Origin of the sequence: Lewinella sp. (assembly GCF_050633125.1) — a bacterium.
Classification (GTDB): domain Bacteria; phylum Bacteroidota; class Bacteroidia; order Chitinophagales; family Saprospiraceae; genus Lewinella.
Genome location: NZ_JBOEFX010000046.1, coordinates 1 through 57,671, shown reverse-complemented (window position 1 = coordinate 57,671; position 57,671 = coordinate 1). Strand labels below are relative to the sequence as shown.

40 protein-coding genes (1 of these 40 running past the window's edge) are annotated in these 57,671 nt (G+C 45.5%); 25 read left to right on the top strand and 15 right to left on the bottom strand.

Annotated features, from left to right (window positions below; all coding sequences use genetic code 11):
- The 3 genes from ACRBG0_RS10910 to ACRBG0_RS10900 all read left to right on the top strand — a co-directional run.
- Positions 1-667, top strand: partial view of an NAD(P)/FAD-dependent oxidoreductase gene (locus ACRBG0_RS10910; RefSeq protein ID WP_431486924.1) — the final stretch only. The gene continues 890 nt to the left of window position 1, outside the view; 667 of the gene's 1,557 nt are visible here — the last part of the coding sequence; the start codon falls outside the window, past its left edge; the stop codon is at positions 665-667.
- Positions 668-799: 132 nt separating this feature from the next.
- Positions 800-1,219 (top strand): DoxX family protein, encoded by a 420-nt coding sequence (locus ACRBG0_RS10905; protein WP_020534420.1) that lies wholly within the window; start codon positions 800-802, stop codon positions 1,217-1,219.
- Between the two features lie 50 nt (positions 1,220-1,269).
- A complete protein-coding gene (locus ACRBG0_RS10900) occupies positions 1,270-2,049 on the top strand; it encodes a serine O-acetyltransferase (RefSeq protein ID WP_431486923.1) in 780 nt (259 codons plus the stop codon).
- 69 nt (positions 2,050-2,118) lie between these two features.
- On the opposite strand, the gene ACRBG0_RS10895 is transcribed toward ACRBG0_RS10900, so the two are convergent.
- On the bottom strand, positions 2,119-4,506 hold the full coding sequence (locus ACRBG0_RS10895; RefSeq protein WP_431486922.1) for an outer membrane beta-barrel protein: 2,388 nt from the start codon (positions 4,504-4,506) through the stop codon (positions 2,119-2,121).
- Between the two features lie 392 nt (positions 4,507-4,898).
- Between ACRBG0_RS10895 and cysM the strand changes: the two genes are divergently transcribed.
- The gene (gene cysM, locus ACRBG0_RS10890; RefSeq protein ID WP_431486921.1) at positions 4,899-5,780 is read left to right on the top strand and encodes a cysteine synthase CysM; all 882 of its coding nucleotides are present in this window, start codon (positions 4,899-4,901) and stop codon (positions 5,778-5,780) included.
- A gap of 296 nt (positions 5,781-6,076) precedes the next feature.
- Here the strand turns inward: cysM and ACRBG0_RS10885 are convergent, their stop codons facing one another.
- Together ACRBG0_RS10885 and fabG are read right to left on the bottom strand one after the other, a co-directional pair.
- Positions 6,077-7,480 carry a hypothetical protein gene (locus tag ACRBG0_RS10885; protein ID WP_431486920.1) on the bottom strand — a complete coding sequence of 468 codons (1,404 nt, stop codon included), beginning with the start codon at positions 7,478-7,480 and terminating at the stop codon, positions 6,077-6,079.
- Between the two features lie 9 nt (positions 7,481-7,489).
- Positions 7,490-8,230, bottom strand: a complete 741-nt coding sequence (fabG, locus tag ACRBG0_RS10880) for a 3-oxoacyl-ACP reductase FabG (protein ID WP_431486919.1) — start codon at positions 8,228-8,230, stop codon at positions 7,490-7,492.
- A 284-nt stretch (positions 8,231-8,514) separates the two neighbouring features.
- Here fabG and ACRBG0_RS10875 point away from each other — a divergent pair, with 284 nt between their 5' ends.
- The 6 genes from ACRBG0_RS10875 to ACRBG0_RS10850 all read left to right on the top strand — a co-directional run bounded on the left by ACRBG0_RS10875 (position 8,515) and on the right by ACRBG0_RS10850 (position 17,324).
- Positions 8,515-9,462 (top strand): alpha/beta fold hydrolase, encoded by a 948-nt coding sequence (locus ACRBG0_RS10875; RefSeq protein WP_431486918.1) that lies wholly within the window; start codon positions 8,515-8,517, stop codon positions 9,460-9,462.
- Positions 9,463-9,723: 261 nt separating this feature from the next.
- On the top strand, positions 9,724-12,264 hold the full coding sequence (locus ACRBG0_RS10870) for a TonB-dependent receptor (RefSeq protein ID WP_431486917.1): 2,541 nt from the start codon (positions 9,724-9,726) through the stop codon (positions 12,262-12,264).
- 199 nt (positions 12,265-12,463) lie between these two features.
- A complete protein-coding gene (locus ACRBG0_RS10865) occupies positions 12,464-13,960 on the top strand; it encodes a sodium:solute symporter family transporter (RefSeq protein WP_431486916.1) in 1,497 nt (498 codons plus the stop codon).
- A gap of 89 nt (positions 13,961-14,049) precedes the next feature.
- Positions 14,050-15,039: a 3-oxoacyl-ACP synthase III family protein gene (locus ACRBG0_RS10860; RefSeq protein WP_431486915.1), complete on the top strand. Its 990-nt coding sequence runs from the start codon at positions 14,050-14,052 to the stop codon at positions 15,037-15,039.
- A 25-nt stretch (positions 15,040-15,064) separates the two neighbouring features.
- Positions 15,065-16,576, top strand: coding sequence for a class I adenylate-forming enzyme family protein (locus tag ACRBG0_RS10855; protein WP_431486914.1), 1,512 nt, complete (start codon positions 15,065-15,067; stop codon positions 16,574-16,576).
- A gap of 211 nt (positions 16,577-16,787) precedes the next feature.
- Positions 16,788-17,324, top strand: a complete 537-nt coding sequence (locus ACRBG0_RS10850; RefSeq protein WP_431486913.1) for a M23 family metallopeptidase — start codon at positions 16,788-16,790, stop codon at positions 17,322-17,324.
- Positions 17,325-17,482: 158 nt separating this feature from the next.
- On the opposite strand, the gene meaB is transcribed toward ACRBG0_RS10850, so the two are convergent.
- The 4 genes from meaB to ACRBG0_RS10830 form a co-directional block, all read right to left on the bottom strand.
- Positions 17,483-18,535 carry a methylmalonyl Co-A mutase-associated GTPase MeaB gene (gene meaB / locus ACRBG0_RS10845; protein WP_431486912.1) on the bottom strand — a complete coding sequence of 351 codons (1,053 nt, stop codon included), beginning with the start codon at positions 18,533-18,535 and terminating at the stop codon, positions 17,483-17,485.
- Between the two features lie 165 nt (positions 18,536-18,700).
- Positions 18,701-19,477, bottom strand: a complete 777-nt coding sequence (locus ACRBG0_RS10840; protein ID WP_431486911.1) for an enoyl-CoA hydratase-related protein — start codon at positions 19,475-19,477, stop codon at positions 18,701-18,703.
- A 15-nt stretch (positions 19,478-19,492) separates the two neighbouring features.
- Entirely contained in the window at positions 19,493-21,640 is a 2,148-nt protein-coding gene (locus ACRBG0_RS10835; protein WP_431486910.1) for a 3-hydroxyacyl-CoA dehydrogenase NAD-binding domain-containing protein, read from the bottom strand.
- Positions 21,637-22,842 carry an acetyl-CoA C-acetyltransferase gene (locus tag ACRBG0_RS10830; RefSeq protein ID WP_431486909.1) on the bottom strand — a complete coding sequence of 402 codons (1,206 nt, stop codon included), beginning with the start codon at positions 22,840-22,842 and terminating at the stop codon, positions 21,637-21,639. Before ACRBG0_RS10830 ends, ACRBG0_RS10835 begins: the two co-directional genes overlap by 4 nt.
- A 168-nt stretch (positions 22,843-23,010) precedes the next feature.
- Between ACRBG0_RS10830 and ACRBG0_RS10825 the strand changes: the two genes are divergently transcribed.
- Genes ACRBG0_RS10825 through ACRBG0_RS10815 form a run of 3 tightly spaced genes read left to right on the top strand, consistent with a single transcriptional unit; the run spans position 23,011 to position 25,268 of the window.
- Positions 23,011-23,313 carry a hypothetical protein gene (locus ACRBG0_RS10825; RefSeq protein ID WP_431486908.1) on the top strand — a complete coding sequence of 101 codons (303 nt, stop codon included), beginning with the start codon at positions 23,011-23,013 and terminating at the stop codon, positions 23,311-23,313.
- A 36-nt stretch (positions 23,314-23,349) separates the two neighbouring features.
- The gene (locus tag ACRBG0_RS10820) at positions 23,350-23,715 is read left to right on the top strand and encodes a phage holin family protein (protein WP_020534402.1); all 366 of its coding nucleotides are present in this window, start codon (positions 23,350-23,352) and stop codon (positions 23,713-23,715) included.
- A gap of 8 nt (positions 23,716-23,723) precedes the next feature.
- Entirely contained in the window at positions 23,724-25,268 is a 1,545-nt protein-coding gene (locus tag ACRBG0_RS10815) for a DUF6089 family protein (protein WP_431486907.1), read from the top strand.
- Positions 25,269-25,426: 158 nt separating this feature from the next.
- On the opposite strand, the gene ACRBG0_RS10810 is transcribed toward ACRBG0_RS10815, so the two are convergent.
- Positions 25,427-26,602 (bottom strand): trans-sulfuration enzyme family protein, encoded by a 1,176-nt coding sequence (locus ACRBG0_RS10810; RefSeq protein ID WP_431486906.1) that lies wholly within the window; start codon positions 26,600-26,602, stop codon positions 25,427-25,429.
- A gap of 365 nt (positions 26,603-26,967) precedes the next feature.
- On the opposite strand from ACRBG0_RS10810, the gene ACRBG0_RS10805 reads away from it, so the two are divergent.
- From ACRBG0_RS10805 to ACRBG0_RS10790, 4 genes are all read left to right on the top strand, one after another.
- Complete coding sequence (locus ACRBG0_RS10805; protein WP_431486905.1) at positions 26,968-27,882, top strand: hypothetical protein; 915 nt, start codon at positions 26,968-26,970, stop codon at positions 27,880-27,882.
- Between the two features lie 23 nt (positions 27,883-27,905).
- Positions 27,906-28,499 carry a YdeI/OmpD-associated family protein gene (locus ACRBG0_RS10800; RefSeq protein WP_431486904.1) on the top strand — a complete coding sequence of 198 codons (594 nt, stop codon included), beginning with the start codon at positions 27,906-27,908 and terminating at the stop codon, positions 28,497-28,499.
- A 109-nt stretch (positions 28,500-28,608) separates the two neighbouring features.
- Positions 28,609-29,463 carry a tetratricopeptide repeat protein gene (locus tag ACRBG0_RS10795; RefSeq protein ID WP_431486903.1) on the top strand — a complete coding sequence of 285 codons (855 nt, stop codon included), beginning with the start codon at positions 28,609-28,611 and terminating at the stop codon, positions 29,461-29,463.
- 14 nt (positions 29,464-29,477) lie between these two features.
- Positions 29,478-30,167 carry a porin family protein gene (locus tag ACRBG0_RS10790; RefSeq protein WP_431486902.1) on the top strand — a complete coding sequence of 230 codons (690 nt, stop codon included), beginning with the start codon at positions 29,478-29,480 and terminating at the stop codon, positions 30,165-30,167.
- Between the two features lie 28 nt (positions 30,168-30,195).
- On the opposite strand, the gene ACRBG0_RS10785 is transcribed toward ACRBG0_RS10790, so the two are convergent.
- The 5 genes from ACRBG0_RS10785 to tyrS all read right to left on the bottom strand — a co-directional run bounded on the left by ACRBG0_RS10785 (position 30,196) and on the right by tyrS (position 40,965).
- A complete protein-coding gene (locus tag ACRBG0_RS10785; RefSeq protein WP_431486901.1) occupies positions 30,196-33,807 on the bottom strand; it encodes a Dyp-type peroxidase in 3,612 nt (1,203 codons plus the stop codon).
- Between the two features lie 164 nt (positions 33,808-33,971).
- Complete coding sequence (locus ACRBG0_RS10780) at positions 33,972-36,692, bottom strand: gliding motility-associated C-terminal domain-containing protein (protein WP_431486900.1); 2,721 nt, start codon at positions 36,690-36,692, stop codon at positions 33,972-33,974.
- A gap of 84 nt (positions 36,693-36,776) precedes the next feature.
- The gene (locus ACRBG0_RS10775) at positions 36,777-37,562 is read right to left on the bottom strand and encodes a PhzF family phenazine biosynthesis protein (RefSeq protein WP_431486899.1); all 786 of its coding nucleotides are present in this window, start codon (positions 37,560-37,562) and stop codon (positions 36,777-36,779) included.
- Between the two features lie 5 nt (positions 37,563-37,567).
- Positions 37,568-39,616 (bottom strand): hypothetical protein, encoded by a 2,049-nt coding sequence (locus ACRBG0_RS10770; RefSeq protein WP_431486898.1) that lies wholly within the window; start codon positions 39,614-39,616, stop codon positions 37,568-37,570.
- Positions 39,617-39,690: 74 nt separating this feature from the next.
- On the bottom strand, positions 39,691-40,965 hold the full coding sequence (gene tyrS / locus ACRBG0_RS10765) for a tyrosine--tRNA ligase (RefSeq protein ID WP_431486897.1): 1,275 nt from the start codon (positions 40,963-40,965) through the stop codon (positions 39,691-39,693).
- A gap of 98 nt (positions 40,966-41,063) precedes the next feature.
- On the opposite strand from tyrS, the gene ACRBG0_RS10760 reads away from it, so the two are divergent.
- Positions 41,064-42,362: an ABC transporter permease gene (locus tag ACRBG0_RS10760; RefSeq protein ID WP_431486896.1), complete on the top strand. Its 1,299-nt coding sequence runs from the start codon at positions 41,064-41,066 to the stop codon at positions 42,360-42,362.
- A 132-nt stretch (positions 42,363-42,494) separates the two neighbouring features.
- On the opposite strand, the gene ACRBG0_RS10755 is transcribed toward ACRBG0_RS10760, so the two are convergent.
- Positions 42,495-43,094, bottom strand: coding sequence for an L-threonylcarbamoyladenylate synthase (locus ACRBG0_RS10755; RefSeq protein WP_431486895.1), 600 nt, complete (start codon positions 43,092-43,094; stop codon positions 42,495-42,497).
- Between the two features lie 414 nt (positions 43,095-43,508).
- Here ACRBG0_RS10755 and ACRBG0_RS10750 point away from each other — a divergent pair, with 414 nt between their 5' ends.
- From ACRBG0_RS10750 to ACRBG0_RS10735, 4 genes are all read left to right on the top strand, one after another.
- A complete protein-coding gene (locus ACRBG0_RS10750) occupies positions 43,509-45,776 on the top strand; it encodes a PKD domain-containing protein (RefSeq protein WP_431486894.1) in 2,268 nt (755 codons plus the stop codon).
- 4 nt (positions 45,777-45,780) lie between these two features.
- On the top strand, positions 45,781-48,042 hold the full coding sequence (locus ACRBG0_RS10745) for a PKD domain-containing protein (protein WP_431486893.1): 2,262 nt from the start codon (positions 45,781-45,783) through the stop codon (positions 48,040-48,042).
- Positions 48,043-48,239: 197 nt separating this feature from the next.
- Entirely contained in the window at positions 48,240-48,590 is a 351-nt protein-coding gene (gene rplS / locus ACRBG0_RS10740) for a 50S ribosomal protein L19 (protein ID WP_020534387.1), read from the top strand.
- A 302-nt stretch (positions 48,591-48,892) separates the two neighbouring features.
- Positions 48,893-51,928 (top strand): hypothetical protein, encoded by a 3,036-nt coding sequence (locus ACRBG0_RS10735; RefSeq protein ID WP_431486892.1) that lies wholly within the window; start codon positions 48,893-48,895, stop codon positions 51,926-51,928.
- Positions 51,929-51,947: 19 nt separating this feature from the next.
- Here ACRBG0_RS10735 and ACRBG0_RS10730 read toward each other — a convergent pair whose 3' ends face one another.
- Positions 51,948-54,986, bottom strand: a complete 3,039-nt coding sequence (locus ACRBG0_RS10730) for a CotH kinase family protein (RefSeq protein WP_431486891.1) — start codon at positions 54,984-54,986, stop codon at positions 51,948-51,950.
- A gap of 322 nt (positions 54,987-55,308) precedes the next feature.
- Between ACRBG0_RS10730 and ACRBG0_RS10725 the strand changes: the two genes are divergently transcribed.
- The 3 genes from ACRBG0_RS10725 to ACRBG0_RS10715 all read left to right on the top strand — a co-directional run.
- Positions 55,309-56,343, top strand: a complete 1,035-nt coding sequence (locus tag ACRBG0_RS10725; RefSeq protein WP_431486890.1) for a sensor histidine kinase — start codon at positions 55,309-55,311, stop codon at positions 56,341-56,343.
- 17 nt (positions 56,344-56,360) lie between these two features.
- Positions 56,361-57,044: a response regulator transcription factor gene (locus ACRBG0_RS10720; protein WP_431486889.1), complete on the top strand. Its 684-nt coding sequence runs from the start codon at positions 56,361-56,363 to the stop codon at positions 57,042-57,044.
- Between the two features lie 44 nt (positions 57,045-57,088).
- Positions 57,089-57,671 (top strand): hypothetical protein (locus tag ACRBG0_RS10715; RefSeq protein ID WP_431486888.1); only part of this gene is annotated, 583 nt, incomplete at its 3' end.

The following is a 57,671-nucleotide window of genomic DNA, read 5'->3' as shown; positions in this document are numbered from 1 at the left end:
ACCTGCTTCTAGTTATCGTTTGGCTTGCCAGGTTAAAAATCGAGGCGTATTTAGTTTCTGTATGTGCCCTGGTGGCTTAGTTGTTCCGGCAGCAACTGCACCGGGGGAGTTGGTCGTTAATGGCATGAGTATGAGTCGACGTGATTCTCCTTATGCTAATTCAGGGACTGTTGTGTCGGTAGAAGTAGAGGATTTGGCACCATTTGCTAAACAGGGAGTATTTGCTGGTTTAGCTTTTCAAGAAGCAGTAGAGAAAAAGTTTTTCCAATACGGAACAGGTGGACAACAAGCTCCGGCCCTTCGTTTGCCAGATTTTGTACATCGAAAGGTTTCTGCTAATTTACCTGGTAGCTCGTATATTCCTGGCCTTTATGCTGCACCAGTACACGATTTGTTGCCGAAAAGCATCTACGGAAGACTACAAGAAGGAGTGCAAATATTTGGCCGAAAAATGAAAGGCTATTATACTGAAGAGGCTACTGTTATTGGGACTGAAAGCCGTACAAGCTCACCCATTAAGATTCCTCGCTCCCGTGAAACTTATATGCACGAGCAAACGTCGGGCCTTTTCCCCTGTGGAGAAGGTGCTGGTTATGCAGGAGGTATTATTTCTGCGGCTATGGATGGCCAAAATGTAGCACAGGCGGTTGCTCGATTCTATCAATAAAAATAATAAATTGAGATAAAGAAGAATGGAATTAATGAAAGGCATATCGTTAGTTGTATGTCCTGTATGGGGTGTCAACAGAATGCTGTTTTTATTTTATTCCTCTTACTTTAGACTTCTTATACTATAAATATGAAACACATTTTTGATTTATTAGGCCGCCTGTTTTTGTCTTTCATTTTCTTCTATGAGGCTTATGATTCCATTAAGTTTTTCAAAGAGACCAAGGTGTTGATGTCGGATTATGGACTTACGTGGCGTCAGGATTTATTACTGTACGGAGCTATTTTTTGTTTGATTCTAGGAGGAACACTTATTTTGACGGGTTATCGCGCAAAGTTGGGGACTTTCCTGCTGTTGTTGTATTGGGTGCCAGTAACCTTTATTGTTCATGATTTTTGGAATATGCCAGATCCAGAACACCGTATAGAAGGGATTCATTTTATGAAAAATATGGCCATCATTGGAGGCTTGTTGATGGTGTTTGCTAATGGGGTCGGGAAGTACGGAATCAAGCGTTTGTTTGCGACCTCGAGGGTGAGAAACGTATAATAAGTAAGACACTTTGAGTTAGCGTACTTAAAGCTTTAATTTATCATTTTATGGATCAGCAATTTCTTCATCAACTTTTTCAACTGCATGCCTCAACATCCCGCGTACCTTCCTCTGAAGCGGTTTGTACTTGGTTGGATAACCTATTAGGCCTGCTTTTTCCAGAATTAGCTAAACAACGTTTTCCTTCGCAGCGAACTTTTGAGCACGAATTCTCTATTGTTCGGCATCGTTTGTTTGCGATCTTGGAGGTGTTAGAAGAAGATTTGACTGCTTCTCCGACAGAGATCGAGGAGTCTTTTATGGAGGTGTTGCCACATGTACACCGCTTGTTGGAAGCTGATGCACAAGCAATTTTTGCAGGAGATCCGGCTGCAAATAGCTTGCGAGAAGTGATTCGTACTTATCCCGGTTTTTACGCTATAGCTGTTTACCGACTGGCCCATGAATTTTGCCAACTGGGTGTTCCTCTTATCCCACGTATTCTTTCGGAACATGCACATACACTTACAGGGGTAGATATTCATCCATCCGCAAAAATTGGTGAGCGTTTTTGTATTGACCACGGCACTGGTATTGTCATCGGTGAAACGGTAGACATAGGAAGAGATGTGAAAATCTATCAAGGAGTAACACTGGGGGCATTAAGTGTAAAAAAAGATCTTGCGATGACCAAACGCCACCCCACGATTGGTGACAATGTAGTCATCTATGCTGGAGCCACTATTTTAGGAGGAGATACGGTGATTGGAGAAGGTGCTGTTATCGGCGGAAATACCTGGATTGTGAAAAGTGTGGACCCAGGCAGTAGAGTCTATTATCGTGGGTAATAAAACAGGGTAGAGCCATTACTATGTAACGGCTCTACCCTCTATAATTATATTACAGCGATCTAAATTTTAGTTTCCGTTTACACGATTACGTTCTGTGTCGGAAGAAGACTCGCGTCTTTCGCGACTTTTAAGACTTTGGTTACCAAAGTTGTACGTTACTCGGGCGTTAAAGACGGGGGCTTCCCAGCTGCTGGTGAGGTCAAAATCAAGATTGGCATAGTCCACTCGTCCTTCGAAAAATTTCTGAACAATACCATCAACACTCAGTTGAACACGTAATTTGTTGTCGAAAAATTTCTTCTGTATACCAGCGTCTAAACCGTAGAAGGTCTCGTGTCTAATAATACCATCTAGGCCTGCACCTTGCATCCATCCAGTTACTTCCAATTTCCAATCTTGAGGGAGGCTTACATTTACTTGCAGAAATGCATTTGTTGTCCACTGATTTTGGAGGTAATCGGCATTGAGGTATTCTGCTTGATAATCATGGTAGAATACCATTATTCCACCATAACCAGAAATAGGCTTGGCAATAAAATCAAGTGGGAAAAACAAACTACCACCGTAGCGGATGTACTTGTCAAGGTTGATATCCGTTTGAAAAGCTTCTCCCGTTTCATCGTTTTGTTCAATGACTTCGGTGAGTACATCCTTGGTGTAATCATAAGACAAGTTAAAGAAAGGTTGTTTTTCGTAGGTCAATGAGAACTGCCCAGTGTGAGTGAGTTCAGGTACCAGGAAGGGGTTGCCCTTAGAGAAAGTCAATGGATCGAGATAGCTTACAAAAGGATTAAGGTCAAAATAGCCAGGCCGTTCAATCCGGTAGCTATAGGAGATGCTTGTTCCTAGCGGCCCTATGAAAGGAGTGGTCAGGCTCAAGCTGGGGAAAACCTTTGCGATATTAAGGTTGATCGTACTGTCCAATGTTGCACTGTAGCCAGAGGCTTGAGAATCTTCGTAACGCAGCCCGAAATTGGCATCATACTCTCCTTTGGTATAAGACAGGTTAACGTAGGCGGCGTATATATCTTCTTCATAATTAAACTTGTTTGACAATAATGGATCATTCACCCATTCGTTATTCTGCCTTACAGTAGCCAGTAATTCGTTGTCGAGACGTGTTGCACTCAACTTTGCGCCGGCCTCAAACCGCATTTGATCGTTTAGGGGGAGTTTGTAGTCGAGTTGGGTAGCGTAGATACGGGTGTTGGCTGGCGTCTGATTCTGACGGTCATCGAAATTTTCGCCAGTCGTCATCAGCATATCAGTAACTTCACGGCGGTAATCAGCCATGTTGATATCAAAATTGAGTTCCTGGCCGGTTGTGTCAATCTGCCAACGGTAGAAAGCATCGGTAGTATAAGAGCGCCAAAAGCGATCCTGCATATTGCGAGTGGTGAATTTGTCCAATTCATTCCCTTCGTTGCTTAGTATAGTAGTGGTGTTTTCACTGGTACGATCATTGTCACTGCGATAGGAATTAAGGGAGATTCCTACGCGATGATTTGCATTGATGTCATAATCTGCCCCCATATTTAAATACAAAGAGTGCGGATTCCCTGGTTCGTAGTTGTTTTGTACATAGGTGCGATCTTCCAGAACACGGGTGAGGTCCAGTCGCTCAATCCAGGTACGATTATTGTAACCTGTAGCGAAGGTGAGGTTCCATGGACCAGTACGGTGATTAAGGTTGGTGCCAATGCGGTATTTGGCGAGTTCTCCATAACCAAAACCAGCCGTTACACTTCCGTTTGTTCCGTACAGCGCATTTTTCTTTAGGATGATGTTGATGATTCCCCCCGTACCTTCTGCATCATAGGCCGCACCAGGCTGGGTGACGACTTCAATTTTAGAGATATTGTCAGCGGGCATTTCGTTGAGCACGGATTGGATATCCATGTATTTAGTTGGCCGACCATCGATGAGGATGGTTACACCGTTGCGTCCTGCCATAGAGACGCGGTCATTAACGACAACTAAACCAGGAACTTTTTTAAGTAAGTCGGTAACGCTGCCTCCTTGGCCAGTAATGCTTTGGTCAACATTTACGACTAACTTACCTGCTCTTTGTTCCAGTAAGGGTTTTCGTGCTACGACTTCCACTGCATCAAGAACGGTAGCCATCACTTCCAACGTAATGACTGGCAAAATCTTTTTTTCTTTATTTGCTAAAGAAAAAGGAGCGGTGAAATGATCGTCATAACCAATGCCGGTAACCTTGATCAGGTATTCTCCTTCGTCGAGAGAGCGAAATTCATAGCTACCATCCTCTTCGGATAGCTCCATTTTGACGAGGGAGGAATCAGTGGCTTGTAACAGTAGGACGTTGGCGAAATCAGCAGCCTTTCCTTCCTGGTTTAGGAGTTGGCCAGTAATGTTACCGGATTGAGCCATAAGGGCACAACTAAACATGCCAGCGACCATGAGGCCGAAAAGTCGGGTGTAATAAGTCATAACAGTCGGTTTTCAATTTTTCCTTACTCGACTGTGGTTGATCGAGTAAGATTTTTATATGTCAGGTGAACTATTTAAGGGGGCCGGGCGTCAATGAGTATAGATTCTCAGTCAATTCATAACAAAGATGCTAGTGGTGTCGGTATACCACTATTTTTTTCGCTAAAAGGAAGGAAAAAGTGGATGAATCGGCTGACAATCGTCCTGAATATTTGCTTCGGTATCAATATCCCTACTCGTATAGGTAGGTAACTGTAGGCAAAGACAAATTGGGATTAGGATAGTTGCAATTTTGTTTTGATTGTGTATGATCAATCTCTGAGAGTTATTAACCGTACATTGTTTAATTACCCCGGAGGGGGTGAGTACGTTCAAAAAAAATATGGTTTTCTATGGCAAACATTATAGATTTAATTGGGAAAACCCCGCTGGTAGAAATTACGTCGATCATCCAGAAGCCAGGTGTACGTATATTTGGAAAACTGGAGGGGCAAAACCCTGGCGGGAGTGTGAAAGATCGTGCAGCTTATGGGATGATCAGGGGAGCTCTTGATCGTGGGGAGTTACGTGAAGGGATGAGGTTGGTTGAAGCAACGAGCGGGAATACAGGGATTGCATTGGCTATGATCGCTCGGGTATTTGGTATTCCTATTACCTTGGTTATGCCTGAAAACTCTACGATCGAACGAGTACAAACCATGGAAGCTTACGGTGCTGAAGTAATTCTAACTCCGGCGAAGAAGACGATAGAATACAGCCGTGAATATGCCGAAGAGCTAGCTCAGGGGAGTGACTATCTAATGCTTAATCAATTCGCTAATAGTGACAATTGGGGTGCACATTACCGTTCTACAGGTCCTGAAATTTGGCGCGATACAGCAGGGCAGGTTACCCACTTTGTTAGTAGTATGGGAACGACGGGCACTATTATGGGGACCTCTCGGTATCTGAAAGAACAGGATGAGAACATTCAGATAGTAGGTGTGCAGCCTACCGATGGCTCGAGAATCCCTGGTATTCGCCGCTGGTCGCCGGAATTTTTACCTGCAATTTATGAGTCGGAACGTGTTGATCAAATTATTGACGTAAGTCAAGAGGAAGCTCAATTGACCATGCGTCGCCTCGCGCAGGAAGAGGCTATCTTTAGCGGGATGAGCAGTGGAGGAGCAGTAGCTGCCGCTGCGAAACTAGCCGGGACTTTAGAAGAGGGCCTGATAGTGTGTATTATTTGTGACCGAGGTGATCGATACCTGTCAAGTGGTGTTTTCTCATAAAGGATATTTGGGGAAGTAGTTGGTATAGGGCCCTCAAGTGGGAGGGTCCCACCCATTTGTCCGATCCGCCAAACCGCCCCGAAGCCAAATGACTATATAGGGCGTGCGCTATCATCTGCTTCTTCTGGAGAAGCAGCCAGCAACCGCAAAAAAACCTTCGATTTTCCCTGTTGACCGCAGGAGTGTTGACCTCTGATTTGTACAGATAGTTGTCATTTTACCTGTAGCTTCTGTAAAGGTAGTTAAAATTGTGATATTTTTAATTAAAATGTTTGTTTTGTTTTAAAATAAAACATTTACTTAATCAAGTACTTCAACGCTGGTGCTCTCTCTACCATCTGCTTAATCAACTTCTTTAGATTAGAACTTTTTTGCTCGTCATTGCTGTATTTGTTGTTTAGGTGCTGAATGATATCTGCAAATTCCTCTTTTTTAAGATGGCCTTCTTTTAGTTGAGCTAAGCCAATAAATAAAGGGATCGTCGCTTGGTAATTAGCGTTGTTCTCGTATTTTTTATCTCTTTGTAGGAGCCGGTATTTGTGTTCTGTTTTCAATACTTTGTCATATTTTTCCTGATGGAGTAGGGATTCCAGGTAAACGGAAAAAAACAAATGCCAGCGATAGCGAAGGACTTCTTTTGCGTAGGCCCGAAGGAAAATATTGCCATAGCTTTCTGCATTTTGGAATAGGCCGTTTTTGTTGAGGGCTTCCATATAAAAAGCAACAAAGCCAATGCGATTATGGAAATTGGTAGTTTTTTTAACCGCAGGTGCAGCTTTTTTCATTAGCTCCAACGCTTCTTCATTGCGTTTTAATCGAAGTAATACAGCGCATAGATTGTTGACATACAATGGATAGTCGTGGTTTTGCGCGCGAATACTCAGGTAGCCAAAGTAGACAGCTTGATCGTACTCCCGGTAGTGGGAGTGGAGCATGAGTTGAGTATTGTAATAATTGAGCAGCAGCCGTCGCGAGTAATAGGTGCCTGCCAGAAATTGCTTTTCCAGATAGGCGAATTTTTCCCGGAGGAGGTCATATTTACGGTAGTTGTAACAAAGAAAGGTCAAACGGAGTAGGGCAAGGTACCGCAAGTGCCAGTCAAGTTGTTCATTGTGAAAAACAGTAGCAAGCCATTGTTCCCATTGTCTGGATTCCGCCTGTTGGCCATCGTATTGGCCTACAATGTCTAGCGTTGCTTTGTGGAGTTGTTCGTGAATTTCTTTCGATTCCGTGTAGGTGTCTTTGTGCCTTTGTAGGTATTCATCAACGAGCTGATGGTCGTGGTAGCGTAGCCTGATGAGTAAAAATTGTCGATAGTGTTCGGCCAGTTCGTAAAAGGTGTTGAAGTAAACGGGTTGTTGGTTTGTACGAATCAGTTTGAGCAAGCGTTTCTCCTGCTCGATAAGGATATTGTCTGTAAGGATCTGCTGTTCAGTTGTCAGCATCCACTTTAATTGTTCATCAACATCGGTACTGCGTAACCGGTCTTCAATCCAATTCTGTAGGTGGTTGTATTTTCTTTTGTCAATACTGAGGTCATATTCGGTAAATTGATCAATGTGATGAGCATTGTGGTCAATGCGTTGCAAAATCAGCAGGCGTTCTTTGTCCTCAAAACGCTGTACGGAAAGTAAGTACTGCGTTTCATGTGGCAGTAAAGTATTGGTGAAAGCCGTAAATTTGCTGAGTTTGCTACGCATGGAATGAATTTATATTCTTACACCGCCATCTACACTATAGGTTGCTCCGGTAATGAAAGATGCTTCCTCCGAGGCCAGAAAGGCATAAAGATTAGCAACTTCAGCGGGGGTGCCTAAACGGTTGAGTGGTGTTTTGGCTCGGAAGCCGTCAAGGATGCTTTCTGGGATGGTGTTGACCATTTCGGTCGCGATAAAACCAGGAGCTACTGCATTAACCGTTACACCTCGTCGGCCAAATTCTCTCGCCCAGACTTTGGTTAGGCCAATGACGGCGGCCTTGGTGGCTACGTAGTTACTCTGCCCGAAATTACCTTGAATACCTACTACAGAAGAGGCGTTGACAATACGGCCGTAAGTTGCTTCTTTCATGTAAGGATATACAGCTTGTGTACAGTTGAAAACGCCAGTGAGGTTGACGTCCAGTACTTGTTGCCACTGTTCTAGGGTCGTTTTTTGTAAGGTAGCATCTCTAGTGATTCCTGCATTGTTGATCAGAATATCAATTTGACCGAAAGCTTCATATACGGCTTTAGCTGTGGCACTTACTGCTGCGGCATCTACCGTGTTTACCTGAAAGAAATGCACGGTATGTCCTTCGGTTTGTAGTTCCTGTGCGAATGCTTCTCCCTTTTCAGCGTTGATGTCCCAAATAGCTATTTTTGCACCTTCTTGGACAAATTTGAGGGTGGTGGCTTTACCAATTCCCTGGGCACCGCCAGTAATAATGGCTACTCTATCTTTTAGTCGCATGAATTATTCTGTTTTATGTTTCTCTAATTTTTTCTCTGACGACATAAAATGTCAGAGAATTCTCAAATTTAGGTGCTGAAAAGGAAGGCCTTCTATACTGTAAAGTAATTTTTTGCATTGACTTTTGTGGTTTTTAGAGGTGAAATGTTTTATAAAAGTCTATTTATTAAGTATTTATATGTCTTTTAAACTAATATTGACTTTTGAGTTTTGATTTTGTGTATGCCTTATTCGCCTAATTTTATATGGGTAAAAATTTATTTCTCGTAATAAAACAATCGTTTATGCTCATTCGATGGACTGTTTTTTTTATTCTAATTGGCCTGTCCTCTTTCCTTTTTGGGCAGGACTTATCAAGTAAAGACCCTGTTATGGAAAGTTGGAAGTATGTATATCCCGTAAAAGAAGCTACCCTTTTTGATAGCCTTCAAATTGCCTATGTAGAGGAAGGTCAGGGGCCAGTCTTGTTATTTATACATGGGCTAGGTAGCAATCTGCAAGCATGGTATAAGAACCTTGATAGCCTGCAACTGACTCATCGTTGTATTGCTTTAGATCTTCCGGGGTATGGCAAGTCTGACGATGGAAAGCACCCTTATAGCATGGATTTTTTTGCAGAGACGATAGCGGCCTTTATTACCCAGCTGGAATTAAAAGAGGTGACCTTGGTAGGGCATAGTATGGGAGGGCAAATAGCCATACATACGGTGCTGAAAAATACAGAAGAGATTACTCGACTGGTTTTGGTGGCTCCTGCTGGCTTCGAAACTTTTACTCCCGAGCAGCAGCAGTGGTTTGCAACTTTCGTAACTCCGACAGTGGTCAAAGCGACCCCCGATGCTCAGATTATTCGAAATTTTGAGATGAACTTTTTCGATATGCCGGAGGATGCTCGCTTTATGATTGCGGACCGGATGGTCTTGAAAGCCTCGCCAGCTTATGATGCATACTGTGAAATGATTCCACAATGTGTGAATGCTATGTTGACAGAGTCTGTTTTTGATCGATTATCGGAAATACAGTTGCCAGCGCTCGTTGTTTTTGGTGAAAATGATGGCTTAATTCCCAATAAGTTTTTACATCCAGGGCTTAGTGTTCGAGAGGTCGCTGAGGCTGGAGTCGGTGAAATTCCACAAGCGCAACTTGCAATTTTACCTTCGGCGGGGCACTTCGTTCAATGGGAGCAAGCTGCTGAATTGAATAATCTTATTTCTGCTTTTACGGTCAAATGAGTAAAGTTAGTTGATAAAGTCAATGCTTATTTTTGTGTAATTAAATATCTGTAAATGAGTGTGTTAAAAAGGGGCAGGTGAGGTTTTATTGGTTTCGGTCAATGGTTTTTGAAAATCCACAGAGGATTTAAAAGCAATAAGGCTTCTCTAAATTCACCACCAGAATAAAAGTTCTTCTTTTGCTATTCCTGTAGAACAGGGTTTTATCACAAGGGGATTTTTAGTGGAATAATTTCGTAAGTCTTTAAATACTTGAGCTTCATGAAAAGAATATTTACGCTTTTGATCTTTTGTGGCGCTGCCCTCTATGCTATGGGGCAAAAAGCCACGATATCCGGACAAGTGACGGATGATGAAGGAACGGCACTCATTGGTGCAAACCTTACGGTGCAAGGGAATCCAGCGGGAGCTGTAACAGACATTGACGGCAACTATGAAATGATGGTTGATCCAGGAACCTACAAAGTGACAGCCAGCTATATTGGCTTCCGAGACGAAGTAGAGGAAATTACAGTGAGTGCCAATGAAAAGGTTACCCTTAATTTTCGGCTAGGTGTAGGTACTGATCTGGATATGGTGGTGGTTTCCGGTAGCCGGCGACCCGAAAAATTGACAGAAAGTGCAGCAACTATTGAAACGATTTTCGCGCGCGAAATCGAACAATTTGCAGGAAGCCCTGCTGAATTGGTTGCCCGCCAAAAAGGGGTAGAATATTTCCGTGCGGGTATTGCTGCACCAGCTTTTAACATTCGTGGATTCAATTCCAACTTTAACTCCAAAAACCTGCAGGTTACCGATAGCCGCTTCTCTAGCTTAGTGGCTACCGGCCTGCCTTTGGGGCCATTGAATACGACTATTAAAGAGGATATTGAAAGGGTGGAGATCATTCTTGGTCCCAACTCAACGCTTTATGGTCCGAATGCACACAATGGATTATTGAATATCATTACCAAAGATCCTCGTACTTCTGCGGGTACGACTATCGCTTTGAATGCTGGTGTAAGTGGTGACGGCGATCCATTATACTCTGCTCGTGTACGTCATGCGCAAGTCGTTAGTGATAAGTTTGCTTTCAAACTGATGGGCGAATACTCAGCTGCTACAGAATTTGATTTTGCGGATTCTGTTTACATCGACCGCCAGGATGCTAATGGTAATTTGATTGGTTCTGCCGACTACGCTGGCCCGGATGGAGTCAAAGAAGGTTGGGAAGAACTCGAACTCAATCCAGATGTGAACGCTACTCGCTTGGAAGGTGCGTTTTACTTTACCCCAAAAGAAGATTTCGATATCATTCTTAACACGGGTTACAGCAACAGCAACTACCTTTCACCTACCAATGTAGGACGAAATCAGATCATCGATTGGCAGATTTTCTACACCCAGCTACGGCTGAATTTCAAGAATTTCTTCATTCAGTCTGTTTATACGCAAAGTAAAACGGATGACACTTACTCGATTGATGATCGTACGAAAGCTTACTACACGGGTATCGATGTACTAGGCTTAAGTGATGCCGAAGCACGAGGTGCACAGTCTTACTCTACGGGTGCTATTTTCAAAGATGCCTCTGATCGTTGGAACTCAGAAATTCAATACAACAACCGCTTTGGTAGCCTGGAGTTGATCGCTGGTGCCCAGTGGCAGCAGGATCGCGCTAATAGCCTCGGTACTTACTTGATTGAAAATGAACTCAATGAATATTACAATGGAGAAGATATTGTAGTGAATCAGTACGGTGGTTATGCTCACCTGACTTACGATTTCAACCGTGGTTGGAAAGCTTTGGCAGCGGCACGTGCCGATTATCATGATGTGTACGAGTTTAACTTTGTACCTAAGTTTGGTCTACTGAAAATTGGAGATATGGGAACTTGGCGCCTGACCTACGGACAGGGTATCGCTTCCCCTACGATCCTCAATATGTTTGGCAACCTGTTTAACGGCTTGATCCTCGGAAACGCTGAAGGTTTTGACCTTGTAGGGGGTGGCCGTCTGGAAGCTCAAAAAGTTGAGAGACTGCAAACCTTTGAGTTAGGTTACCGTGGTCAATTGAAAAAGAACAAGCTCTTCATTGACGCCAATACGTACTACAATATCAGTGAAGATTTCCTCAGCCCTGTAACTACTTTCTTTGCAACCAGCCGTGGTAAAACCCCACTACGTGAAGTACAGGCTGATGCCTTGTATGACCTTTACGCGTCTATTGGCTTAGAGGGACTTGTAGCGACTTACGTGAATTTTGGTAAGGTGAATACCTACGGTTTTGACTTGAATCTGAATTACTACATTACGCCAGAATTGAATGCTTACGTCAACTATTCGTACTTCGATTATACGTTTGATGAAGACGATCTGGCTAATGACTTTGATCGTAACGGTACGGTTAACTTCCTGGATATTTTGGTAAATGCGCCTAATAATCGCTTCGGCTTGGGACTCAACTACAATGGAGATAAATTTTACGGTGGAGCTTATGGCCGCTACGTAGAAAAATACAACTATTTCTCTAGCTTCCAAATTGCTTCTGAAACGCTGACCGATGACGATGGCAACCCGTTGACTTGGAGAGGCACGCCAATTGTAGAGGATTCCAGAGGGACAGATTCGTACAATTATGGCCCTCTTGGTGGGTTCTTTACCCTTGACCTGAACGTAGGTTACCATATTACGGATAACTTCCGGGTGAATTTGTCTGCGGTTAATCTGTTCAATCAGGAGTTACGTGAATTTACAGCAGCAGCGCCTACTCGCGGTATTTATACCCTAGAATTGGTATACAATATTCCGGCGAAGAAATAAACTGATGTGGAAAGATAGCTTGTGGGGAGCGAAGGAACAGCACGAAAATAAAANNTTTCACAATAGTTGAATAAGCGTTTCATTTCAAGCGTTTTAACTATTTGGAAAACTTGCGAAAAATCGCAGTTTATTTTCTGCGCAATACAAAGCCATAAAAAGACTTGCTCTCCGCAATGCACTTTCTCCCTAAACAAAAGACATGACACTGGCCTGGATACTCTTCGCTATTTACCTTCTTGGCACCGCTTACCTTGGTTGGTTAGGGCACCGGAAGACCGATGACTTCGGAAGTTTTGCGATTGGAAAAGGTGATTTGTCTCCTGTTCAGGTGGGCGTTACTCTTGCGGCAGCGACGGCTTCAGCAGCCACCTTTATTATCAATCCGGGCTTTGTCTATGTTGATGGCTTGGCTGGGTTTATGCATCTGGGAATCAGTGTTTACCTAGGGTTTGTGACCATGTTGTGTGTACTTTCCTTTAAGTTTCGCCGTATTGGCGAAGCAGCTGGGGCACTGACGATTCCGGACTGGATAGGGAAACGATATGGCTCCAAAGACTTCTCGCTGTATTTTGCGGTAATCAATCTCTTAGCAGTAGCTTTTGTGGTTTTGCTGGTAGGTGGGATTTCGATTGTTATGCAAAAGTTGCTGGGGGTATCCAATGTAGTGGCGCTGGTGATTACACTGGTTTTCGTAACGGGTTACGTGCTTTATGGAGGAACTTATGCCCACGTTTTTACCAATATGTTCCAAGGTTTTCTAATGATTATCGTGAGCGCATTGGTACTGTGGAGTGGCCTGAAATTATACCTGGAAGGTGGCGATATAACCGCCGTTTTACAAGCCAAAGACGCTAATTTACTCGCTTGGGTCAATCCAGAAAGTAAATTGTTCAACGATTGGTTTTCTACGTATGTTGCTGGTTTTCTGATCGGGGGAGCATTGGTGTGCCAACCACACATCCTTACGAAAGCGCTTTACGTGAAATCAGATAAAGCAGTACTGCGATACATTCTGGTTTTTAGTGTTGTGTTTTTGCTCTTTTCCCTTTTGCTACTGGCCGGTTTTTGGGCACACGTAGCGGTACCTCCCGAAGCCCTTATGGATGCGACGACAGGGGCTTTTCGCCAAGATTTAGTGATGACGGTTTACTTGCAACAGGTCTTTCCAGACTGGCTATTTACGATCGTAAGTGTGGTCTTGTTGGCTGCGGCTATGTCTACGCTGGATGGTTTACTGGTGGGGATTTCAACGATAACCGCTAATGATTTGGTGCTCAATATCTTTTCCAGAGGTAAGAGCGCCCGTAATCCCAAAGAACAAATGCGACTCGCTATGCGTGCCGGTCATCTGGTGCTAATAATAATGGCGGTTGCGGTATTCCTGGTGGCGCTTTATCCCCCAAAGTTGCTGGGGATTTTTGGCCAAGTAGGGGTCTACGGACTTGTACTGGCTGCCGTGCCGCCATTACTTGCTGGGGTGTTGTATCAAACCCCAAATTTGCGACTGGTATGGGCCATGTCTATAGTAGCGCTAACTATTCACTTTGGTTTATTTTTTTTCGGAGAACAGCTGTTTCCAACGAGTACATTGGCTTTTGCCAACCCTGGTTTGACCGCTGCCTTCGCTATAATTTTCAGTGTCTTTCCGACACTAATTGGACATCAATTTTTAAAAAAGTCAGAGGTAAAGAATTAGTAACGTGCTTGGAATTAGTAACAGGTAAGCGATTACCTGTTGCTTTCCAAAATGTCTTTAGCTATTCCTTACTTCTCTAAATATATATCATGCGCAACGCGACCATTGCCGCCTGCGGTGCTTACGCTCCTGAACGGGTTGTTCCTAACAAATATTTCGATGAGTTGCTAGGCGTTGACGTCAGTACCTGGTTGGAAGAAAATGTAAAAATCTACGAACGCCGCTGGTGTGCTGCCGATGAAAGTACGGCTGATCTTGCCGAAAAAGCAGCTTTGCAAACCCTTGATCGGGCAGGCGTAACCGCCAGCGAATTGGATTTGATTATTATCTCAACGGATACACCAGAATTTGTATCCCCTTCTACGGCTTCGGTCGTACAGCATCGTATTGGGGCCAATCGGGCAGGGACCTTTGATATCAATACGGCCTGTGCAGGATTTGTGACCGCACTGGATATTGGTGCTAAGTATATCCGGGCGGATGAGCACTACAAAAACGTACTGATTATTGGCGCTTACGCCATGAGCAAGTACCTGAATATGGAGGACAAAAAGACAGTCACCCTCTTTGCCGATGGTGCTGGTGCTGTACTTCTTCAGGCGACGGAACAAGAGGGCTTGGGCTTCCTTTCTAGCGAACTTATCACCAAAGGTGAATACAACGAATGGATGGGTATCTATGGCGGAGGCACTCACCAGCCTGTTAATGCGGAGATGATAGATCGGCATGAACACCAACTACAGTTTGTCCGTAAGTTTCCCAAAGAATTAAATCCCCAAATTTGGAGCCAAATGATTCGCACCCTTGGAGAACGGACGACCACTTCAGTGGAAAAGGTAGATCAGTTTTTTATCACCCAAATCAACATTAATGCGATTTGGGAAACGCTAGACCTTCTGGAGGTTCCAAGGGAACGGGCGCATACCATTATGCATCATTATGGTTACACGGGTTCAGCTTGTATTCCTATGGCCTTTAACGATGCTTGGGAAAAAGAGTTGGTAAAATCTGGCGATCTGGTGTATTTTGTCGGCTCTGGCGGTGGACTAGCCTTTGCAAGTGCAGCGTTTCAGCTTTAAGTGGTTTAATGTAAATATGGAGTTAATGCACCAACATGATTGGACGGCGAAATGGGCCAAGTATCAACCTCAGAAAGTAGCCGTAAAAGCTCACGCTAGCAAGCAAAGCTTAACTTACGGCGAGCTAAACCGCTTGGGGAATCGCCTGGCTTATTATTTTCAAAATACGCTAGAGCTACAAAAAGGGGAGAGGATTGCGGTGCTGTCTGAAACCAGCCTGGAATACATTTTACTGTTTGTAGCAGCCCAGAAAACTGGTCTTATTCTGGTTCCCCTCAACTATCGTTTGGCTAATAAGGAGATTGATTACCTATTGGTGAATGCTCGTCCGGCAATGGTTATTGCAGAAGAACGTTTTGGGGCTAACATGCGACAATGTGCTACGGCAAATAGCATCGTTCATCAATGGTCAATCGAGGCTTTGGCCAGTTACTGTGATAAAACGACCATCAAGCCAGAAGATGCGCTGAACCCTGTTGTAGAAATAGCAGGAGATGATCCTGTATTTATCCTTTATACTTCAGGGACTACGGGGTTTCCGAAAGGCGCTATTTATACCCATAAAATGTTGTTCTGGAACAGCATCAATACTTCGTTGTCATTGCTGGTAAATACGGAAAGCCGTACGGTAAATTGCATGCCACCTTTCCATACCGGTGGATGGAATGTGCTCACGACCCCTTTCTTACATCATGGCGGTTATAGTTGTTTGTTAAAGAAGTTTGAACCTGCAACCGTTCTGGAGTTATTGGAAAAAGAGCGGGCTACCGTTTTTATGGGTGTACCCACAATGCTGAAAATGATGGCAGACGAACCGGCTTTTGAAAAGACCGATTTTAGCCATTTACACTATATTATTGTTGGGGGCGAACCTATGCCCATTCCGCTTATTGAGCGCTGGCAAGCGCAGGGAGTCCCCATTCGGCAAGGGTACGGTATGACGGAAGTGGGGCCCAATCTTACGAGCCTACACCAAGATGATGCTATCCGTAAAAAAGGCTCGATAGGGAGAGCTAATTTTTATGTAGAAACAAAAATCGTAGACGAGCAGGGAGAAGAAGTACCGCCTAACAATGGTGGTGAATTGCTCCTTCGTGGCCCCATGGTTACTCCCGGTTATTGGGAACAGCCCGAAGCGACGAGCAAGGCTATTGTAGATGGATGGTTCCACACAGGTGACCGTGTCCGTGAGGATGAAGATGGCTATTTTTATGTGGAAGATCGCATCAAGAATATGTTTATTTCTGGTGGTGAAAACGTGTATCCTGCTGAAGTAGAGCGGGTGTTATTGAATCACCCTGCGATTGCGGAGACGGTCGTCATTGGGGTACCCGATGCGAAGTGGGGCGAAGTAGGATGTGCTTTTGTAGTGCTAAATGTTGATGATGAGGTGGATAAAGTAACTTTAAGTGATTACTGTAGGGAGCAACTCGCAAAATTCAAGGTGCCGAAGTTTTTCCGCTTTCTGGAGGAGCTGCCCAAGAATGATACTGGGAAAATTGATCGGAAAGTGCTCAAGGGGCTTTGGTTTTTTTGACCACCAAAGGCATCGGAGATTTTTGAACCATATGAGAGATTATAAGGACATATAAGGTTTTTCTTTTTTAACCACTAAAGGCACTTAAGGTTTTGAACCATCCAAAACACCCTGGAAGGCAGTGCATTTTAACAGGAGGTGAGGCATATTAAGCAAATAATTGTGTCCAAATTGCCGTTATGGTACCCAACAAGCTCTTAAACAATCGCTTATGAATAAGTTATTTGGATGGGTAGGGCCGGTGATTTTTATCTGGATTGTAGGGACGCAGTTTTTTGATCCTTACACCCCAGCTGCGGAACAAGAATTTGAACAAGGTACCGAACCAAAGGCTACTTCTTCTGATGTCTTAAGGTTTCCGGTTCTGAATCATGGTTTGGATAATATCATCAGCTATTTTGGGGACGTTCGCGGCAAGAGCCGCACTCATCAGGGCGTAGACATCAAAGCGCCTCGGCATACGCCAGTTTTAGCAGTCATTGATGGTCACATCGAAGCTATAAAGGAAGGTGGTAACGGAGGGCGAACTCTTTATCTCCGCGGCTCGGATGGCGTGCAATATTTTTATGCGCATCTGGAAGACTGGTTGGTGAAAGGGGGTGACGAAGTAAGCGCCGGGCAGGAAATAGCGACGGTAGGGAATAGCGGGAATGCTAGTAAAACGATCCCTCATTTGCATTTCGAAATCCTTGTAGGTAAGGCCCGTACGGCAATCGATCCAATGCCGTTATTGGAAAATGCGCGGTGATTTTTTTTGAATCAACGAGGTTTTGAACCACCAAAGGCACTTAAGGTTTTTTGAACCATGTAAGGGATTATGAGGGCATATAAGGATTTGTTTTTGAACGATCAAAGACAGCGAACTACTGATAGGTCAAATTCAGGAATTTAACAGTACTTTGGTGGTCAAGAATTATTAAAGAAAGCTTCCACCGCCGCCTGCGGGGAGAGTTCTTCTGCACGGATAGCGGCTTCTAATTTTCGTAATCTTTCTTGATGGTCGGCGGGTTTTAAGAACTGGTCGAGGATACGTTGGCGGAGCTGCTGCTGAAACCAGTGGATGGCTTGTTCTTGGCGATTATGGAGGAAAAAACCATTATCATGCGTGAGGGTTTGGAAGTCCTTTAATTCTTCGATGATGGCAGGGATACCTGCGCCGGTGATGGCCGAGCAAGTTTGTGCTTTGGCGATCCAGTTGCTGGTTTTAGGCGGGAAGAGGTGGAGCGCTCGTTGGTAGGCCGCCCGTGCTTGTTGTGCCGGAATACGCCGATCATCGTCGGCTTTGTTGACGGCGATGAGGTCGGCCATTTCTACGACGCCACGTTTGATACCCTGGAGCTCGTCGCCAGCACCGGGAAGAAGGAGCAGTAAGAAAAAGTCGGTGAGTTTGTAAACCGCCACTTCTGATTGCCCGACGCCCACCGTTTCAACGATGATGAAGTCGTATCCGGCAGCTTCACACAATAAAATAAGTTCACGGGTTTTGGCGGCAACACCGCCCAATGATTCACCAGCAGGGGAGGGGCGAATGAAAACATCGGCATGTAATGACAATTGTGCCATGCGCGTCTTGTCGCCAAGGATACTGCCGTGGGTGAGCTGGCTACTGGGGTCGACAGCAAGTACAGCCACTTTCTTTCCTGCTTCGACGAGCGCCAATCCGAAGGTCTCAATAAAAGTACTCTTGCCTACCCCGGGAACGCCGGTAATACCAAGGCGAAAGGAAGCCCCGCTATGAGGCAAGCACCCTTCTACAATTTCACGCGCTTTGCGCTGGTCGGCCAAGCGGGTACTTTCTACTAGCGTGATGGCCTGGCTGAGTAAAACGCTATCTCCCGCCAGAATTCCAGTCAGGTAGTAGCTGGCCGGATAATCCCGCCGCTGCCGCTGCCGCAACCGAGGGTTGATGCTGGCCGGAAGGTGGTCCGGCTCCGGTTTGGAGGAAGTGTTTTTAGCCATATTGCTAAAATACTAAATTACGTTAAATGTCTATTAAAGTAAACTTTACAGGATGACCATCATAGCTCTCAGGCGTTTAAGAAATAACAGACGCCCGGCGCGCTTCTTTTGTAATTACTGCTACACTTGCGCGTCGGAGCGTCTTATCTAAGCGCTTTCGCTCTGTTACTTACCTGTAAAAACGGGTTTTCTCTTTTCCAAAAATGCTTGTACCCCTTCTTTGTAGTCTGCTGTTTGTCCGGCTGTAGATTGAATTTGGTCTTCAATTTCCAGCTGTCTGTTCAGGTCGTTACTCATAGATTGGTTTAGCGCGCGTTTGGTGAGGCCCAGGCCTGTGGTTGGCATTTCTGCCAATTTGTGAGCGAGGTCGAAGGTTGCTTTTTCGAAGTCTTCGTCAGGCATTGTTTTGTAAATCATGCCTACCTGAGCAGCTTCTGTTGCACTGATTTTATCGCCCAACATCATGTAGGCAGTTGCGCGTTGCAGGCCTATCAGGCGAGGTAGGAAAAAAGTACCACCGCTATCAGGGATTAAGCCAATTTTACTAAAAGCCTGGATGAAGCTTGCGGATTCGGCGGCTACCGTAATATCGCAAGCCAGAGCAACGTTGGCACCCGCACCAGCAGCAACACCATTGACGGCGGCTACGAAAGGCTTTTCTGTTTCCCGGATCAGGCGGATGATGGGATTCAGGTGTTCAGAAATAATCTTGCTGAGCCCTGGCGCATCTTCCTGGGTGACTTCTCCCAAGTCTTGGCCAGCACAGAAGGCTTTGCCTGCACCAGTAATTAGAATTGCCCGAATATTTTCGTCGTCAGCGCATTGCTTTAGTGCTGCTTGCATGCTGAGGGCCAATTCGCGGGTAAAGCTATTGTATTTCTGAGGCCGGTTGAGGGTAATACAACCAACTTGGTTTTTAATTTCAAAAAGAATGGGATCCATTAAGGGTGGTTTATTTTACTCAACTGCCGCTTTGGCGAGTTGAAAGTTAGGTTCGGTAATCATGTTTTTCAATACTTTGGGCAGACGGAAACGTTGGCCATAATCCTTGTGGTACACTTTGGCTTGCGCCATAAAGTTATCTACCCCATAATTTTGGACAAACCGAATAACGCCGCCCGTTTCTTTTGGGAAACCCCAGCCGTAAACGCTACCCAGGTTAGCCGCTGCTGCAGAAGTGATAACACCTTCCTGCATACACCATAAAGCTTCGATTACCTGGGCAAAGAGTAACCGTTCATTGAGTCGCTTACGATCATAGGACGTTTTGCTTGGTGCCCAGTGTTCATGTAGGCCATTCCATAGAATCTTGTTGCCTTCCTGATCGTATTCGTAAAAGCCGGCCTTTTTGGTACGGCCAGTACGTTCCAGGTCTTCGATCATGGTTTTAAGAACACTCACGGCAGGGTGTTGTACGTAGTTGCTGCCATAATGCATAGCCGCTTGCTCTTCGTACTTGAGGACGAGTTGTAAGCCCATTGCATCGGCCAATTCCAGTGGCCCGTTGGGTAAGCCGAGTTGGCGACCAGAATTTTCGATCAATGCGGGGGGGTAACCCTCTTTGAGCATACTGATGCCTTCAAGAATATAGGTGTTTTGAACCCGTGCGGCATAGAAACCCCATACATCTTTTACAACAATGGGAATTTTAATGATTCTTTGTACAAAATCGATGGCGCGAGCAACCGTTTCATCGGAAGTATCAGCTCCAGCGACTATTTCAACCAAGGGGACGCTTTCTGCCGGCGGAAAGAAGTGAAGGCCTACATAGTTTTGTGGCCGACGCAATGCTTTACCAAGCTCAGCAATAGGGATAGATACGGTATTGGTGCCAATAATTGAATAGTTGTCCAGTTGCTCTTCTGCTTCGCGAGTTACCTTTTGTTTGAGGTGCTGGTTTTCGAAAACTGCTTCGATGACGATATCACAGTCTGCAAAATCAGCTGCTTTTTCGGTGGTAACCAAGCGCTCCATGATCTCCTTTTTCTCTGTAGGATGGAAGGTGCCCTCCCGAATGAGTTCGTCAATACGTTGGCTTACGTACTCGCGCCCGCGCTCGGCAATGGCTTTGCTTACGTCCTTGAGAACAACGGAAAGCCCGTTTTGAATACAGGAAAGCGTAATGCCTGAGCCCATACGTCCGGAACCAATGATACCCACTTTTCGTACCCGAAATTTTCCGTACCCTTTAGGTCTGCTTATTCCTTTTTTGATGGAGTGGTAGTCCATCCAGAAGGTACTGATCATATTCTTAGCGGTGCTGGAGCAGACCAAGTGGGCGAAGCGGCGATTTTCAATGCGGCAAGCGGTAGGGAAATCTACCTTTGAGCCTTCGACCAATACATTGAGGATAGTACGCTTGGCAGGGGAGTTGTTGTAGGTTGCTGCTGCTAGTTCAGCTGCTGTAGCGCGTACTCGTTCGATCAGTGCAGGGTCTTTGGCGGTGCCTCCGGGGATAGTTTCACCTTCCTGATCCCAAGGGCGGTACCAGTAGGGGTGGGAGAGGAGCCACGCTCTTGCTTTTTCTATTAATTCTTTTTTAGTGCTGGCCAAATCATCAACAATTCCCACTTTCAGGGCTTCTTGTGGGGAATAATGCCGGCCAGAAGTGAGGACAGGGTAGGCTTTCTCAATACCAAGAAGCCACATCATCCGAACGATACTTCCTCCACTGGGCATGAGCCCCAGATTGACTTCGGGGATACCCACACGTACTCGCGGATCATCGAGGACAATGCGATGATGGCAAGCGAGGGCTACTTCAAAGCCGGAACCCAGTGCGTTGCCTGCAATGGCTGCAACAACAGGCACACCGGGTCGCTCCAAATCTCGAAAAAAGCGACTAAGCTTTTCAGCTTCTTGGAAAAGCTCTTCAGGGTCGTTGGCACCATAAAGGTAGCCCAAGTCACCTCCGGAGAGGAATGATTTTTTATTAGAAGTAAGAATGACGCCCTTGAGCTGTCCTTTGGCTTTTTCTTCCTGTAGGCGTTTGATAACAGGCAGGAAGGCATCTGTAATCTCATGGTTGATAACATTGTCCTCGCGATCTTCCATATCGAAGATGATGGTGACAATATTAGCAGTATCTTTTTTTAGCCGGATCATACGCGTTCGATTATGGTAGCCACTGCCAGGCCTGCACCAGCGCAGAGGGTGACTAGTCCGGTTTTTAAATCTCTTCTTTCAAGTTCATCGAGCATTGTTCCCAGGAGCATGGCGCCTGTTGCTCCCAGGGGGTGCCCCAAGGCAATTGCTCCACCATTTACATTGAGTTGATCATCGTTCAAATTCAGGTCGCGCTGAAATTTGAGTACTACCGCTGCGAAGGCTTCATTGCATTCCCATAAGTCGATGTCTTTAGGTTTTAGCTTGCTGATTTTTAATGCTTTTTCTGAAGCCAGCCCTGGGCCAGTGAGCATGATCGTTGGGTCAACAGCAACGGTTGCACAACTTAAAATTCGTGCTCTTGGCTTGAGGCCAAGGGCTTTTCCTTTAGCTTCATTACCCAGTAGAACGAGGGCCGCGCCATCAGAAAGAGAACAAGAGTTGCCAGGTGTATGCAGGTAATGAACCTTTTCAACTTCTGGATAACGATGTAGGGCCATTGCTGCGAAACCTTGGTCGCCAAGGCGTGCAAAAGAAGGCCGTAGCCGGGACAGTTGTTCGAGGTTTGTCTCAGGTCGGATGGTTTCGTCCTGTTTGAGAATAGCTAGTCCGTTGGCATCACAAATTGGTACAATGCTGGGTTGGAAATAGCCAGCCGTTTGGGCGGCAGCTGCTCGTTGGTGTGATTGTACGGCGTAAGCATCGAGTTCCTCTCGTTGAAAACCTTCCATGGTGGCAATCAGATCGGCAGCAACCCCTTGTGGTAGGTAGTTTTGCGTCATAAAGACACCAGGATCATTGAGGAGGGGCCCACCATCGCTGCCCATAGGGACGCGGCTCATGCTTTCTGTACCTCCAGCGATGGAAAGTTCTTCCCAGCCTGCAGCTATTTTGGCGGCAGCCAAGTTGACGGCTTCTAAGCCTGAAGTACAATACCGGTTAATCTGCATACCGCCGTTAGCGGCAGACATACCTGCTTCCAACAAGGCTGTTCTGGCAATATTAAAGCCTTGGTCACCGATGGGCGTGACACAACCAATGATTAAATCATCTACATCGGAAGCTTGGAATTGATGACGGCGCTGAAGTGCCCTTAGGGCTACTTCGAGTAGATGCACCGGTTTTACTTCGTAAAGCGCTCCGCGTGCTTTGCCGTGAGCGCGGGGCGTGCGGAGGGCATCATAAATAAAGACGTCTTTCATATTGGTGGGGGAGCTTCAGCTACTCTTTTTTCTTTGCTGCAAGATAGCCAATGAAGCAGTGTCGTCCAAGCTTGAAGGGTGCCTTCTATCCTTTTTAAATCAATGCTGGTAGATAATTATGTGCTTTGCGTTACAATTCTATTATTTTTGGCATAAATAATTCAATCTATGGCCACACGTACTAAACTGACTCCTTTTGCACGCTTACTCTTGTTCCTTATTTTTCTTGTTCCACTAGCTTATGGTGGTGCGCTTTATATTCAAGGTAAAGACCCTATTGCGGAGGTGAAAGGAATGATGAATGGAAAGACAAGCAGCTCGTCTTCTAAATCTTCTTCTACGTATGATCCTCAGCAAGAAATAGAAAAGCTGAAAAAAGAGAACCGTGAGTTGAAGCAGAAAATAAAGGAGCTGGAAGGATCACTTAAAGAAGAAAGCAGTAGCTCTACCCGCCAGAAATGGGGGAATTAGATTTAGCTTTATTCTATAACTAAAAACCTTAAAACTATGACTATTATACTTCTTGCTGCACAAGCCGGATTGGGCTCTTTTTTAATCAAAGTTCTTTTGATGGCATTGGTGCTGATGGGAGCGGCCTATTTATTAAACGGCGTAGATATCGAAGATTTTACCCGTGCCGTGATTGTAGCTTTTGTATTGGCTATACTGAATGCGACCCTTGGGGCGTTTCTTGATTTTATCACGACACCGCTCCGTTGGATCACGCTCGGCTTGTTTAGCTTGGTCGTCGATGCTGTCGTTTTGATGATTGCTGCGCATTTTTTAAAAGGCTTTACCATAAAAAGCTTTAGTTGGGCACTTTTGATGGCTGTTTTTGTTGCAGTAGCAAATGTGTTTTTACACTTTTCTTAGTTAACCGTATGAATCACTTGTCGCGATTGTTTGGTTTGGTTTTGCTTTTACTTTTACTGCTGTTTATTCGCCCAGTAGCTGGGCAGCAGCAAGCCAAATGGTTATTTAGTGCAAGTGGTGGTCAAACAATATACCAGGGAGATATTAGCCGGGAAGGCTTTGGTTCTCTGCGTGGAAATTCTTTCACCTGGGGCGGTAGTTTACACTATCGCCCCAGTGATCTTTGGTCCTTTGGCTTGCAAGGGCATATCGGTGAATTGTCGGGTGCTGATCATTTCTATACAGCAGACGCCTACCGGCTGGCCAGAGATTATGAATTCAAAACTTCCTTTAAAGACATTGCTTTTACGACACGTTTTTTCCTATTCGGCCGTCACCGACTACAGCCGGAGGTAGGGATTGGCGTAGGGCTTGTTTTTTATTCACCGGAGGCTTATTTGCTGGACAATACCCACTTGGAACTGGCTGATTTGATCAAAGATGACCTGGAAGTAGAGGTGCTTGAGCCGGCCTTGATCATTCCGGTCCGTATTGGATTGTCCTATCAGGTTACAAAGACATTGGGATTGGGAACGGGAATATTATACACTTTCACGGAAACCGATTATTTGGATGGTGTAAGTGCATCCGGGAATCCAAATGATAAAGATCGTTACGGACAGCTTTACCTAGAGGGCAAGCTGCATTTTGGTTACCTCTCTGATATTGATGAAGATGGTATTGCCGACGTAGATGATTTGTGCCCATTAAAACCTGGCCCAGCTGGCACGCGTGGCTGCCCCGATGCAGATGGCGATGGCATACGTGATAGTGATGACCGGTGCCCACTAGCGGCGGGTGACCCATTTTTTAGCGGTTGTCCGGACACCGATGGTGATGGTACGGCTGATCCTTACGACCGCTGTCCAGCCATTGCGGGGCCGCCCGAAGCTTTGGGCTGTCCGCCTAAAGACACTGATAATGATGGTGTGCAGGATCATATCGACGATTGCCCACTACTGGCCGGAACCAAAGATCGTAGAGGCTGTCCGGCGATAGATACCGATCTTGATGGCTTATTGGATGAGGATGATCGCTGCCCTGAGAAGTACGGTATCCCCTTGTTTCAAGGATGCCCGGATACTGATGGTGATGGGATAGAGGATGATGAAGATGCCTGCCCTAACACGTTCGGTTACTTTGATCAAGGAGGTTGCCCTCGGACGACTTCTACCATTGAAGAAGCACGGTTGCTGGAGCAGCAAATCCTGCTTTTTAGAACCAATAGTGCTGATGTTACCAACTTTATGCTCCTTGATCGAATGGTTGCTTTTTTAATACAACACCCGAATTACCGCCTATTTATTAATGGTCATGCCGATAGCGAAGACCGAGAGGATGCCCCTGGCTACCTGAGCCAGCTACGTGCCGAAAGGGTGAAGCGTTACCTGCTTGATAGTGGTGTGCCTTTGCCACAGCTCACCGTGCGTGGGCACAGCAACCGCGAACCCTTAATGAATGCCAATTTTGCTACAGAACACCAAAGAGTAGTCTTTAGACTGGAGGGGTATTAAGGGGAGATTCGCCTTTGTGAGTTCCCAAAAACTGGTATTTATATAGACAAACCTCACCGTACAGGAGATTGGGTACTTTGTATTTGGTATGGGGGTAGCCCAAGGCAATCAAAATCTAAGTACCCTGTACGGAGTACCTAGTACCTTTTATCTCTCCCTCATTCAATATACCCCATCGCTTCTTCTATTCCTTCCCATAGCCATTCTGGGTCTTCTAAACCGATATAGAAACGTACAAGTGTCCAAGGGATTGGGCTATCTGTACGACCAGGAATACCGTAAAATGCGGCGGTGGGCAAGGCCAATGATTCATGCCCTCCCCAACTGACGGCCATGCTGAAGCGCTTGCTGTCCAATAGGGCGTGGGTGAACCGCTCCATACTTTCCAGGTTAGTAGCTGCAAAGTGGGCCGAAAACAAGCCACCAGCACCACTCATTTGTTTTTGGGCGAGTTCGTATTGTGGGAAGGTCGGCAGGAGTGGATGTAAGACCGATTTTACTTTGGGGAGTTCCGTTAACCGTTCGGCAATGAGTTTTGCGCTTTGGTCACTTTGCTTCATACGTAATTCCAGCGTGCGCAGGCCGCGGATAACCAGGGAGGCATCATTGGGGCTAATGATCGGCCCTAGTGTCATGTACTCGCGATAGAAGATGTTTTGAATTTTTTCCTTACTGCCGCAAATGACGCCTACTACTACATCGCTGTGTCCGTTGAGGTATTTGGTGCCGGAATGAACCACAATATCGATGCCGAATTCATGAGGGCGCTGGAAAACAGGAGAGGCGTAGCTATTGTCAATCATGGAGGTAAGCCCATGTTGACGAGCCAAAGCAGCACAAGCGGCCAAGTCCTGACATTCAAAAGTGAGAGAATTGGGGCTTTCAAGGTAGAGTACCTTGGTGTTAGGCTGAATCGCAGCGGCAATGGCGTCGATTGATCGCCCATCAACAAAGGTTGTCGTGACGCCAAAACGGGGGAGGTAGTCAGTCAGGAGGATTTTTGTCCAAGAATAGGGGGCATTTACACATACCACATGATCGCCTTGTTGTACCTGGCTCAGCACTGCTGCTGCTATTGCACCACTACCACTACTACAGACGAGCGCCTCTTCAGTGCCCTCTAGTGCAGCGAGCTTTTCGCGTAAGATTTTTACCGTAGGATTATTGCCCCTGGTATAAAGGTGACTGTCGAATTCACTTACGAAAGCATTGCGAAAATCCTCTAACCGGTCATAGGCAAAGTTGCTGGATTGAATAATCGGCGGCGAGACAGCCCCAAAGTAGTCCTTCCGATTTTCTCCTAAGTGATTGAGGATATAACTAAGGTGCTTCATGGTGGTAGTTGCTGGTTTAGGGTGGTTAAATTAGGTTTTTCCAGCGCTTTTCCCCGTTTTTGATCACAAAAAAATAGAGCAGGAAATCGCTTTTTGAAAATGTTACTATTTTTAGGGGACTGAAAACAAAGCCTTACGCGGCGATTGCATTGCCACTTTAAGTAGAGGGTAGAGGGGTCTTGAATACGCAAGTAGAAACCGATCTTTAATGACACAGTATCTGTAATAAGGACTGATGTTGGAAATTACCGAATTTCGTTCCTTACCTCTCTACCCTTTACCAAAAGGGCGCGAAGCTACTTGTGCTCTCCTACGGACTTTTGCCGAATGTCCAGTAGTGTGATTCTAAACTTTAAAATATCACCATGAAAACCCACCACCTTGTTTTTGGATTCCTTTTACTTGCTTTACCTTTTACTTCTGAACTTAAGGCAACGACCTATTATGTTTGCGACTGCGCTACCGGAGCTGATGTGAATTGTGTGGCAGGAAATGATGTTAATAGTGGAACAAGCAGTAATGCTCCCTGGCAGAGTATTGCCAAAGTAATATCAGTGATTAATTCCTTGCAGGCAGGTGACGAGATACGATTTGCTAAAGGAGCTGCATGGACAGATGCAAGCTTTGGGAGTATCTACAATTTTAATGCTACCGCTGCTAGCCCTATTGTTTTTGATAGTTATGATGCTCCTTGGGGAGGAACGGCTAAACCTATTCTAACGGAGGCCAGAGCTGCTACAAATTTGTTTCATTTTGCTGATGGAGGAAATGCGGATCATGACGAAGGCTACATTATCAGAAATCTTGATTTAAGAGGAGCCGGAACTGGGCAGTGGGCTGTATTTGCTTACAATGATGCGGATTATATCACGATGGATAACCTGGATATCTCCGGTTTTGGCATCGGTGTTCATAGTGCCGGAGCTAATACTCCTAATAGTGGTGCCGACGATCAGAATCAACACATGCAGCTTTTGAATTCAAGCATTACCGATTGTTCTGATCAGGGTTTTCTCGGAGGCGGTGACGACTTGATTATTGAAGGTTGTCATTTTGAGAACAATGGATTCTCCTTGGCTATTTTTAATCACAATATTTATATCGGTGGCGATAATGGTGATAATATTATTATAAGGAACAATGAACTCTATCGATCTGCCATCGTGAATGGCAATGCCGATGGGGTCTCGCTGGTCGTGCATGGTCTTCATGACAACCTTTTAATAGAGGGGAACTATATCCACGAAGATTTAGGAATGGTCACCAGATCATGGCATTGAACAAATAAAACACTCCGCTTATAATGAAAAAATTCAATAATACCGATGAATTTCTAGCTGCTCAAACCGAATGGCAGGATGGCTTAAAGCAATTACGTTCCCTATTGGTTGCCACCGAATTGGAGGAGACCATCAAGTGGGGGATTCCGGTGTATACCATCAAGAACAAAAATGTGGTTGGACTGAGCGCTTTTAAAGACTATTTCGGTCTTTGGTTCTATCAGGGGACATTCCTAGAAGACCCCGCGCAGGTATTGATTAATGCGCAGGAAGGAAAAACTAAAGCTATGCGGCAGTGGCGTTTTTCTAACGAGGAAGATATTGATCCTGCATTAGTGACGGCTTACTTGGAAGAGGCTATCCAGAATCAAAAAGATGGGAAGGTAATCCGCCCAGCTAAACCAAAATCGGAGCTCGTTTTACCAGAAGAATTAGAGCAGTTTTTAGTAGAAAATGATAAATTAAATGCTGCTTTTCAAGAATTTACAATTGGAAAAAGAAGAGAATTTTCTGAATATATACGTGAAGCCAAACGTGCTGCAACTAAAGTGCAACGGTTGGAAAAAATACGGCCGATGATTTTGGCAGGGGAGGGGTTGAATGATCGGTATAAGTGAGGTGTGGGGTATCGTAGAAAAATTAACGGCAATATTTACCCTGCTAAGAGGATGTAGCTAATTAAGATTAGGACTACTTTGGGAAGGGGAGATAATAACAACCATCAGAATGATACAGGACATACGTGAACAAATAGAGATTGGAAATTACGGTAGAGCATTAAATAGAATTGATGATCTATTATGGAAAGATCCAGATAATGCGGAGCTAAGAGGATTAAGAGGTATTGTTTTGGTAGCACAAGGATTAAATCAAGAAGGGATAGAAGACCTGGAAACCTCTATAGCATTAGCTGATGCGGCAGAATTCAGGTATTGGAGGTCGGTAGCCTTGTTTGAAGAAAAGGAATTTGATAAATCTATAGAAGACGCAGAAAAAGCGGTACAGCTAGAAAATGAGAATTATCTGTATTTACACCATCTCATTGCATTGTATCAAAACCTAGGCCCTGTTGACAAATCAATGGAGATAATTGATCGTGTTTTATCTATTGAACCTGGAGACATCCGATCGTTAATGGCAAGAGCCTATGTGTTTATAAAAAGACAAGAGTTTGATCTGGCAATTGAGGACTATGAAGAGATAATCAAACAAGATTATTATGAGGAAGATATATTCAATAACCTTGGATATTGCTATGATCGAAAACAAGAATATGATAAAGCCCAGTTGTATTATGAAAAAGTTCTTGTGACAAATCCATACCACCAGTATGCTCTAAATAATCTAGGATTGATCTTCTGTCGTAGAGGAGGTCTCCACGAGGGTGAAAAAATGATATTGAAATCAATAGGATATGATTCCCAAAACTCCTATGCTTATAAGAATATGGGAAAGGCGAAGTTGTTACAAGGTCTTAAAGAAGAAGCCTTGCAGTATTTCTTGAAATCAAAAGCACTAGGGTATTCAGAAGCATACGATGCTGAGGTGGATGATATCTTAGCAGAAGAGTTTAATCTGTAGATTTGAAGTAAAAAATGAAAAATCAACAAACGCTGCTCTCTATTCTTTTCGTGATCTTAACGTTAAACACTGCAAAGGCTCAAAACCTGATGGGGGGCGTTGTGGGGAATGTTGGATTTAGCAAAGTGACTTCAGACGTACCCATCTCAGGGAATTATAAGGTCAAATTTACCTTGTCGGGTAATTTGGGGGTATTTCTGGAAAAGAGGATTAGCGAGAAATCGTCATTGGGAATGGAAGCCTTGTGGGTGCAAATGGAAGGCAAAGAGGTCACTAAGGATAAGGCCCTTATTGGTATTGAGGGCGAGCAGATTGTGACGGTTGGTGTTATTTCGGATAAAGCTAATCTGCATTCAAGTTACCTGGGCTTACCTTTTTATTATCGCCTTAGACTAGGGAAGTTAGGAGTGAAAGCAGGTGTGCAACCCATGATTTTTTTGTTTGCCAGCTCGAATTATGAAGCGAGTGGTGAAGTCTTTAACGAGCCTTACTTCACGGAGAGTAGGACAAAAGATATAAGCTTTAAAAGTGTTGATATTGGCCCGAAAGTCGGAGTAGACTACCAACTTAATGATAAGTTTCGCTTGCGGGTCGACTATTATCATGGCTTAACGGACATTACGATGGACTCATTTCCCTGGCAGAGAAAAAACCGGCAGTTCTGCATAGGAGCTAATTATCTTTTTGGAGGGAAGGGCTGGTAAAGAATATCTCCGGCCCTTCCCAGTAGCATTATTTCCTGTTTTCCGGTACAAAGTACGGCCGCCTTTCGTGCTGCCCCTGGTGTTCGGGGAACATGGCTGCAAAGTACTCTGTCCATCCTCCCATGCGTACCCTTACAAGTTCGAAGCGCTCGGGCTCCTGGGCAGCCATCTGGTAGGTGTCGGGGTCAACGCAAGTCACGGTGAGGAGGTTGGAACCTACCTTGCCTTCCGAATAATCCTTGATGAAACGCACCATGTCGGGTAAAGGAAAATCCTCTTTGATATTCAAATCTACAGGAGATGCGTTGGATATTTTGTGATAAATCTCCGGTGAATCCCAACTACTTAAGGCTGTATAGATGCCACGATACGTTCCTGGAATAGGCTGTGCTTGTTCCTGATGCTGAGGAATTGGCGATAAATCTTGCGGAACGGGAGCAGGGCTGAAATCCGATGGGTAAGGTTGGCCATTGCGCCGACCATCGGCGGAAGCACCACTGCCAGCGCCATCACCTACGTATCCTTCAAAGGTGCCAATGCCGGGGCAGAGGTGTATTTCCCAAGGTTTACCTTTCGTAGAGTAGTTCTGCTTGATATTTGCCAGGGTCTCTTTGAGTGGCGAAGGAGGTTGTTGGAGGACACGCATGGCCATGTCGCACATTTTCCCCGATAGCCAGGTACCTATTTCATCCACCTCAGCGTGGCCGTTGCCGAATTTGGGGAGTTGCAGCGCAATGGCTCGCCATTGTTCGTACTGTTTCGCTTGTACTGCTATTCTGGTTTTTCCTTCCAGTGTGCTGTGAGAAGGCTCCTGCATACCATAGCCCCAGTCATTGCTCAGGCAGTCTAGTAATTCGGGGAGGGTACACACCGCAGTGTCGTCAAAGACCAGTTTTTTGATGGCGTACAGAGAGTCAATCGTGGTAGCCATCCCTACAAACATAGGGGCGATGATATGGTACTTAGCGCCACCGTTGGTCAGGTCTCTTCCCGATTCTACGCATCCCTCAATCAAGGTAGATAACATAGGACTGGGGCAAATCTTCCACAAGTTGCCGTAGTTCATCAAAGTATTGTTGAAAAACTGGACAATGAACCACTCCAAATGTTTCAGGAAAATAGTTTGAAACTCAGCAAATGATTTGATTTCGCTGGCGTGTGGCGATCGGAAGGATGATTTCCAACCTCTGAGATAAATAGGTCCAGACATACTGTATTTTGCACCTTGGTTCAATGCACATTCCACCGCATCGAGCGGAGTGACATTGCTGAAGCAAAACTCCGTTTGCCCAGCTACCATAGGTTCGTAACAACCGTCGCTGGCAAAATCTCTGGCAGCTTCCAGGGGTAGGCCTGAAAATTCGTGAAGCCCTTTTATCATTCTTTCTTCCTGGAACAGGATAGGGTGAGCACCACCGCTGAGTATGGCTTTGGCAGCTTCCTCTAACAGCGCTTTGTCCATGCCTTTGTAAATGCGTAAAGATAGACAAGGTGCATTCAAGGGTAATCTCCTGGAAGCTTTTAATGCCATCATCGTGATAGCATTAGCGCCCGGTTTGGGTTTTTTCCCTGAAGTAGGAAGAGAACCACCGACCGTCAATTGCTGAACCCATTGATTGATGCCGCCACCCTGAGGGAAGTTGCCGCCAATGTAAGAGACGGCAGTCGTCCCATAGCTCACATGATCAGTAGCATAATGACGGTTGTGTAGCGCTTTTTCTCCCAGCTTGATCCAAAAAGCTTCGATGATTTCTTGCGCACTTTCTTCGCTGATATTGTCATTTTTGTAAAAATCAATCAGTAGTTGATCGAGTCGACCGACGGCTACGGGATTGCCCGTTAAGTGAAAGCAGGCGTGCATGGTGAACACCAACTGGGTGGCTTCCAGAAAGGTCTCTGGTGGTTGGGTCATTAGTTTATTTGCACGCTTGGCAATACCTAGAAGGTTTTGCTGTTCGTTGGGGCGGTCTTTCAAGTCTTTGGCCATCTGGGTCGCCAAATTGGAATAGTTGCTTAACCAACTCTGTACACCCTCCAATGCTAATCGGGAGGACGTGTAAAATGTTTTAGTTTCTCCCTTTGCTTTTTCTTCGCGGGCCGTGATGTCGGCTATTAATGCACCTAAACCCATTTTAAGCATCTTCTTGTGATCAGGCACAATGTGTCCCATCGCAGAAGACTCGTCGAGCATCAACGAAAAGGCGAATTGCTTTTCGTCATCTCTCAGGTAAGGCATGACTTCTTTGCCACGACCGAGAGATAGTTCAGGCATGATACCAAAGAGAATGTCCTGTGGATCAATCCTGAATTGATCCGCTTGCCAGGCATACATTTCCGGTGTTTGTGGATAGTGAGGATTGGTATTGACCAGGCTGAGGCTTTTTTTAATAGCCATTCCCTTTCGGATAGGGATGGGAGCTTTCATTACCCACTTTTCCCCTTTATCCAAGTAATGACTTAAATGTTGCATTTCGGGAATGTTCCTGACCTGGTACCAGTGGTCTCGCCAGAGTGAAAAGATATTCCCGATGAGGTGCAAAATGCGTTGGGAAGGAGGATCAGGATAGCGATCAGTGCCCATCACTGTCAGGTAATCGTTGGAGTTGTAGAACATCCAACCGTTTTTACTCCTGGTAGCCCAGTGTGGGTCGGTTGAGAAATCTTTTTTGTCAAGCCCTTGCTTAAGTTCTAATTCCTTGGTGTTTGGCAGGTAGTAATAACCACCAGCTATACCTTGGACATTGTTCAATAAATTATCAGGTGCTGCGCCATGTCCGTGACCAGCCATGCTGTGCATAATTTGCTCCATGGCATCTGTATCATTGGCGTAAGCTACAAAGTAGATGCCTTTTTCACGACCAGCCCCTGTTTTGGATTTGCCAAAGGGCAATGCTTGCCGGACAAGTTTGATGTTTTCGCGTTGGTTGTTGTAGACGCGGGCGCGTTGGATATGGCTTCGTTTATCATCATCAGGGATGATGACGGCATCTCCATTCCTGCCGATGACCTCGTCTTTGGCATCCGTATTAAGGCGAGCAAAATACTGCCAGTCGACGTTGAATTTTTGTACAAAAGCCCAACTGCTACCAGCATAGGCATTATCATCTGCTCGAATAATAGATCCTACTACCTGGGCGGGATCAGAGGGGCTGGTTATACCATCGTAGTAATGGCGGTCCAGGATTTTACGATCACTACTCATTTCGCCTGTGGTGGCAGCGATATCACTGATATAGTCATCTAAGCCAGCTAAGACCATCTCCTTTAACTGCTCACAGTTTTCCCGAGCCTCTGATTTAAGGTAAAAAAAGAGGTCGCTCTGGGTGTCCTTAAAGTAATCTGTTTGTTTCAGTATGGTAGAAGAACCAGGGGCGCCAGGAGGAACTTTACCCGTCCACTTTTTCCAAAGTTTACTGGAAAATCCGGCCACTATCCGGGAGGTAGTTGCCATACTTTCTGCTCTTTGAGTAATGATTTTGACGAGTTGTAGGATAGCTTTCTCGCTATTTTTACCGGCTCGATTGAGTTGGATGGTGAGGAATATGCCGTGAGCAGGCATATAGAGCAATCCGGGCTGTGCAAGCTTATATACGGCTTGTACACGATCCGGAGTGATGGAATCAGGTTTAGATTTTTTCACACGAAAAAGGCTTTAAAAGACTTACTTCAGTAGAATTAAGTCTAATATTTGAATATGGTGGAAGCAAATTTCGCTTCCATTAGGTTTTGTGTGATTAAGGTAGTGAAATGTTATGAATATTAAAGTTTTCTAGGTGGTTCTTCTTTGATTCTAATGTGCTCCTGCTACCTCAATAACAATACATCTCCCTCCAAAATATCGGACGAACCATCTGCATAGCTCACTTCAATGAAATAGACGTAAGTGCCAGCTCCCATAATCTGGCCACGAAAAGTGCCGTTCCAAAAGCGATTCTGTTCAGAAGGGGCAATGTCATTGTCTTCGTAGACCAATTCCCCCCAACGGTCAAAGATGAGGAAGCGCTGAATCAGCGTCCCAGGGTCGCCATTGGTGAAGATTTGGAAACGATCGTTGACGCCGTCATTATTGGGCGAAAAGACATTGGGGACATAAATAGGGCAGTTGCCTTCCAATAGAACAATGGTCGAATCTACGGCACAACCCAGTTCATCCTGAACGGAGATATTATAGGTTCCCGCAGTCAAATTGGAGAAGTTATTAGCTGCTTGTGGAGTGGCTCCGGTAATTGTATAGCTCAAAGTCCCCGTGCCTCCATCTGCTTGAATCTCCAACGCGCCATTGTCTAAATTACAATCAGGGCGAGTGATATTTAAGGCTACAATGTCGGGAAGATCAACTGCTGCCTCTACTATCACCATTTGGCTGGCGGTACAGCCCATTGCATCTTCTATGACAATATTGTAGCTGCCAGCGGCCAATTCAATAAATTGATTGTCAGTTTGAAAAGCCAGGCCGTCGAGAGAATACATTAGGTTACCATTTACCCCGCTGGCTTGGATGTTGATGCTACCATCATTGCCTTGGCAGCTGGCGGGTTGGCTGGTGATAGCCATGATTTGCGGGCCATTATCTGTTTGTAATACTTGTACTGATGCTGTAGTAAGGCATCCGATGGCATCCACGACGGAAACGGTATAATCTCCTGCGGCCAAACTGGGAAAAGTATTACTGGATTGATAAGCAGTGCCGTCGACGGAGTATCGCAAGAGCCCCATACCGCCACTTGCGATAATGATCAGGCTGCCGTCTCCATCTAGGCAAGAGGCTTCCTGCATGTCAATCATATCAATACTCGGGCCAGGCTGCGTTTGCATAACCTCCGTGTTCTGAGTAACGTTACAGCCCTGCTCATCCTGAACGGTAACCAGGTAGCTTCCTGCTGGTAGGTTGGAGAAGGTATTTGTAGTAGAGAAATCCGTGCCATCTATTGAATAACTTAACTGCCCGTTGCCACCGCTAGCCGTAATTGTGATGCTGCCAGTAGCACCACCACATGGGGTCTCCGTTGTAGCGATGTCGTCAATTTGCGGTGCATCTGCGCCTTCAATCGTAATCAGATTAGAAACAATTATGCAGCCTCCTTCCATGTTTAAGTTGACTTGGTAATCGCCGGGTTGATCTACTTCTAATTCCAGGGTTTCAAGCGCTGTCAGGAAATTTCCGTCAAGGGTCCAGTAATAGCTCTGGATGTTTTGCCCAAGGGTATTAACGTTGGCGGTAATGAGAGTTGATGTTCCCGGACAAATAGGTGTGTTTGCCTCGGCTGTAAGTTCCACCGACCAGTTGGGGACACTGGCGAACTCAGGGAAATTATAAGCAAAAACATCATCGTAGATCATGCTTACGGTACTATTGAAATCAGCTTGGTACAGATCGTTAAAATTGGAGCCGTTATAGGCTGTTTCGGGTTGTACAAGGCGGCCGATTTTTACCCTGCTGGTATTATTTATGTTACCTGCATCGTAAATGTGATAGACATAACCGTCGGGAGCTTTTTTTAGCCCACCACCTCTGAGGCTGCCGCCAAAATTTCGCATTTGGGGCGCGGTGCCGCCGTTTACGGGTACTTGATACAGGGCACTGGGGGAATAGGACGCATAATAGATGAAATTCCCGCCAGGTGAAAACTCCAAGTCGTACAAGGTGCCCAAAGAGAGGGAGGCAACGACGTTACCTTGACCGTTAAAAGCACCTGTAGTGGTATTGAACGTATTGGTAAATACCTGGCTAGGCGAGCCCGAAACGGAGAACCCTACGATGACATCGTCAACACTTTCATCATCAACGTAGGTCATGTTCATAATGGGAGAATAAGGATTATTGGTCACAGCCGGAGCGAAATTATAAGTGGCATTAAACGAAATACCACTAGGATCAATACGGTATACTACGTAATCAGACCCATTGGCAGTAGGAACGAGTAAGCGTACGACCAGCCAGGAAACAAAGGGATCCGTTTTACTCGGAATTACGAGTAGCCCTTCTCCAACACTGAGGTTTCCATTGGGGCCTGGCAGCGGAGTGACAGGGGAGAAACCACCGCCTACGGTGTAAAGCCGGTAGGTTACGGGGCCGCTGGTGCTGCCATTGTACACACCCGTTGGATTGGAAAAGATATAATATTGGTTGAACGGGCACACTGGATTAACCGCAATCACTACTGCTTGTGACGAAGAGGGGTTGGCCCCTAATCCTCCTGCTGGCGTAATGTCTTGGTGGTTGGCATCAAAAACCTCATCACCGTCGGTGTAGAACAGTAGGTCGCCGGTCTCTGGGTTGGAGACAACGCCCCAGCCCTCAAAGCCGTTGTTGCCGTCGATGTTGCTAGGCGGTGGAGTGATGCTGGGTGGTGCTTGGGCCGTATTGTAAAGAGCTAGCCCATTAGGGAAAAAATCAAGGGTGGCATTGGTGGTGTTACTCGGAGCATTAGTCCTGCCCATCACCCAATGGCGTTCTTGGTATTGGCCAAAAATCACGGATAAGCTAAGCAGGTAGAAGAGTGGGAGCGCGATAAATGTTTTCATAGCAACGAATTTAGGGAGTTCATGAAAAATAACCTACTCACGTTGCTACAACTTTCCCTTTAGGTAACCTTGTTTCCTTCGTTTTTACAAAAAGATTTGCCCCCGTAAATAAGTAATGGCTTGCCCTTCCAGTAAAATGCGGTCACCCTGGAGGGTACAATGAAGGATGCCTTCTCGTTGGCTGATTTGGCGAGCTTCCAAAGATTGCTTTCCTAGTTTTTTAGCCCAATAAGGCGTCATCAAAGTGTGGGCTGACCCCGTCACCGGGTCTTCGTTGATGCCAAAACGGGGATAAAAACAACGGGAAACAAAGTCTACCTCATCACCGGGAGCGGAGACGATAATTCCTCGTACATCAAATTCCATCAAGGCATTGAAATTTGGAGTTATTTTAGCAACCTGAGCCTGATTGCTGGCAATGACAAGCAAGTCGTCATTACCCATGATTGCTTCTGAAATGGAAATACCTAAAGCACTTTCTATGTTCGGGGGAATACTTATCGAAGTTCCTGCATCCGCTGGAAAGTTAAGGCGATAGCCTTTTTCAAGGCGTTCTACTTCGAGGATGCCACTTAGACTGCTAAAGCGAATGGTTTTCGCTGTCAGGCCAATTTCCTGGAATAAAACATGGGCAGCGGCCAAGGTAGCGTGGCCACACAAGCGTACTTCTTTATTCGGTGTAAACCATCGTAGCGGGATAGCCCCATTTTCTTCAGGAAGGAAAAAGGCAGTCTCTGAAAGGTTATTTTCTCCAGCAATGGCTTGTAGCTTTTCATCAGACAACCATTTGTCAAGCGGTATAATGGCTGCCGGGTTACCACGGAGTAATTCGTGATGAAAAGCGTCAACTTGATAGATACGTAAAGCCATGTTTCTTATTTTAATTCATAACAACGACATTCACCCGCCTGTAGATTCATGAGGATGATTTCTCCGGCATTGGCCAGTGCATTTTCATGGAAACTAGGTGTTTGACTAGAGAAAATCCCTAATGCTTGCTTGGTTCCCTCGGGTATGGTCACTGTGCGTGGTTTTACAACTTGTTCCTCGGCAAGGTTGACAATGAAAAGGTGAGTAGGCCTATCTTGCTGTGTCCACGCGATGAGCAAATCCTTGCCGCTGGGGTCGGGGGCTTTGAGCCATTGGGTGCCGGTGCCTTCTATGGTCGGATAAATTTGTTCGCTCAATGCACGAATGCGGGAGAGTTGGTCAAAAAGCTCGCCGTTTTTTCCCCACTGATATGGGCCGCTAGTGGCTTTGGGGCCTTCATCAAGGTGAAAGACGTATAGTTTGGTATAATGCTCGTTGGGTGCAGGTTCATGGTGGATATCTCGTTGCTCGAAACCTAAGCCTTGGTAGGAGGGGAGCGCTGGTAAAAATAGCCCAATAAACAGGCGTGCTGCATTGCCATGCCGATAGAAAAGATCAAAGCGAGGATCATCCTTGTCGCCCGTCATGATCGTGAAGTTAGGCACCACCTCGTGTTCTTGCGCAATGGAAAGGTAGCGATGGAAGTTGTCCATGAATTCCGGGCTGCCTACGACCATACTTTGCAAATCTCCAAGGGTAGTATCGGCTTTGCTGGCCTCCAAATGAGCGACTTCATCACCATAGGCCATCACATTAGGGGGCGCGAGAAAGCTTTCGGCGAAGTAACCAAAATAAGGCACTTGCTTACCGATGTACTCCTTTACCGCGCCAAGCGGATCATAGAAGGCATCAGGTGTGGTGGGAACACCCTCGGGCCGCATCTGTACATGAGACATGTCCCCACGCATGAAATCCAGGTTGTAAGCAGCTTGAATATTGGCATAATGCTGGCAAAAGTATTCCCAAACAGACTTGCGCGGTTGTGTGAAGTCAATGGCCCAGTCGCGGTTGTTATTCAATCGTTCATAAAACTTAAAGCGACTTAATGGGCCGAATACCCGCGACATTTTTTCGGGCTGCGTGATGCGATAATCTCGCCATTCGCGGCCAGCATGATCAACCACGCGGGCCGCAGGGTCAGGGTCTACTTCAAGGCCACGGTAAGGTGGTGCCATCGTTGCGGGGACGGGCTCGTAGCCTAGTCTATAGAGCCAATCCACGAGGCTGGCTCGCCGGTCTTGCCGTTGTTGGTACTGGTCTGGTTGGCCGAAAAGGGTGCATAGGCGTGCTTCTTCTCCGTATTCCTCTCCGTAGAATTCAGTGATTTCTTGAGGGTAGGGCTTGCCAAAATCAGCGCTGCCATTGCGGATCAACCACGACATGATTGCGCCTTGGATTTTTTCGTGCAAATTGGCGGAGTGATCCAGTATTTTATCGTCTTTGCGTTGGAGCCATTCAAAGTAGTGAGGCTGAGCGAGTACCATCTCGGCGTAGCGATCGGCGTGAGGGATGACGTCCATGCCCACTGTTTTGCCCATCGCGTGGAGGAGGTTGATCACTACTTTGAGTTGTTTCTCTACCGTATTCAATTGAGGAACCAAGTGGTAAAGTTCCTGGCTGAAAAACTCGGGGTTAATATTCCAGGAGGCCATACCATAAAGGCTGGAGACAACGCCGGGTTCCCACATGGGCAGCAGATGGATGCTGGACTGGCTGGCCGGTAGCGTCAGTGCATATTTTACGACGTTCCAAAACGATTGAATAGTGCGCACATTGATGCCTACCATGTTGACGTTTCTGATCCAGTCGGGCTCCGTTTTGTCAGCTATTGGGCTGGGAAAGGTCGCACTTGCATTTAGCGCGGTTGTCAAGGCATTTACTCCTAGTCGCTGAGCCAGCGTTTCCAGAACTTTTTGACCACTGAGTTGCACCGCTTGTTCGGGAAGTAGGCCGTGCACAAAACTTGTTTGTTGTTGGGCATAGGCTCGTAACTGAGTCGCACCATTAGCTATCCAAGCGGATTGGAAGTTGCTATACGTTTGATCAGTGGGCATGTGAGTTGTTTTAAACAAAAAAAGGAATCCGTAAATGTACGAACTCCTTTTGCATAAAAAATATATTCTACGGTCTACTCTGCCATCAGAATGAACTTATTCTTTTTGCCATTCTCTACCATGACGAAACGTCCGTGCAACAAGTGCTCGGAAGTGGCGGTAGCATCTACACTGCTCACCTTTTCTTTGTTGATGCTTACAGCGTTGTTTTGAATAGCTCTGCGAGCTTCACTTTTGGAAGCTACCATCGTGGTATGTTCCGCCATCAAGTCGATAAGAGAAACGCCGTTGGCGATCAAGTCGCGTGAGATAGTGAAACTAGGTATTTCACCGGCTACCATTTTTAGTGATGCCGCGTCCAAACTGTTTAAATCATCGGCGCCTGCCTTTTTGTTGAACAGCAGGTTGGATACCTTTTTAACGGCAGTAAAATCGTCTTCAGAGTGAACTCTTACGGTCAACTCTTCGGCTAGTAGTGCTTTCAACTGACGCGGATTGCTACCGTGCTCTTGCTCCAGCGCTTCTACTTCTTCTTGTGATTTGAGGGTGAAGTAGCGCAAGAATTTAGGAAGGTCACGGTCGTCAGCGTTGAGCCAAAACTGGTAGAACTCGTAAGGAGAAGTCAATTCAGGATCAAGCCAAATGTTACCCGCTTCACTTTTTCCAAACTTAGAGCCATCGGATTTGGTAAGCAATGGAGTGGTACAAGCGTAGGCTTTAGCATCGGTAAGGTTACGACGAATGAATTCTGTACCAGAGGTAATATTCCCCCACTGGTCAGAGCCGCCCATTTGCACCCGACAGCCGTGGTCTTCGTAGAGTCGCTGGAAATCGTAAGCCTGTAACAGCTGGTAGCTAAATTCGGTAAACGAAAGGCCGGTTTCCAAACGCTTTTTTACCGAGTCCTTCGACATCATATAGCTCACCGTCAGGGTTTTGCCCACATCACGGAGAAACTGCAAAATGTTCATCTCTCGGTAAAAGTCAAGGTTGTTAACGAGGATAGCTGCATTGGGGCCATCGAAATCGAGGAGCTTCTCCATCTGTTTCGTCTGGTGGGCAAGGTTGTTATCCAGTTCGTCGTAAGACTTTAATGACCTTTCCTGGTCTTTAAAAGAAGGGTCACCAATGCGTCCGGTAGCACCACCCATAAGTACGATAGGCTGATGGCCGGATTTTTGCCAAAAAGTGAGCAGCATGATCTGGACAAAGTTGCCAATGGTCATAGAAGGGGCTGTGGGGTCAAAGCCTATATAACCCGTGGTAGGCGCGGAGGTGAGGAAGTTATCTAGTCCCGGAGTGCTATCGTGAAGCATACCCCGCCATTGTAATTCATTCAAAAAGTCCATCGTTCTTGTTTTTAGCGCCGCAAATATAGTATTTGTTCCGGGGTTAACAATTGCCTTTAGAGCAGAGTTCCATTTCTTTCCTGTATATTCGCGCCAATATGAATTTCTCCTACTTCATAGCCCGTAAAGTAGCCACTGGTGGTGGCCAATCTTTCTCTCGCATGATCATTCGGATCGCGGTGATTGCTGTAGCAGTTAGTATGACGGTAATGATCCTGGCATCCTCGCTGATCGCTGGGTTTAAGGAGGAAATTGCAGAAAAGATTTTTGGCTTTTGGGGGCATATCCATATTACACATCCCAATCAAAGTCGATCTATAACAGAAGTTTATCCTGTTGATCTTAATCAGCCTTTTTATCCAGATATTGCTTCGGTAGGGCAGGTTGATTACCTTGCTCATGAGCGTTGGTTTGGCCAAACGGTACAACGGGAGACGAAGACCAATGGAGGTATTCGCCACATTCAGTCTTATGCGCTTTACTCGGGGATCATTCGTGCCAATGACGAACTCGAAGGAATTATCTTAAAAGGAATTGGACATGATTTTGACTGGCAATTTCTGGATAAATACCTGAAAGAAGGCCAGCCGCTCTCTATGCCCGATTCAACAATGGGCAATGGTATTTTGATCTCGCAGTATACCGCAGATCGTCTGAAACTTAAGGTAGGTGATAAATTTTCGGTCTTTTTCGTTTCCAGTAGGTATGAACAGCTAGAGCGTCGATTTACGGTAGAGGGAATTTACCGTACCGGCCTTGAAGAGTATGACCGGCAGTTTGCACTTGTAGATATACGGAAGATTCAACAAATTCTAGGTTGGACAGAAGAGCAAGTTACTGGTTTTGAGGTCTTTGTTGACGATATTGATGACCTCGGCCCCCTGACGGAATACATTTATTATGAGGAGTTACCTGATAGCCTCTATGCAGAAAGTATCAAGGAAAAAATGCGCGCCATCTTCGACTGGCTCGATCTGCAAGATGTAAACGAATGGGTGATAATTGGCTTGATGTTAGTCGTTTCAATCATTAATATGATTACAGCCTTGCTGATTTTGATCCTAGAGCGCACCAACATGATCGGTACGCTCAAATCATTAGGATCGAGCAACTGGTCTATCCGGAGGATATTCCTTTACTATGCTGGATATATCATTTTGGTAGGACTTTTCTGGGGCAACCTCATAGGACTAGGCCTTTGCTATATTCAAGATACGTTTGGTCTGATCACTTTGGATGAAACCAATTATTATCTCTCGGTTGCGCCAATCAAAATCCAGTGGGGGAGTGTTTTACTCCTAAATATAGGAACGTTGGTCATTACTTTACTTTTCCTCATCCTTCCTTCTTACCTCGTTTCCCGGATTGATCCGGTGAAGGCGATTCGGTTTAAGTAAGCTTTTTGTTCAAGTCGGAGGTGGGAAATCAGAAATCGGAAGTAAATGAATGAGCTAAAGGTGAGTAATCCTGATTTATCTTCGTGTACTTAGTTACTTCCGACTTCCCAATTCCGCTTTCCGACCTCAAACTCAGTCCCTCAAAAATTCCAACTCATTATTATTATCCAATTGTACCATAATGGTTGGTCTTCCTGTACTGGCTTCGCGTGGTCTATATTTAGCGACGTAATCCACTGATCCTATAATATCAGAACGGACTCTCCCGAAATGATCGGGGTAGGGACTGTTGTCAAAGTGAGCGACAGTGGTGGCTAGTGGCCGGCCCATCATTTTGATAAGACCTTTGCAGTACTGGTCGCGTACTACTCTGGCAGCCATTCGGCCATCGGGCTGTAGACTGTTAGATCGAATGTGGGGCCCGGCTTCTGTGAGGATTGTTAGTGGGCGAAAGTGAAAAGAGAGTAGCGTCTCAAGACGCGGATGAAGTCTGGGAGCGTGTTCCTTGAGCATTTCCAACGAAGAGAAAAGAATTTCAAAAGTCGTTTCACCCTGTCCTCTTTTGAGTCGTTTTAACCGTTCAATAGCTACGGGGTCATCCGCCAAGCAGGCGACGCACCACAAAGCATCGGTGGGTAATAAAAGTAGTCCTTCATTTTCAAGCACGGCCGCCGCTCCTTCCAGATCGTAGCGTTGAATCATAAAACTGGCAGCTTGTTGAGTAGTTGTCATGAGCATATTCAAATAGTTTGTTGCTACACTGTGCATTTACTGCCCTAAATAACTGGGGGCACACAGGTGCGGTTCATCCTGAGAAAGCATCTCGAAAAACGTATCTAAGCCTATACTTAGTTTGTTAGCATAGTCATTTTATTGACCATACACTCAAGCCTTTGTAATGGCTGGAAATGTCCAATATGTTACGAACCTGAAATTAAGCCGCCGGATTGTAGGTATATTACCTATTTTAGCACGATTAATGCAGCGACTGTCTTTGGGATAAGCGAGTTGTAAAACAATTTTAGGTATGTTAATACATACCGATTAGCTTTTGGGAGCTGTTTAATACTACGAGTTGATAATCTACGCCTATATGAACTTTTTTTTTCCGGCTGTATTGTTTTGTTAACTTTAAAAAATAGCGTTTTGCGAGAAAACTACCTTACACACCGTTTCTTTCTGATGATCTCTCTGCTTTGTATTGTGCACGGAGTTCAAGCTGCCCACCTGATTGGCGGCGAAATTACCTACAACTGTTTAGGCGTTAGCACTGGTAACCCTAACTCCAATACTTACGAATTCACGATTAATGTATTCAGAGATTGCCAAAGTGGGGGATCAGAATTTGATAGCCCTACTTTTTTTGTCAATATGCACATTACTGTTTATCAAGGCAGTAATCAGTTTGGTGTATACTATCTGGAGGCACCAGTGGTTGAGCAAGTGGATATTGAAGAAAATATTGGGAATCCTTGTATCGTCGTACCCTCGAATGTTTGTGTAGAGCAGGGGACCTATACCTTTGAGTTGGATTTGCCCAGAGTGGGAGAGTCCTACCATATTGTCTATCAGCGCTGCTGCCGAAACAATACCATCAATAATATCCTGTCACCAGAATCATCAGGGAGCACCTACACGATAGAGCTTACTCCTGAAGCACAATCGTTGTGTAATAGTTCGCCTTCTTTTCAGGATTATCCTCCTGCTATTTTATGTGCTGGGCAGCCATTTTCGTATGATTTTTCGGCAACTGATGCCGATGGAGACCAATTGGTTTACGAATTTTGTAGCCCTTATTTAGGCGGCGGCAACAGTGGTGGAGGGGGCGATCCCAATGGCGTAGCGCCTGATCCTGATTTACCACCTCCTTTTAATAATGTCATCTTTCTTGCACCAACTTACACATCGACCAGCCCCTTGGGAGATGGAGCTGATTTTGAACTGAATGGTACTACGGGGCTAATGACAGGCTTGCCTCAATTTGAGGGCCAGTTCGTCGTTGGTGTCTGTGTATCGGAATTTCGTAACGGTGTATTATTGAGTACTGTCCGTAGGGATTTTCAATTCAACGTGACCAGCTGTGAAATTACGGTCTTCGCTGAAATTGACCGCGACTCGATTGTAGGAGGGGATATCTATGTGGTTTCTTCTTGTGGGGAAACAGAGGTAACATTGACCAACGAGTCGGGGCTACCGGCTTTTATTGATAGTTATCAATGGTTGTTTCCGCTAGGCGTTAATTCGATTGAAGGGGCCGACCGTGATTTTACCTATGATTTTCCTGGTGTGGGAACTTATGAGGGAATAATGGTCGTGAATCCGGGATCTACGGGCTGTACAGATACTGCTCAGGTATTAGTAAATATTTTTCCAGGTTTAGAAAGTGAATTTGCCTTTGAATATGATACCTGCGTAGCTGATGCTGTTAATTTCACCAACCTGAGTACGAGCTTGGGGAGCCAGGCTATCGTTTCTAATCAATGGCGCTATGGAAATGGGCAAGCAGAGGATGTTTTTCAAAATAATCACCTCTACGTTGATCCGGGAGCCTATAATGTAGAACTAGAAATAAGGGATGAGAATGGTTGTGTGGATGTTAGCTCCCAAGTGCTGAGCTATTTTCCTGTGCCGGATTTGATTGTTATTTCTCCTAGTGAATTTCGAGGATGCGTGCCGGCAGAGATATTTTTTGACAACCTTAGTTTTCCTATTAATGATACTTACATCTTTGATTGGGAATTTGGAGACGGGGGGCTTGGCGAGGATTTAAGTCCTACCTATTTGTACGAAACGCCGGGGCTTTATACTGTTTCATTGGCCATTACCAGCCCGTTGGGCTGTACAACGGATACCACTTTTACAGATTTAATACTCATGGAAGCAGCGCCTACGCCTGGGTTTAGTGTTACACCTGACCTGCTGACTAATTTTGCATCGGAGCTTCAGGTTGTAGATGAATCATTAGGAGCTTATCGTTGGTTTTATGATTTTAACGGAGAGGCAACCAGTCTACTACCTGAGCCAATTCATGTTTTCCGAGATACTGGTCAAGCCTACATTACTCAGGTTGTGACCCACCCCAGTGGTTGTGTTGACTCATTGACACAGTTTGTAGATATTAAACCAGAGATAACCTTTTATTTTCCTAATGCTTTCACTCCGAATGGGGACGGCCTGAATGATGATTTTAAACCTAAAGGGTTTACTCGGGGTTTTAAAAGCTACAGTATGAAGGTTTGGAATCGATGGGGCGAACCACTCTTTACGGGTACAGATCCCCTAAGGGGCTGGAACGGCCAAAAAAACAATACTGGTCGTGATCAGCCACCAGGTATGTATTTATACGAGGCGATTTTAATTGGCCCACGAGGAGAAAAAATGGATTACAAAGGCATGATTACTTTAATTAGGTAGAGATATGAGGAACCGTAGGATACGTAGTTTTCTATTATTGGTAATGATGGTGCTGGTAGGCTTACCGCTGTTACAGGCTCGCCACATTATAGGAGGCGTGATGTCCTACGAGTGTTTAGGTAATAATCGCTATCAATTCACGCTGCGCGTATACCGGGATTGCAACTGTACGATGTGTGCACAGTTGGATCCTTCAGCTGAAATTGGGATTTACCGTTGCAGCAGCGCCAATAATTGTGAAGGGCAATCGCAAGCACAGCCCTATGGGTCGGTGAGTGTGCCCCTTTCTTCTCAGTCATTTGTTGAAGAACCAGATTACCCCTGTCTTATTCCTCCTAATGTCTGTGGACAGGAAGGTGTTTACATATTTACCCTTGATTTGCCCGTCTCTAGCAACAGTTATTTTATATCCTACCAGCGCTGTTGTCGTAATGAGACTATCAATAATATCATTAACCCCGATGATTCCGGAGCAACTTATACGATAGAACTGACGCCTACGGCACAATTGGTTTGTAATAGCAGTCCTTCCTTTGATACTTATCCTCCGATCATTATTTGCAACAATGCGCCTTTGGCTTATGACCATTCAGCTACTGACCCTGATGGAGATATGCTCGTTTACGAATTTTGTGCACCACTTTTAGGAGGCGGCCCTGATCTTGATCCATTGTTTTACAATACCTGTAGTGGCGCCAACCCTATCCCGGCTTGCCCTCCACCATATAATACGGTCACTTTTCAGGCCCCTAACTATACGGCTACCAGCCCAATGGGCGGATCTCCTTCGATTAGTATTGACCCCATGACAGGGATGATTACGGGTACGCCTCAGTTTGAGGGGCAATTCGTAGTGGGGGTTTGTGTCTCAGAGTATCGAAATGGTCTTTTGCTAAGTAAGGTTTTCCGTGATTTTCAGTTCAATGTTGCCAACTGTGACCCTACGGTAGTAGCCGATATTGAAGAAGATATACAAATTAGCGATCAGGAGTTTGTGGTGAACTCTTGTGGTGATTACACGATAGACCTCGTTAATCAGAGTTTTCAGGAAGCCTATATTGATAATTTTGAGTGGACGTTTGACGTAGGTAGTGGTGAAGTGGAGACTTTTGATGAATGGAATCCGAGTATTACTTTTCCAGGCGTAGGAACTTATGAAGGGCAGCTCATTCTAAATGAGAATACCGATTGTGGAGATACTGCCAGGATTTTTGTAAATATTTACCCTGCTATTGAGGCAGATTTTAGTTTTGCCTATGATACTTGTGTAGCTGGGCCTGTTAGTTTTACAGACCTTTCAGAAACAGGATCTTGTTGTTTGACGGATTGGAATTGGGATTTCGGAGATGGACAAAATAGCGGTTTGCAAAATCCTGACCATATTTACCAGCAGCCTGGTGATATTCCTATAACCCTTACCGTTCAGGATACAAATGAATGCGTTGCCAGTTCGACACAAATTCTTAATTATTACCCGGTGCCGGCCTTGATTGTCATTGCACCCAGCGCAGAAATTGAATGCCAGCCTGCGGAAATCTTCTTTGACAACTTATCATTTCCAATTGACACAACCTATTCTATTGTGTGGGATTTTGGAGATGGTGAGTTTGGTAGTGCTATTAGCCCATTTCACACTTATGAAGATCCGGGAGTGTATACGGTTAGTGTGGATATAACATCTCCTTTAGGATGCCAGATCGATACGACATTTAATAGTCTGATTACTGTTTTACCTTCCCCTGTTGCAGGGTTCTCCTATGCTCCGGACCAGCCAAGCAACTTGTTTCCGGAGGTGCAGTTTACCGATGAGTCGGAAGGAGCTATAGCCTGGAATTGGGATTTTAGTGCTAATCCAGGAAGTGCTCTGCCAAGTCCGCTGTTTGTTTTCCCTGATACAGGCCTTTATTTGGTAACCCAAGTAGTTACGCACCCAAGCGGTTGTACGGATACCGTCCAGACTGTTATTGATGTAATTCCGGAAATCCGCTATTACTTGCCCAATGCTTTTACGCCTAACGGCGATGGAACGAATGATACTTTCCGAGGGAAAGGCTTTTTGGAAGGAGCAACGGCCTTTCAATTTATGATCTGGAACCGTTGGGGAGAGCCTATGTTTGAGACCAACGATCCACTTGCTGCGTGGAATGGCCAGAAAAACAATGTAGGCCAAGAGGCTCCTCCTGGCGTATACCTTGTTGTTGTGAGGTTTAAGGGCCCAAGAGGAGAACCAATTGAAATGAAAGGGTATGCTACCTTGATTCGATGAAAAATTCATCTTAAAACATTTGTTTTACAACTAAAAGTCTTACCTTTGCCCATCGTTTGAGAAATGAAGCATGTTTATTGTTTTTTGCAGTGTCTCTGAAAGGCATAATTGTTGGCAAGAAGGACTGCATTAAAATTAAGCAATAAACCTCTGAGTTCGATCCGTACACGCTAAGGCTTAAAAAAATAGGACAAAGAATGGATGCCATTAAATTTGTACACGAACAGTTGACTCCCAGCAGCGATCTACCCGATTTTCGCGCCGGTGACAACGTAATTGTAAGTTATAAAATTCGCGAAGGAGACAAGGAGCGTATTCAGGACTTCCGTGGAGATGTTATTCAGATTAAAGGTGAGGGTTCTACTCGTACTTTTACTGTGCGTAAGATTTCCAATGGAGTAGGTGTTGAGCGTATTTTCCCTATTTCTTCTCCAAATATTGCTGAGATTAAGGTTACCAAGCACGGTAAAGTGCGTCGTTCCCGCTTGTACTACCTGCGTGATCGGGTGGGTAAGAAAGCGCGTATCAAAGAGCGTCGTCGTCTTTAATAGCAGTTATTTTACAGCATAGCTGTAGAGAAAGCCGGATCAGTTTACTGATCCGGCTTTCCTTGTTTTAGGAAAACAATAATAATTTTTTCAGTGCGTTTTGAATTCGTTGGATCAATATATTGTTATCCAATAGCCTTTAACTTCCTATTTTTCTCTTCCCCAGTACCAAATCATCCCTGAAATTGCTTAAATTTCACAATTGATTCCAATGACTTTCGAAAGATGGTTCATTAGGGTCAGTAATTGGTATACAGATGTCTATGGTTAATCCACGCCTTTGGTTTTTAAACTACCCTCATATGAAGCAATCCACAACTATTCTCTTTGCCTTGTTGCTATTCAGTAGCCTTTATTCAGCATTAGCTGCGCAAAACTGTGAACAGTATATCTCTCACAATGCGGTCATTGGAGGTACTCATGTTTTACGTTCAGATCAGACGACAGTCGTTGTTAGGGGGAATTACTCCTATGCAATCATGTTGAGTTCAGACGATAAAGGTATCACTGCTACTATGGAATCCAGTGGAGGTGTAGAGTTCAATCAGGACGATGAGGTCATCTTTATGGATGCTAACCAGGTACGTCGAAGCTATCGATTCATTGGTATGGGAGAAATGGAACGCCGAGGGGGAATACCAGTGCAAACAAATATTCTTCAGCTTGATATGACGGCGTTGCAGTGGTTCTCGGAAAATAATATTACCACGATCTATTTGAAGAACAATATCAGCAATGAGATGAGGAAGTTCTCGCTGACGCCAAATCGATTGAAAGAATTCAACAGCCTGGCCCGCTGTTTTTATGAAGTACTTGATCCTAATAAAGTCGTTGATAAAGGAGAGGCTGGTTTGTTGATCCCGTCGGCTAATCCGGGGGCTCGTACCTCTTCTACAGCAGCAGCAAATAGTGGATTAGCTAATACCGGCCGTGCTACGCCTTCAGCGCCTACTTCTGATGATGAATTGGTGGATTTGCGCAAGCAACTGGCGGATACCAAGAGTCAATTGAGGGACGAAATTGCCGCAGAACGTAGTAAGGCAGATCAAATAAAGCGCAACCTTCAGGAAGAGGTAGCTGCAGCCAGAGAACAAGCTGCTCAGCAAAAACAGCAGATTGCTGATGAAGTACTGGCCGCTCGCAAGCAGGCACAAGTTGCTATTACCGAGGCTCAGGCTTCTTCCGCCGAAGCGGTGCAAACGGCTCGCCAACGGGCAGATAACGAAATGTCGGAAATCAATGAAGGGGTAGTTGCTGCTCGCTCTCGTGCGCAAGATGCCATTCAAAGTGCCCAGGTTGAATCTGCGGAAGCAGTTAAAACAGCCCGTGACAATGCTGCTCAAGAACTGGAAGCTGTCCGCGAGCGGTTGGCAGAGGCGAAAACGGCTTATGCCGATGAAATCGCAGGTGCCCGAGAAACCTCTTCTTCGGAATTACAGCGTATACGAGATGAAACTGCCCAACAAATTCAGCTAGCGCGTGAGCAGGCCAAGGTTGAACGTACCCGAACAACAGAAGAAGTTGTGGAAACGAAAGAAACTGCTGCCGAGCAAATTCTACGAATTCAGGAAGAAACGGCCGGGCAAATCGCTCAGATCAGAGAGAACAGCGTGCTCGAAAAGGAAAAACTGGCTTTTGAGCTAGCAGAATCACGCCGTAAAGCTGCCGAGCAAAAAGCATTGGTGGAACAGCAAAATACAGCAGAGCTGGCAGAGTTAAGAGAGAATGCTGCCAAGGAGAAAGAAGCTGCGGTGGTATCTGTCGCCGAGGCCCGTGAACGTGCTTCTGGCGAAGTAGAGAATATTCGCCAGCAAGTACTTACAGAGCGTGAAAAGGCTGCCAATGAGGTAAGTAATACCCAGGCATCTTCTGCTGAAGCAATAGCTGCTAGCAGAGAGGCCGTAGCGACTGAAGAGGCTAAAGCTGCTGCCGAGGTACAGGCTGCCAGAGAAAGAGCTAGCCAAAGCATCGCTTCGATCAACGCCGAAGAAGCTGCACAGGTAGCTGATGCCAGGGAGCGTTCGGCTGCCGAGCAACAGAAAATAGCTAGTGAAGTAGAAGCTGCCCGTGCTCGTGCAAAGGAAGAAATTAATCGTATTCAGGAAGAAACCCAAGCAGAGCTGACTGAGGCCCGCTTGCGTAAGGAAGAAATTCAAAAAGCCGCTGCCGCTGAAGTAGAAGCTGCCCGCAAAAAAGCGGAGGAAGAAATTGCTGCTGCTCGTGCTGCTGCGGAACAGCAAGTCGTAGCCACTCAGGAACAAGCTGCTGAAGCCAAGGATCGCTATGCACAGGAAGTAAATACCGCACAACAGCAATCGGCAGAAAGAAGGAAGCAGATCGAGGCTGAAGCTGCTGCTGCTATCAAGGATGCTAAAGATCGCGAAGCGGAAATGCTCACGGCTTCTGCTTCTGAGATTCAGGAAGCCCGCGAAAGAGCAGCTCGTGAACTTACAGCCGAACGTGAAAAAGTAGCCCAGGAAATTGCTACTGCTCGCCAGCAAGCCTCTAGAATACAAGAAGAATCCGCTACAGAAGTGGCCGAAGCACGCCGTCAGGCCGCTGAAGCAATAGCTGCGGTAAGGCAGGAGGAAGCTCAAAAGGTAAAAGAGACGAGCGAAAATGCTGCGACCGAGCGGCAAAAACTGGCTAATAGCTTGGCGACCGAGCGGGAAAGAATAGCTCAAGAAAAGGCTACCCTGCAGGAAAACATGGTTAATGAAGTAAAGTTAGCCAGAGAGAATGCGGCACAGGAAAAGGAGCGATTGGCACTGGATGTCCTTGATGCACGCAAAGAGTCGAATAGTGCTTTACAGAAGGTGCGTGAAGAACAAGCGGAGGCTGTCGCCGCTGCCCAGCGCACAGCGAGCGAGCGCATTCAGGAATCGAGAAATAAAGCGGAAGAGGAAGAAGAAGCTTCTGCTAAGCGGATCGCAGCAGCTCGTGAACGGGCAGAACTGGAAATGCAAACACTCCGGGATCGTGTCCGCCAAGAATTGGAGCAAACAAGAGAAGAGACCGCTACAAAAAAAGCAGAATACGCAGCGGAAGCGGAAGCAGAGCGCAAAAGGCTACAGGAAGAACTCGCCGTAGCCCGTACAGAAAGCTCCGAGGCTATTTATGAAGCTCGTCGACAAGCTACCGAGCAAGTGACCAAAATAAAGGAAGATAACGCCACTGCGATTGCTACCGAACGGGCCAATGCGGAAGCCGCAAAGGAAAGAATTCGTCAGCAAATAACGACCGGCGAGGAGCGTTTGCGAAGCTTACAAGAAGAAATACGAGTAGCTGAACAAAAGCTAAAAGCACTGCAAGAGCAGAACGGAAACGGGAATAATTAAAAAAACACTCCTGTTTATCTTAGTATTGCTGGATTTTTATCCACTGCTGGCTTAAGCATTCCTTTTCTTCGTTACAGACCTCTAGGTAGTAACTGCCGCTGGGCAATAATGGTAAAGTGTAACGGAGCCGTTGTTGCCCAGCGTTCATTTGGCCATTGAAGAGCAACTTTACAAGCCGGCCCTCTTGGTCATAAAGCGCTACTCGTAAGGATTGTCTTCTTGCGAGTTCAAAATTGATATTTAAGGCTTCTTTTGAAGGGTTAGGGTAATAAGAGAAGGCTTTGATACCTCTCACTGCTGAAACGGCAGAAACGTCTTCCACAAACACCGCTTCTACTTGAGTAGGATTTGTGATATTAAGTACCAATTGAGGATTGGTAGACATAACATCGCCTGTCCAGCGGACAAAAGAATAACCAGGTTCTGCTATCGCCGTGAGGGTGATGGGGACATTTTGGAAATAATCTCCTGACCAGTTTTCTTCCTGAATTTCCAGACTGTTTAATTGTACCCAGCCATTTTGAGGCGTTTGATTAATCAAGGTTACGCTATGATAGGCAGGGAGGTTGAATTCTCCGAGAATATGCTGCTTCATAAAAGCAGGCCTATCCTGAGCAAAGTTTTTCATTGTATTTACATTGCCCTGCCAAGCGTCGATATCTCCTCCCCAGCGTTGAAAGTGTAGTGGGATTTCATTACTGATAGCCGCCTGTAGTGTGTCGATGTGCTCGACAACTCGGGAAGGAAGAAAACGGGTGTTCATCTCATCAGCAAAACGATTAATGAAGCGGTGTTTAAAACCGGTATTCTCCAGTAAGTTCCGAAAGAGTGCTGTCGACCAAGGTGGATTTGGCCAGCTAGGGCCGTCGCTATCCAGTGCGAACGCTAAGGTATTATTTAGGTAACTGAAATAATTCCAGGTACCAAAACCGAAATCTGTATCATAAAGTATCCATCGCCATTTGCTATTGGGCGAACGCCAGTATTTTATGTTGTTTCCGGGCCAATCGGTATTGTCGAAATAAATTTGAGACAGTTGGTAGAGGATGTAATTCTCAATATCAACCTCCTCTTCGACCTGAGCAAAAAGATTGTCGTTGCTCAAATCATTATTGTTGACAAATGCTATGAGGTTGAGGTAGTCAGTATTACTACCTTCAACAATACCTCCATCAAATTCGAGCAAATCTATTTCGTTAGGGTCCACTTGATGCTTGGAGGCGACAAAGTGTTCATTAATCTTTTCGCGAAGGTTATACATGCCCCAATATTCCCCGTTCAGGTAGGTGGCACAAGGGCGATAAGCTTGGGTTTCGAGATCAGCATCGCGAAGAAGACCTGTAAGGGCAGCGTCTCGGAAATTTGTACCCAACCATTCATTTCCTGAATTGCGCAACACAATGGACTCGAATTCATCATAAGGTAAGTTAGGAAAGAGCGGGTAATCGATCTCTCCAGTACCGTATTGGTTTCTAGCGAAAATGGATAATGAGCGTTGGTCGTTTGATCGGCTCCATCCTCCAAATATTTTTGTGCCGGCGTTGAAGGAAATCCCCAGCTGGCCATCTGTTTCATAGAAACTAAAATGAATAGGGCGTTCCCAGTCTTCCCAGAAATTAGCGCCGTAATAGGGCAAGTTGGGGCTGTAATCATCGCCGTAGGCATAAATCCCCGTTTCATTATCGAAAAAATTATCGGGATCTGTTACCAAAGAAATTATCGGTAAATCATGTTCTACACCGATAAGGTAGGTTTCTGTTTGAACAGTAGAGGGAATGTATTCTTCTCTGAAAATTGCGGCCCGTACAACCGTATTGTTCGCGATACTTAGTGGAGAAGTATAGAGTGAACTGTTTGGAGTAGGAGAAGAGGCATCAAGTGTATACCGAATTTCTTCCTGAGGGCCGGCACCACTCAGCGTGAGAAAAAATGGGGCAGGTGTTGTTCCACCCAGCGTAGAAAAAATAACGTTTGAGCTTAAGGCCCCTAAAAATCCACTACTAGAATTGGCAGCCCCAGGAGTAGTGGTTTGGAAAATTCGAAGCTCATTGAGTTGGTCAACAAGCCGGCCTTTAGACACATCACTTGGGAAGACGCCTCCGTTTAGGCTATCAACAAATACGCCTTGCTGATTGAAGAGATAAAGTGTTTCCCCAGCTGCTGAAATTTTGAAGTTGGTATGAAAACTAGACATGGGGATATCCATCCAGGCAGGTGGCGGGGTTCCTTCGGTAGTAGAAGTGTTGAAAATGGCGGTCAGCCAGGGGATTAGAGACAGATCAGAGGAAAAGGCGGTCGCGTTATGAACCTGAATACTCAGAATGTTTTCTCCAGGCTGGAGAAGATTTTCCAAGTCGCTTACCTCAAACTTTATAGGCAGACCACCCTGATATATTTCTGCTTCACGGTCGGTAATAGTCAAGGCGTTAAACGCCGGAAAGTCGCCATTTATATTGGCGCGGGCGATTTCGATTCCATTTAAAAAAGCAACAAAGCCGTCATCATAATCAATATCTAATAAAAGGGTTTCTACGGTATTGATGTCTTCAAATGAAAAGGATTTGCGAAGAAAGACAGCCGCTGATCCGTTGGGTATGATCGTCGCATCATCCCCGTCACCATAGCCAAATCCAGCGCTGCCACTTTCCCAATCGCTATCGTCAAAGCCTGGGGTTCGCCAGTTTGGGTCGACAGCAGCGGTTGGAACAATGTACCGGAATTGGTCTTCAGGAGAAATGATCGTTCTGGCCAAACTAAAAGTAGAACGATCTTTTCCGGATGCCCATATTCTTAAGTAACCATCAACGGGTAGCGTAAAGCTGGGAAAAGACCAACGATCGGGCTGATCGGGGTCATCGGTAATGGTCCATGCGTTTAAATCAACTTCCTCTGTAGATGTGTTGCGTAACTCAAACCAGTCAGGCGTATCACCATCTTCATCGAGATACGTGTCATTAGAGCTTACCATTTCATTGATACGAATGGGTTGGCTGCTACAAGGAAGGACCGTGAAGAATAGTAAAACGGAAAGAGCACTACCTAAAATATGGTAACTCATTTGTACTGGATTTGAAAATGTAGAAAACGTGTTATTGCACAAGTTAATACCTAAAATAACGGTCGAATAATTAATTTCCGACTTTCGCTTTTTAGTGAAGTAATAAACGATCCCGTACTAAAAGTCGGGATGAGTTTATTCCAGCTAAAAAGCGGGAAGTTAATTTTTAACCAATGCTAAAGGTAAAACATTACATCTTGCTGAATAAAAGCGTCTGGTGATACACTATCTTTGTATGCCTTTGTTCCTGAAGTTAATTGGAAGATATAAGTATCCCTTAGGAACAGCAGAAAATAAGTTAAGCCGTATTACCATCTGAATTATGCAAAACCGTCACCTTCGATTTCTTACGTACTTCATTATGGGGTACATGTTGTTGGCCTTTGTCTGGTGGTCTTTCCTGTTGTTTACCAAAAACAGGGATGCTTTTCATGCAAAAATTGAGCTTCAGCAAATAGGAATGGCTGCGGAAGGTGTGATCCAATCGCCGATGGATTTTTACGTCTCTGAGCGTTATCAGGAGTTGGTTACTTCTTACCGTAAACAGGAACGAATGATCATGGGGGAAACGATTTTCTTGTCGCTGAGCCTTCTTGCTGGGATTTACGTTATTTATCGGGGCTACCGACGAGAGGTGGCCTCTTCGAAGCAGCAAAGAAACTTCCTTTTGTCCATTACACATGAGTTGAAATCGCCATTAGCGGGGATTCGCTTGGCGCTGGAAACGATAGCCAAGCGCGGCGATCAGTTGCCACCGGATAAACGGCAAATGTTGAGCATGCGTGGAATTAAGGAAGCAGACCGGCTCAATAAACTGGTTGAAGACCTGCTCCTTTCTGCCCGACTTGAAAGTGCTTATCAGTTTCATCAAGAGCCTTTGGCTTTGGAGGAATTGGTAGAACGTATTGTTTTGCAACAAAGCCAGCAAAATCCAGAAGCGGAAATTGATTTTTCGGCCAGTACTTCTTTAGCTCATGTAAGTGGTGATCGCCAAGCCCTAACCTCCGTAGTTATTAATCTGATAGAGAACGCATTAAAGTATTCTTCTCCGCCAGCAAAAGTCGTCGTTAGCTTGCGCCAACAGGGGGATCAACTATGCTTGGAAGTAGCTGATCAAGGCATTGGCATCCGTGGGCAAGATAAAAAACAGGTGTTTGAAAAATTCTTTCGGGTAGGTAGTGAAGATACCCGTAAAACAAAAGGTACGGGATTGGGGTTATTCATCGTAAAGGAATTGGTAAAAGCGCATCACGGAACCATCAAGGTGAGGGATAACCAACCCCAAGGAACTGTTTTCGCCATTACGCTTCCTATTGCGACAGTCAAAAAAGAGCAATCCTCTTTGCCTGTTGTTTAAATCTGAATTATAATTTTATGTTGAGAATACTGCTAGTTGAAGACGAAGAAAATATCCGCGAGACGGTAAAGCTCAATCTAGAGCTGGAGGATTACGAAGTTGTTACGGCAGCTGATGGGAAAAAAGCACTCAAATACACCCAGGAGCAACATTTTGATCTGCTTATTCTGGATGTGATGCTCCCAGAAGTAGATGGTTTTCAGATATGTGAACAGGTACGCCTGACGAACAGAGATGTACCCATTATTTTCCTTACGGCAAAGGATACTGCTCAGGATCGGATTACCGGTTTGCGCAAAGGCGCAGATGATTATCTGGTGAAGCCTTTCAATTTAGAAGAACTGCTGCTGAGGGTAGAGCGCCTTATTCAGCGGACGAGTAAAGCACCTGAGGCAAGCGCCGAGATGTATACTTTTGGCAAGAACATTATCAACTTTGCGACCTTTGAAGCACAAGGAAATCCTGGAACTTTTACCCTGACGAAAAAAGAAGCAATGCTGCTCAAGCTATTGATTGACAGGAAAGGAGAGGTCGTCAGCCGCCAGCAAATTTTGCAATCAGTTTGGGGGTACGATGTTTACCCAAGTACCCGGACCATTGATAATTTCATTTTGTCCTTCCGTAAATACTTCGAGGAAGACCCTCGGGCGCCTGAATTTTTTCTTTCCGTGAGGGGGGTTGGTTATAAGTTTATTGGCTAAAATCCAGCGAAGTTCCTTATCTTGAGGGCTTCAACAGCTGGATAATGCAGGAAGAATTAGGTAAATACATTGCAGACTTATTATATCAACATGACCGCCTCAATATACCGGGGCTGGGCAGTTTTGAATTAACGCATGCTCCAGCGCTCGTTGACCAAGTGCAAGGGCAGGTGAGTGCGCCCACTAAAGCCGTTCGTTTTAACGAAAACCTGGTCTTGGATGATGGCATTTTGATCGATTACTTACAACAGCAAAATGGCTGGACGCTTAGTACTACCCAAGCGTGGCTCCGTACACGTGTAGAGGGCATCAAGAAATCATTGGCCCAAAAAGAGATTGTTGAAATTCCAGGAGTGGGACGTTTCTTTCGGAATTTTGAACAGCAACTACAATTCGTCGCTGAAAGCGAAAATTTCAATATTGAATCCTTTGGGCTCCAGCCGGTAAAAGGCCAGTTGGTTCAGCGCAGTCGGGTTGAAAAAATCCCTGCAAGTAAGCCCCAGGCAAGTGCTCTTTCTACACCTGTAGTTAAACCTACGCCAGCTGCGGGAGTAAGAGCCGATCAAGTTGCCGGTGGTATGGCCAAATGGTTTCAGGATAATTTGACCTGGTTGCTGGGCCTAAGCT

Coding starts and splice junctions, on each gene's coding strand:
- ACRBG0_RS10850 (WP_431486913.1), top strand. CDS start 16,788: ATGAATAAGTTATTTGGATGGGTAGGGCCGGTGATTTTTATCTGGATT.
- ACRBG0_RS10820 (WP_020534402.1), top strand. CDS start 23,350: ATGACTATTATACTTCTTGCTGCACAAGCCGGATTGGGCTCTTTTTTA.
- ACRBG0_RS10790 (WP_431486902.1), top strand. CDS start 29,478: ATGAAAAATCAACAAACGCTGCTCTCTATTCTTTTCGTGATCTTAACG.
- ACRBG0_RS10825 (WP_431486908.1), top strand. CDS start 23,011: ATGGCCACACGTACTAAACTGACTCCTTTTGCACGCTTACTCTTGTTC.
- ACRBG0_RS10730 (WP_431486891.1), bottom strand. CDS start 54,986: ATGAGTTACCATATTTTAGGTAGTGCTCTTTCCGTTTTACTATTCTTC.
- ACRBG0_RS10775 (WP_431486899.1), bottom strand. CDS start 37,562: ATGGCTTTACGTATCTATCAAGTTGACGCTTTTCATCACGAATTACTC.
- rplS (WP_020534387.1), top strand. CDS start 48,240: ATGGATGCCATTAAATTTGTACACGAACAGTTGACTCCCAGCAGCGAT.
- ACRBG0_RS10810 (WP_431486906.1), bottom strand. CDS start 26,602: ATGAAGCACCTTAGTTATATCCTCAATCACTTAGGAGAAAATCGGAAG.
- fabG (WP_431486919.1), bottom strand. CDS start 8,230: ATGCGACTAAAAGATAGAGTAGCCATTATTACTGGCGGTGCCCAGGGA.
- ACRBG0_RS10830 (WP_431486909.1), bottom strand. CDS start 22,842: ATGAAAGACGTCTTTATTTATGATGCCCTCCGCACGCCCCGCGCTCAC.
- ACRBG0_RS10875 (WP_431486918.1), top strand. CDS start 8,515: ATGCTCATTCGATGGACTGTTTTTTTTATTCTAATTGGCCTGTCCTCT.
- meaB (WP_431486912.1), bottom strand. CDS start 18,535: ATGGCTAAAAACACTTCCTCCAAACCGGAGCCGGACCACCTTCCGGCC.
- ACRBG0_RS10760 (WP_431486896.1), top strand. CDS start 41,064: ATGAATTTCTCCTACTTCATAGCCCGTAAAGTAGCCACTGGTGGTGGC.
- ACRBG0_RS10905 (WP_020534420.1), top strand. CDS start 800: ATGAAACACATTTTTGATTTATTAGGCCGCCTGTTTTTGTCTTTCATT.
- ACRBG0_RS10770 (WP_431486898.1), bottom strand. CDS start 39,616: ATGCCCACTGATCAAACGTATAGCAACTTCCAATCCGCTTGGATAGCT.
- ACRBG0_RS10840 (WP_431486911.1), bottom strand. CDS start 19,477: ATGGATCCCATTCTTTTTGAAATTAAAAACCAAGTTGGTTGTATTACC.
- ACRBG0_RS10780 (WP_431486900.1), bottom strand. CDS start 36,692: ATGAAAACATTTATCGCGCTCCCACTCTTCTACCTGCTTAGCTTATCC.
- ACRBG0_RS10745 (WP_431486893.1), top strand. CDS start 45,781: ATGAGGAACCGTAGGATACGTAGTTTTCTATTATTGGTAATGATGGTG.
- ACRBG0_RS10895 (WP_431486922.1), bottom strand. CDS start 4,506: ATGACTTATTACACCCGACTTTTCGGCCTCATGGTCGCTGGCATGTTT.
- ACRBG0_RS10800 (WP_431486904.1), top strand. CDS start 27,906: ATGAAAAAATTCAATAATACCGATGAATTTCTAGCTGCTCAAACCGAA.
- ACRBG0_RS10755 (WP_431486895.1), bottom strand. CDS start 43,094: ATGACAACTACTCAACAAGCTGCCAGTTTTATGATTCAACGCTACGAT.
- ACRBG0_RS10795 (WP_431486903.1), top strand. CDS start 28,609: ATGATACAGGACATACGTGAACAAATAGAGATTGGAAATTACGGTAGA.
- ACRBG0_RS10870 (WP_431486917.1), top strand. CDS start 9,724: ATGAAAAGAATATTTACGCTTTTGATCTTTTGTGGCGCTGCCCTCTAT.
- ACRBG0_RS10900 (WP_431486923.1), top strand. CDS start 1,270: ATGGATCAGCAATTTCTTCATCAACTTTTTCAACTGCATGCCTCAACA.
- ACRBG0_RS10805 (WP_431486905.1), top strand. CDS start 26,968: ATGAAAACCCACCACCTTGTTTTTGGATTCCTTTTACTTGCTTTACCT.
- ACRBG0_RS10815 (WP_431486907.1), top strand. CDS start 23,724: ATGAATCACTTGTCGCGATTGTTTGGTTTGGTTTTGCTTTTACTTTTA.
- ACRBG0_RS10725 (WP_431486890.1), top strand. CDS start 55,309: ATGCAAAACCGTCACCTTCGATTTCTTACGTACTTCATTATGGGGTAC.
- ACRBG0_RS10885 (WP_431486920.1), bottom strand. CDS start 7,480: ATGCGTAGCAAACTCAGCAAATTTACGGCTTTCACCAATACTTTACTG.
- ACRBG0_RS10835 (WP_431486910.1), bottom strand. CDS start 21,640: ATGATCCGGCTAAAAAAAGATACTGCTAATATTGTCACCATCATCTTC.
- ACRBG0_RS10855 (WP_431486914.1), top strand. CDS start 15,065: ATGCACCAACATGATTGGACGGCGAAATGGGCCAAGTATCAACCTCAG.
- ACRBG0_RS10720 (WP_431486889.1), top strand. CDS start 56,361: ATGTTGAGAATACTGCTAGTTGAAGACGAAGAAAATATCCGCGAGACG.
- cysM (WP_431486921.1), top strand. CDS start 4,899: ATGGCAAACATTATAGATTTAATTGGGAAAACCCCGCTGGTAGAAATT.
- ACRBG0_RS10735 (WP_431486892.1), top strand. CDS start 48,893: ATGAAGCAATCCACAACTATTCTCTTTGCCTTGTTGCTATTCAGTAGC.
- tyrS (WP_431486897.1), bottom strand. CDS start 40,965: ATGGACTTTTTGAATGAATTACAATGGCGGGGTATGCTTCACGATAGC.
- ACRBG0_RS10865 (WP_431486916.1), top strand. CDS start 12,464: ATGACACTGGCCTGGATACTCTTCGCTATTTACCTTCTTGGCACCGCT.
- ACRBG0_RS10860 (WP_431486915.1), top strand. CDS start 14,050: ATGCGCAACGCGACCATTGCCGCCTGCGGTGCTTACGCTCCTGAACGG.